Annotated in this window: 62 protein-coding genes and 1 tRNA gene (1 of these 63 running past the window's edge); 39 read left to right on the forward strand and 24 right to left on the reverse strand. The window is 70.3% G+C overall.

Going from position 1 to position 55,020, the window contains the following annotated elements; genetic code table 11:
• The 3 genes in view from AB0K05_RS24530 to AB0K05_RS24540 are tightly spaced (at most 22 nt apart) and all read right to left on the reverse strand, a layout consistent with a single transcriptional unit that may run on beyond the window.
• On the reverse strand, positions 1-51 hold the 5' end (the start) of the coding sequence (locus tag AB0K05_RS24530) for a nuclear transport factor 2 family protein (protein WP_219545459.1). 405 nt of this gene lie to the left of the window's left edge; the window shows 51 of its 456 coding nt (coding positions 1-51); it begins with the start codon at positions 49-51; its stop codon lies beyond the left edge, outside the window.
• Positions 52-67: 16 nt separating this feature from the next.
• Positions 68-985: a pyridoxamine 5'-phosphate oxidase family protein gene (locus AB0K05_RS24535; RefSeq protein WP_364231865.1), complete on the reverse strand. Its 918-nt coding sequence runs from the start codon at positions 983-985 to the stop codon at positions 68-70.
• A gap of 22 nt (positions 986-1,007) precedes the next feature.
• On the reverse strand, positions 1,008-1,460 hold the full coding sequence (locus AB0K05_RS24540; protein WP_271276664.1) for a VOC family protein: 453 nt from the start codon (positions 1,458-1,460) through the stop codon (positions 1,008-1,010).
• 113 nt (positions 1,461-1,573) lie between these two features.
• Between AB0K05_RS24540 and AB0K05_RS24545 the strand changes: the two genes are divergently transcribed.
• Entirely contained in the window at positions 1,574-2,164 is a 591-nt protein-coding gene (locus AB0K05_RS24545; protein WP_271276663.1) for a CGNR zinc finger domain-containing protein, read from the forward strand.
• 8 nt (positions 2,165-2,172) lie between these two features.
• Here AB0K05_RS24545 and AB0K05_RS24550 read toward each other — a convergent pair whose 3' ends face one another.
• A complete protein-coding gene (locus AB0K05_RS24550; RefSeq protein ID WP_364231868.1) occupies positions 2,173-4,305 on the reverse strand; it encodes a DEAD/DEAH box helicase in 2,133 nt (710 codons plus the stop codon).
• Between the two features lie 369 nt (positions 4,306-4,674).
• On the opposite strand from AB0K05_RS24550, the gene AB0K05_RS24555 reads away from it, so the two are divergent.
• The 4 genes from AB0K05_RS24555 to AB0K05_RS24570 all read left to right on the forward strand — a co-directional run bounded on the left by AB0K05_RS24555 (position 4,675) and on the right by AB0K05_RS24570 (position 7,429).
• Positions 4,675-4,860 carry a hypothetical protein gene (locus AB0K05_RS24555; protein ID WP_271276661.1) on the forward strand — a complete coding sequence of 62 codons (186 nt, stop codon included), beginning with the start codon at positions 4,675-4,677 and terminating at the stop codon, positions 4,858-4,860.
• Positions 4,861-4,970: 110 nt separating this feature from the next.
• A complete protein-coding gene (locus tag AB0K05_RS24560) occupies positions 4,971-5,723 on the forward strand; it encodes a DUF899 family protein (RefSeq protein ID WP_271276660.1) in 753 nt (250 codons plus the stop codon).
• Positions 5,724-5,835: 112 nt separating this feature from the next.
• Positions 5,836-6,318, forward strand: a complete 483-nt coding sequence (locus AB0K05_RS24565; RefSeq protein WP_364231872.1) for a hypothetical protein — start codon at positions 5,836-5,838, stop codon at positions 6,316-6,318.
• Positions 6,319-6,535: 217 nt separating this feature from the next.
• Positions 6,536-7,429, forward strand: coding sequence for a hypothetical protein (locus AB0K05_RS24570; RefSeq protein WP_364231874.1), 894 nt, complete (start codon positions 6,536-6,538; stop codon positions 7,427-7,429).
• A 16-nt stretch (positions 7,430-7,445) separates the two neighbouring features.
• Here the strand turns inward: AB0K05_RS24570 and AB0K05_RS24575 are convergent, their stop codons facing one another.
• Genes AB0K05_RS24575 through AB0K05_RS24645 form a run of 15 tightly spaced genes read right to left on the reverse strand, consistent with a single transcriptional unit; the run spans position 7,446 to position 21,301 of the window.
• Positions 7,446-8,075 (reverse strand): histidine phosphatase family protein, encoded by a 630-nt coding sequence (locus tag AB0K05_RS24575; RefSeq protein ID WP_364231877.1) that lies wholly within the window; start codon positions 8,073-8,075, stop codon positions 7,446-7,448.
• Between the two features lie 11 nt (positions 8,076-8,086).
• The gene (locus AB0K05_RS24580) at positions 8,087-8,938 is read right to left on the reverse strand and encodes a sulfite exporter TauE/SafE family protein (protein ID WP_364231879.1); all 852 of its coding nucleotides are present in this window, start codon (positions 8,936-8,938) and stop codon (positions 8,087-8,089) included.
• Positions 8,935-10,326 (reverse strand): MBL fold metallo-hydrolase, encoded by a 1,392-nt coding sequence (locus AB0K05_RS24585; RefSeq protein WP_364231882.1) that lies wholly within the window; start codon positions 10,324-10,326, stop codon positions 8,935-8,937. The genes AB0K05_RS24580 and AB0K05_RS24585 overlap by 4 nt, the downstream gene beginning before the upstream one ends.
• On the reverse strand, positions 10,323-12,623 hold the full coding sequence (locus tag AB0K05_RS24590) for a xanthine dehydrogenase family protein molybdopterin-binding subunit (protein ID WP_271276654.1): 2,301 nt from the start codon (positions 12,621-12,623) through the stop codon (positions 10,323-10,325). The genes AB0K05_RS24585 and AB0K05_RS24590 overlap by 4 nt, the downstream gene beginning before the upstream one ends.
• On the reverse strand, positions 12,620-13,096 hold the full coding sequence (locus AB0K05_RS24595; protein ID WP_271276653.1) for a (2Fe-2S)-binding protein: 477 nt from the start codon (positions 13,094-13,096) through the stop codon (positions 12,620-12,622). Before AB0K05_RS24595 ends, AB0K05_RS24590 begins: the two co-directional genes overlap by 4 nt.
• Positions 13,093-13,965 (reverse strand): xanthine dehydrogenase family protein subunit M, encoded by an 873-nt coding sequence (locus AB0K05_RS24600; protein ID WP_271276652.1) that lies wholly within the window; start codon positions 13,963-13,965, stop codon positions 13,093-13,095. The genes AB0K05_RS24595 and AB0K05_RS24600 overlap by 4 nt, the downstream gene beginning before the upstream one ends.
• Positions 13,965-14,579, reverse strand: coding sequence for an SRPBCC family protein (locus AB0K05_RS24605; RefSeq protein ID WP_271276651.1), 615 nt, complete (start codon positions 14,577-14,579; stop codon positions 13,965-13,967). Before AB0K05_RS24605 ends, AB0K05_RS24600 begins: the two co-directional genes overlap by 1 nt.
• Before the next feature lie 13 nt (positions 14,580-14,592).
• Positions 14,593-14,979: a RidA family protein gene (locus AB0K05_RS24610; RefSeq protein WP_271276650.1), complete on the reverse strand. Its 387-nt coding sequence runs from the start codon at positions 14,977-14,979 to the stop codon at positions 14,593-14,595.
• Entirely contained in the window at positions 14,976-15,797 is an 822-nt protein-coding gene (locus AB0K05_RS24615) for a sulfurtransferase (RefSeq protein ID WP_364231886.1), read from the reverse strand. Before AB0K05_RS24615 ends, AB0K05_RS24610 begins: the two co-directional genes overlap by 4 nt.
• 2 nt (positions 15,798-15,799) lie before the next feature.
• On the reverse strand, positions 15,800-16,573 hold the full coding sequence (locus AB0K05_RS24620; RefSeq protein WP_364231889.1) for an ABC transporter ATP-binding protein: 774 nt from the start codon (positions 16,571-16,573) through the stop codon (positions 15,800-15,802).
• Positions 16,570-17,370: an ABC transporter ATP-binding protein gene (locus tag AB0K05_RS24625; RefSeq protein ID WP_148036166.1), complete on the reverse strand. Its 801-nt coding sequence runs from the start codon at positions 17,368-17,370 to the stop codon at positions 16,570-16,572. Before AB0K05_RS24625 ends, AB0K05_RS24620 begins: the two co-directional genes overlap by 4 nt.
• Complete coding sequence (locus AB0K05_RS24630; protein ID WP_271276647.1) at positions 17,367-18,374, reverse strand: branched-chain amino acid ABC transporter permease; 1,008 nt, start codon at positions 18,372-18,374, stop codon at positions 17,367-17,369. The genes AB0K05_RS24625 and AB0K05_RS24630 overlap by 4 nt, the downstream gene beginning before the upstream one ends.
• Before the next feature lie 17 nt (positions 18,375-18,391).
• Complete coding sequence (locus tag AB0K05_RS24635; RefSeq protein ID WP_148036164.1) at positions 18,392-19,267, reverse strand: branched-chain amino acid ABC transporter permease; 876 nt, start codon at positions 19,265-19,267, stop codon at positions 18,392-18,394.
• Positions 19,268-19,270: 3 nt separating this feature from the next.
• A complete protein-coding gene (locus tag AB0K05_RS24640; RefSeq protein ID WP_271276646.1) occupies positions 19,271-20,452 on the reverse strand; it encodes an ABC transporter substrate-binding protein in 1,182 nt (393 codons plus the stop codon).
• A 57-nt stretch (positions 20,453-20,509) separates the two neighbouring features.
• Positions 20,510-21,301 (reverse strand): MBL fold metallo-hydrolase, encoded by a 792-nt coding sequence (locus AB0K05_RS24645; protein WP_364231893.1) that lies wholly within the window; start codon positions 21,299-21,301, stop codon positions 20,510-20,512.
• Between the two features lie 325 nt (positions 21,302-21,626).
• Between AB0K05_RS24645 and AB0K05_RS24650 the strand changes: the two genes are divergently transcribed.
• From AB0K05_RS24650 to AB0K05_RS24660, 3 genes are all read left to right on the forward strand, one after another.
• On the forward strand, positions 21,627-22,295 hold the full coding sequence (locus AB0K05_RS24650) for a TetR family transcriptional regulator (RefSeq protein ID WP_148036161.1): 669 nt from the start codon (positions 21,627-21,629) through the stop codon (positions 22,293-22,295).
• 114 nt (positions 22,296-22,409) lie between these two features.
• A complete protein-coding gene (locus tag AB0K05_RS24655) occupies positions 22,410-24,071 on the forward strand; it encodes an AMP-binding protein (RefSeq protein ID WP_271276644.1) in 1,662 nt (553 codons plus the stop codon).
• Positions 24,068-24,817, forward strand: a complete 750-nt coding sequence (locus tag AB0K05_RS24660; protein ID WP_271276643.1) for an SDR family oxidoreductase — start codon at positions 24,068-24,070, stop codon at positions 24,815-24,817. The genes AB0K05_RS24655 and AB0K05_RS24660 overlap by 4 nt, the downstream gene beginning before the upstream one ends.
• A 14-nt stretch (positions 24,818-24,831) precedes the next feature.
• Here AB0K05_RS24660 and AB0K05_RS24665 read toward each other — a convergent pair whose 3' ends face one another.
• Positions 24,832-25,677 (reverse strand): TetR family transcriptional regulator, encoded by an 846-nt coding sequence (locus tag AB0K05_RS24665; protein ID WP_364231898.1) that lies wholly within the window; start codon positions 25,675-25,677, stop codon positions 24,832-24,834.
• A 108-nt stretch (positions 25,678-25,785) separates the two neighbouring features.
• Here AB0K05_RS24665 and AB0K05_RS24670 point away from each other — a divergent pair, with 108 nt between their 5' ends.
• The 5 genes from AB0K05_RS24670 (at position 25,786) to AB0K05_RS24690 (ending at position 33,566) form a co-directional block, all read left to right on the forward strand.
• Entirely contained in the window at positions 25,786-26,820 is a 1,035-nt protein-coding gene (locus AB0K05_RS24670; protein ID WP_271276641.1) for a phosphotransferase family protein, read from the forward strand.
• 1 nt (position 26,821) lies between these two features.
• Positions 26,822-28,027 carry an acyl-CoA dehydrogenase family protein gene (locus AB0K05_RS24675; RefSeq protein ID WP_148036157.1) on the forward strand — a complete coding sequence of 402 codons (1,206 nt, stop codon included), beginning with the start codon at positions 26,822-26,824 and terminating at the stop codon, positions 28,025-28,027.
• Positions 28,028-28,205: 178 nt separating this feature from the next.
• The gene (locus tag AB0K05_RS24680; RefSeq protein WP_364231901.1) at positions 28,206-29,531 is read left to right on the forward strand and encodes a BTAD domain-containing putative transcriptional regulator; all 1,326 of its coding nucleotides are present in this window, start codon (positions 28,206-28,208) and stop codon (positions 29,529-29,531) included.
• A gap of 234 nt (positions 29,532-29,765) precedes the next feature.
• The gene (locus AB0K05_RS24685; protein WP_271276638.1) at positions 29,766-30,689 is read left to right on the forward strand and encodes a LamG domain-containing protein; all 924 of its coding nucleotides are present in this window, start codon (positions 29,766-29,768) and stop codon (positions 30,687-30,689) included.
• Positions 30,690-30,755: 66 nt separating this feature from the next.
• Positions 30,756-33,566 carry a BTAD domain-containing putative transcriptional regulator gene (locus AB0K05_RS24690; protein WP_271276637.1) on the forward strand — a complete coding sequence of 937 codons (2,811 nt, stop codon included), beginning with the start codon at positions 30,756-30,758 and terminating at the stop codon, positions 33,564-33,566.
• A 115-nt stretch (positions 33,567-33,681) separates the two neighbouring features.
• Here the strand turns inward: AB0K05_RS24690 and AB0K05_RS24695 are convergent, their stop codons facing one another.
• Positions 33,682-34,554 carry a LysR substrate-binding domain-containing protein gene (locus tag AB0K05_RS24695; RefSeq protein ID WP_364231904.1) on the reverse strand — a complete coding sequence of 291 codons (873 nt, stop codon included), beginning with the start codon at positions 34,552-34,554 and terminating at the stop codon, positions 33,682-33,684.
• A 107-nt stretch (positions 34,555-34,661) separates the two neighbouring features.
• Between AB0K05_RS24695 and AB0K05_RS24700 the strand changes: the two genes are divergently transcribed.
• Both AB0K05_RS24700 and AB0K05_RS24705 read left to right on the forward strand, forming a co-directional pair.
• Complete coding sequence (locus tag AB0K05_RS24700; protein ID WP_271276635.1) at positions 34,662-35,099, forward strand: cupin domain-containing protein; 438 nt, start codon at positions 34,662-34,664, stop codon at positions 35,097-35,099.
• Positions 35,096-35,458, forward strand: a complete 363-nt coding sequence (locus AB0K05_RS24705; protein WP_271276634.1) for a DoxX family protein — start codon at positions 35,096-35,098, stop codon at positions 35,456-35,458. The genes AB0K05_RS24700 and AB0K05_RS24705 overlap by 4 nt, the downstream gene beginning before the upstream one ends.
• 66 nt (positions 35,459-35,524) lie before the next feature.
• Here the strand turns inward: AB0K05_RS24705 and AB0K05_RS24710 are convergent, their stop codons facing one another.
• Positions 35,525-36,085 (reverse strand): hypothetical protein, encoded by a 561-nt coding sequence (locus AB0K05_RS24710; protein WP_364231907.1) that lies wholly within the window; start codon positions 36,083-36,085, stop codon positions 35,525-35,527.
• Between the two features lie 584 nt (positions 36,086-36,669).
• On the opposite strand from AB0K05_RS24710, the gene AB0K05_RS24715 reads away from it, so the two are divergent.
• Entirely contained in the window at positions 36,670-37,317 is a 648-nt protein-coding gene (locus AB0K05_RS24715; protein ID WP_364231909.1) for a DUF6461 domain-containing protein, read from the forward strand.
• A gap of 630 nt (positions 37,318-37,947) precedes the next feature.
• Positions 37,948-38,733, forward strand: coding sequence for a hypothetical protein (locus AB0K05_RS24720; protein WP_271276288.1), 786 nt, complete (start codon positions 37,948-37,950; stop codon positions 38,731-38,733).
• A gap of 124 nt (positions 38,734-38,857) precedes the next feature.
• Here the strand turns inward: AB0K05_RS24720 and AB0K05_RS24725 are convergent.
• Positions 38,858-38,930: transfer RNA gene (locus tag AB0K05_RS24725), tRNA-Arg, on the reverse strand.
• A gap of 179 nt (positions 38,931-39,109) precedes the next feature.
• Between AB0K05_RS24725 and AB0K05_RS24730 the strand changes: the two genes are divergently transcribed.
• Both AB0K05_RS24730 and AB0K05_RS24735 read left to right on the forward strand, forming a co-directional pair.
• Complete coding sequence (locus AB0K05_RS24730) at positions 39,110-40,144, forward strand: tyrosine-type recombinase/integrase (RefSeq protein ID WP_364231912.1); 1,035 nt, start codon at positions 39,110-39,112, stop codon at positions 40,142-40,144.
• An 828-nt stretch (positions 40,145-40,972) separates the two neighbouring features.
• On the forward strand, positions 40,973-41,326 hold the full coding sequence (locus AB0K05_RS24735) for a hypothetical protein (RefSeq protein ID WP_364231914.1): 354 nt from the start codon (positions 40,973-40,975) through the stop codon (positions 41,324-41,326).
• Here AB0K05_RS24735 and AB0K05_RS24740 read toward each other — a convergent pair.
• Positions 41,323-41,826: a helix-turn-helix transcriptional regulator gene (locus AB0K05_RS24740; protein WP_364231916.1), complete on the reverse strand. Its 504-nt coding sequence runs from the start codon at positions 41,824-41,826 to the stop codon at positions 41,323-41,325. The genes AB0K05_RS24735 and AB0K05_RS24740 overlap by 4 nt on opposite strands.
• A gap of 171 nt (positions 41,827-41,997) precedes the next feature.
• On the opposite strand from AB0K05_RS24740, the gene AB0K05_RS24745 reads away from it, so the two are divergent.
• The 20 genes from AB0K05_RS24745 (at position 41,998) to AB0K05_RS24840 (ending at position 54,933) form a co-directional block, all read left to right on the forward strand.
• Positions 41,998-42,282, forward strand: a complete 285-nt coding sequence (locus AB0K05_RS24745) for a hypothetical protein (RefSeq protein ID WP_364231919.1) — start codon at positions 41,998-42,000, stop codon at positions 42,280-42,282.
• A gap of 16 nt (positions 42,283-42,298) precedes the next feature.
• Positions 42,299-42,505, forward strand: a complete 207-nt coding sequence (locus AB0K05_RS24750; RefSeq protein ID WP_364231921.1) for a helix-turn-helix domain-containing protein — start codon at positions 42,299-42,301, stop codon at positions 42,503-42,505.
• Positions 42,505-42,780 carry a hypothetical protein gene (locus tag AB0K05_RS24755; RefSeq protein WP_364231923.1) on the forward strand — a complete coding sequence of 92 codons (276 nt, stop codon included), beginning with the start codon at positions 42,505-42,507 and terminating at the stop codon, positions 42,778-42,780. The genes AB0K05_RS24750 and AB0K05_RS24755 overlap by 1 nt, the downstream gene beginning before the upstream one ends.
• Positions 42,777-43,124, forward strand: a complete 348-nt coding sequence (locus tag AB0K05_RS24760; protein ID WP_364231926.1) for a hypothetical protein — start codon at positions 42,777-42,779, stop codon at positions 43,122-43,124. The genes AB0K05_RS24755 and AB0K05_RS24760 overlap by 4 nt, the downstream gene beginning before the upstream one ends.
• On the forward strand, positions 43,121-43,618 hold the full coding sequence (locus AB0K05_RS24765) for a hypothetical protein (protein WP_364231928.1): 498 nt from the start codon (positions 43,121-43,123) through the stop codon (positions 43,616-43,618). The genes AB0K05_RS24760 and AB0K05_RS24765 overlap by 4 nt, the downstream gene beginning before the upstream one ends.
• Complete coding sequence (locus tag AB0K05_RS24770) at positions 43,615-43,860, forward strand: hypothetical protein (protein ID WP_364231931.1); 246 nt, start codon at positions 43,615-43,617, stop codon at positions 43,858-43,860. The genes AB0K05_RS24765 and AB0K05_RS24770 overlap by 4 nt, the downstream gene beginning before the upstream one ends.
• Complete coding sequence (locus AB0K05_RS24775; RefSeq protein ID WP_364231934.1) at positions 43,857-44,240, forward strand: hypothetical protein; 384 nt, start codon at positions 43,857-43,859, stop codon at positions 44,238-44,240. The genes AB0K05_RS24770 and AB0K05_RS24775 overlap by 4 nt, the downstream gene beginning before the upstream one ends.
• Entirely contained in the window at positions 44,237-44,491 is a 255-nt protein-coding gene (locus AB0K05_RS24780) for a hypothetical protein (protein WP_364231936.1), read from the forward strand. Before AB0K05_RS24775 ends, AB0K05_RS24780 begins: the two co-directional genes overlap by 4 nt.
• On the forward strand, positions 44,488-45,597 hold the full coding sequence (gene dnaN, locus AB0K05_RS24785) for a DNA polymerase III subunit beta (protein WP_364231939.1): 1,110 nt from the start codon (positions 44,488-44,490) through the stop codon (positions 45,595-45,597). Before AB0K05_RS24780 ends, dnaN begins: the two co-directional genes overlap by 4 nt.
• 23 nt (positions 45,598-45,620) lie before the next feature.
• Complete coding sequence (locus AB0K05_RS24790; protein WP_364231942.1) at positions 45,621-45,971, forward strand: hypothetical protein; 351 nt, start codon at positions 45,621-45,623, stop codon at positions 45,969-45,971.
• 115 nt (positions 45,972-46,086) lie between these two features.
• Positions 46,087-46,275, forward strand: a complete 189-nt coding sequence (locus tag AB0K05_RS24795) for a hypothetical protein (protein ID WP_364231944.1) — start codon at positions 46,087-46,089, stop codon at positions 46,273-46,275.
• 71 nt (positions 46,276-46,346) lie between these two features.
• A complete protein-coding gene (locus AB0K05_RS24800; RefSeq protein ID WP_364231947.1) occupies positions 46,347-46,694 on the forward strand; it encodes a hypothetical protein in 348 nt (115 codons plus the stop codon).
• Complete coding sequence (locus AB0K05_RS24805; protein WP_364231950.1) at positions 46,637-48,619, forward strand: UvrD-helicase domain-containing protein; 1,983 nt, start codon at positions 46,637-46,639, stop codon at positions 48,617-48,619. Before AB0K05_RS24800 ends, AB0K05_RS24805 begins: the two co-directional genes overlap by 58 nt.
• On the forward strand, positions 48,616-49,248 hold the full coding sequence (locus AB0K05_RS24810; protein WP_364231952.1) for a hypothetical protein: 633 nt from the start codon (positions 48,616-48,618) through the stop codon (positions 49,246-49,248). Before AB0K05_RS24805 ends, AB0K05_RS24810 begins: the two co-directional genes overlap by 4 nt.
• The gene (locus AB0K05_RS24815; RefSeq protein WP_364231954.1) at positions 49,245-50,021 is read left to right on the forward strand and encodes a hypothetical protein; all 777 of its coding nucleotides are present in this window, start codon (positions 49,245-49,247) and stop codon (positions 50,019-50,021) included. Before AB0K05_RS24810 ends, AB0K05_RS24815 begins: the two co-directional genes overlap by 4 nt.
• Complete coding sequence (locus AB0K05_RS24820) at positions 50,018-50,197, forward strand: hypothetical protein (RefSeq protein ID WP_364231957.1); 180 nt, start codon at positions 50,018-50,020, stop codon at positions 50,195-50,197. Before AB0K05_RS24815 ends, AB0K05_RS24820 begins: the two co-directional genes overlap by 4 nt.
• Positions 50,198-50,307: 110 nt before the next feature.
• Entirely contained in the window at positions 50,308-50,976 is a 669-nt protein-coding gene (locus AB0K05_RS24825) for a hypothetical protein (RefSeq protein ID WP_364231959.1), read from the forward strand.
• Between the two features lie 90 nt (positions 50,977-51,066).
• A complete protein-coding gene (locus tag AB0K05_RS24830) occupies positions 51,067-53,658 on the forward strand; it encodes a phage/plasmid primase, P4 family (RefSeq protein ID WP_364231961.1) in 2,592 nt (863 codons plus the stop codon).
• Between the two features lie 235 nt (positions 53,659-53,893).
• Entirely contained in the window at positions 53,894-54,244 is a 351-nt protein-coding gene (locus tag AB0K05_RS24835; RefSeq protein WP_364231964.1) for a hypothetical protein, read from the forward strand.
• 161 nt (positions 54,245-54,405) lie between these two features.
• The gene (locus AB0K05_RS24840) at positions 54,406-54,933 is read left to right on the forward strand and encodes a hypothetical protein (RefSeq protein WP_364231966.1); all 528 of its coding nucleotides are present in this window, start codon (positions 54,406-54,408) and stop codon (positions 54,931-54,933) included.
• Positions 54,934-55,020: the final 87 nt, after the last annotated feature.

Raw genomic sequence — 55,020 nt, forward strand, 5'->3', positions numbered from 1 at the left:
CTTGGCCCGGGCGGTCTCGGCCGTGAAAGGCGGGACGGGTGGCGGGGTCATGCGTACTCCTTGGTGATCAATGTGCGGTGGCGGAAGAAGCCGGCGCCTCTTCCATTCCTTCCGGGTTGAAGCGGGAGTATTCGCCGAAAGCCCAGCGCTGCCCCATACCGCCGGAAATCTGGACCACCCGCTCGACGGAGAAGTCGACGAGCCGCTTGGCGCCGGGGACCGTCGCGGCCCTGTCAGGGTCCCAGTCGACGCGGGCGCGGCCGGTCAGGTGCAGCGTGTCCCCGTTCTCCCAGTCGAGGAACAGCAGCCCGCAGCGGGGTTCGAGTTCGAGGTTGCCCAACGTCATGTACATGGCGTTGCCCGTGTAGTCGGGCCAGGTCAGCCGCCGGTCTCCGGTCACGGTGACGAAGCCGGGGTTGCCGCCCCGATGCGACGCGTCCGCGCCCTGGCCGGGCGCGTAGGTGCCGATGAAGAACGTGTCGGCGCCGGCGATCCACCGCTGCTGCCCGGCGGTCAGCTCACCGCCGGCGACCGCGTCCCCTCGCACCGTCTCGTTGGCGTACGTACGAGTCTGGATGTATTTGGGGCAGTTGGAATACACCTGTGCTGTACGCACCAGCAGCCGGTCACCATCTCTGCCGGCTCGCCCGTTGACGCGCATCCGTTTGCGGCTGCCGGGCTCGATCATGAGTATGCCGATGTCCCGCTCGGCGTCGAACAGGCCCGCGAGCGGATCCCCCGCAGCGGGGAGCCGCCCGACGACGAGCGTGCGGTCGTCGGGCGCGGCGACGAACCCGGGCGGACCGGTGATCACGCCGGTCCAGGCCGCGCCGGCGTCGTCGGCGGCCGCGATCACCACCAGCCGCTGCCGGCCGGCGAAGTCCGCGGCCACCGGCGGGACGGTCGCGCCGACGCGGGCCGACCCCCATCTGTCGCGGGTCAGACCGGCGCGGCGCTGCACCGTGTGTTCGCCTTGGTGGAGCATGGTCAGTTCCTTCCGCGCGGTATCAGAAGAAACCGCAGGTCGGCGCGCCCTGCGTCGGCGCGGGCGCGGTGTCGGCGCCGGTCGGCGCGTAGATCTCCAGGCGGATGCCGTCCGGGTCGGTGAAGAACACGCCGCCGGAGGAGGCGCCCTCCCCGTGCGGCACCACGCCGTCGTAGACGAGCGGCACGCCGAGGTCGCGCAAAGTGGCCTCGGCAAGGCGCACCGCCTCGATGTCGGGCACCTGGAACGCCAGATGGTGCAGCCCGGGCCGGTCGGCGGCGAAGCCGCCGTCGCTCTGCTGCCACAGCGTCACCATCAGGCCGCCGTCCCGGCCGAGGAACGCGAACCTGCGATCCCCCTCGGCCTGCTCGCCGAGGACGTCGAAGCCGAAGACCTGGCGGTAGAAGGCGATGGAACGGGTTAGATCAGTCACGTTCAGGCCGACGTGCCCGGTCTTCAGGACCGGAGCGTTCATGCTGGACCTCCCATGCAGGCGACCGATCTAACGGCCGCATCAGTCATCATCCATTAGAATAGTTGCGGAGGTTTCTTACGGTGTCAAGCGGAAGAGAGCATTAGAAAGTGGACGTGGCACAGCTCCCCGGCGGCGGTGCTCCCCTACTCGGCGAGCCACCTCCGCTCGAACTCGCCAACACCGCCTACGCGGTCCGCGGCCGCCTCCAGGACGGCCTGCTGACCGTCGAGCACCTGACCGCGTGGCTGCGCGACCTGCGCCCGCGCCTCGCCGTCCCCGTCACGGACGCCGACCTCCAGGACGTGGGCGAAGGCGACCTCCACCTCGCCAGGGAACTCCGGGACGTCATCCGGGCCCTGGCGGCTGCCGCCGTGGCGGACCACGACCCCGATCCGGACACCGTCACGACCCTCAACCGTCATGCCGGCCTGGCCCCGCGATGGCGGGAGCTGCGCACCGCCCCCGAGCCGCACACGACGGTCCGCAGCACCGGCCGCCCGGTCACGGCGGCCCTCGCCGCCCTGGCCGAGGAGGCCGTCGTCCTCTTCGCCGGGCCGGCCCGCCACGAGGTGCACGCCTGCCACGGCCCCGGCTGCGTGCTCTACTTCCTCCGCGACACCCCCCGGCGCGAATGGTGCTCAGCCGGCTGCGGCAACCGGGCCCGAGCCGCGCGCCACTACGCCAAGAAGAAGACCGCCGAATAGGACCCGTGTCACCCTGCGGCCAGGCGTTGCCGTTCCTCCCTGACGATCTGCTCGGCCAGGGTCTCCTCCGAGATGTCGATGGCGTCCGGCGTCGACTCGGCGAGATGGCTGCGCCTGGCGTAGGCGTCGAACAGCGTGGCCTTGGCGTTCATGATCTCCAGCAGCCGCTCGTCCATGCTGTCGGGCGTGAGAAGGCGGTGCACCTGCACGCGCCGCACCTGGCCCATGCGGTACGCGCGGGCCACGGCCTGGCTCTCCATGGTCGGTTTGACCTGGGGCTCGCAAATGATCACGACGGATGCCGCCTGGAGGTTGAGTCCCACCCCGCCCGTCTGGATCTGCGCGAGCAGCACCGCGTGACCCCGGGCCGCGGTGAAGGCGTCGATCACCCCCTGACGGCGTTCCGGCGCCAGCTCGCCGCTGAGCGGCCCGTGGACCGGAGAGCCGAGGGCCTGGCCGACGGCGGCGAGCACGTCGCGGAAGTAGGAGAACACCACGACCTTGAGCTCCGCCTCGGCCGCCTCGTCGACCAGTTCGCGCAGCCGTTCCAGCTTGGCGGACTTCTCCGGCACCGCGTAGGCCGCGCGGCGCATCGTCATGAACCTGCCCGACGCCACCGCGTCCCGGTAAGCCTCGGCGTCGGCCGCGCTGAACTCCTCCCACTCGTCCATGTGCACCAGATCGGGCAGCTCCGTGACCACGTCCTGCTGGTTGCGGCGCAGGTAGACGGGCGCGACGGCGCGCCGGAACGCCTGCGCGCTGTCATTCACCTCGACCGTGCCGGACAACCCCGGCTGGAGGTAGTCCACGAGCGAGCGGAACTCCTCGATCCGGTTCTCCATCGGCGTGCCGGTCATGAACAGGACCCTGCCGACCCTGTCGCACCACCCGGCCACGGCCTTGGAGCGGCGGGCCTGCCGATTCTTCACGTAGTGCGCCTCGTCGACGACGAGCACCCCCACCCGCGGCTCGATCTCCAACGTGTGCAGCCCGGCGTACGTCGTGACCGCGACCCCGCCGCGTTCGAGCCACGCGGCATGAGCCAGGCGGCGATCGTCGCCATGGAGCCGATAGACCTTGAGCGAACTGCGGGTCTCGATCTCGCGCAGCCAGTTGACCAGCACGCTCGCCGGGCAGACCACCAGGGAATGCGTCGTGCCCCGCGCGTGCAGGTGCGCCATGACGGCGATCGCCTGGATCGTCTTGCCCAGCCCCATGTCGTCACCGAGGATCACCCGGCGCTGGGCGAGCGCGAACCGGGCGCCGAACGCCTGATAGCCGCGGAGCGAGACCCGCCGCAGGGTGTCGTCGAGCTCCTGCTCCCTGACCCGCTCGGCCAGATCGCCGGGCAGGAAGCCCTCGGCGGCGGTCCGGTCCGACGGCGCCAGGGCGGAGAGCTCCGCCAGCAGGTTGTAGTAGTCGGCCGCGTGGATCTCGAAGTCGATCCACGCCAGGGCCCCGTCCGGCGGCGGGCGCAGCAGGTCCGTGGTCGCCTGGGCGATGAGCAGCCTGGTCTCGGTCTCGTCGGCCAGCAGGGCGGCGATCCGCTCCACGGCCCGCTCGGCGCGGGCGCGGCGACGGCTTCCCGACAGCAGCCTGCGCAGCCAGCTGCCGATGGGGCGAGCCTGGGGAATCAGCTCTCTCAGCCTTCCCCCGACCGCCTCGGCCGTACGACGGGCGCGGGGCAGCTCGGGACCGACGGCGACCAGCCGGTGCAGCGCCAGGAGCAGCCGGGTGGTCTCGGCGTCCCGGTCGTCGACGTCGATGTGGACGGTCCGGGACCGCCTCGTGGCGAGCGCGATGCCCTCGGCCGCCTTCTGCGCCTGCTTGCGGGTCTGCGGCCCGACTCCCGGCAGCTTCTGCAGCTCGTACGGCATCGCTCGCAGAACGCTCCGTACGGTGGTGTAGCCGGCTTCCTCCAGCGCCCCGATCCGCAGCCGGCCGCTGGTGACGTCCTTCAGCCGGGACACCGGCATGGCGTCGAGCTCCGCCTCGGCCTGCCGGTCGCGGAGCGGTCCGAGAGCATCGCGGACCTCGGCGACCGCTCGTTCGTGCTCGACCACCAGGTCTCGCGCGTCGCCCAGCAGTCGCCGCGCGCGCCGTAACAGGTCTCGAACATCCCCGGCAGAGGGTGGTTCCATAGGTCAGAACGTATCTTCCCCAGTCCGAGATCGTGTCCCGCTGCTTGGGCGGGTGCCGACCGGGTAGTTTGACCAGGTTTCGACGCATCTGACCGAAGGGATGCCATCATCGGCAGCGACGCTTTCTCTCCGTGGGAGGACCGGCCGAGGCCGGCGCGCCGCCGCGTCACAGAAGCGGCGATCCTGAGCACTCGTGACCACACCCGGGCCGACGTCGCCCAGTGGACCTGCCCGCACGACCGGCACGCCGGGCACGGCTGCGTCACCTGCTACCACGCCTCGGCCGACGCCGACCCGGCCCTTCCCCTGTGGGAGGTCGCCGCCTGGTTCACCACCGAGCGGCCGATCCCGATCAGGGCACTGCAGGACGTGCACCGCCACGACCGCGCCCTCGCCCTCACCCAGCCGTCGACCCCCCTCGTCTACCTCCTGACCGCGCAGGTGAGAGCCACCTTGGCCGCGGAGGCGGTGGCGGGCGTCGTGGGCTTCCTGGTGCAGAACCGGCACATCGTCGACGCGTTCACGGTGACGGAGATCCGCGCCACCCACTCCTAAAACCTTTCCAAGCCCCGGCCGCGACGAGTTCCGGCCGGGTCGCGGGTCTGTTCTCATGACCGCCATGGCGTCGTACGACGCCGCCCGTCACCAGGACCACGGAGGACACCATGACACTGCCCGGCCGCCCGCCCGTCGTCGACCTCGCCACCTGGCAGGCCGCCCGTGACAAGCTCCTGGTCCGCGAGAAGGCCCACACCCACGAGGGCGACGCCATCGCCGCCGCCCGCCGCCGGCTGCCGATGGTGGAGTTCGACGGTACGGTCGAGGTCGTCGGAGCCGACGGCCCGGTCCCGTTCCTGGACCTGTTCCAGGGCCGCGACGAGCTCGTGGTCTACAAGCACATGTGGCACGACGGCGCGCCGCACCAGGGGCAGTGCGAAGGCTGCACCGTCACGGCCTGGCACCTGAAGGACGCCGTCTACCTCAACTCCCGTGGTGTCTCGTTCGCCATCCTGACCACGGGCGTCTGGGACGAGGTGGCCCCCTTCGTCGACTTCATGGGCTACACCCAGCCCTGGTACTCGGTGCGCGACGTGGACGAGCCGGTGGGTGGAGAAATGGGGCACATCACCTGCTACCTGCGCGACGGCGACCGCGTGTTCCTCACCTACACCACAACAGGTCGTGGCATCGAGTCCGCCGACGGGTCCTTCGGCCTGCTCGACATGACGCCTTACGGCCGCGGCGAGGCATGGGAGGACAAGCCGGAGGGCTGGCCCGAGGGGCGCCACGCCTGCTGGTACTGGCGCTCGGACGCGGACGGCAACGCCACCTGGGGCCCCACCAGCCGCCCCGCACCGCAGTGGACCCGCCCCGGCGCCACCCCCGTGGACACCCTCGGCCGCCAAGGCGACCACTGACCGGCTGGATGGCCTTTTCCTGCCCGTACAGTGATCGAACGGCGGCCACCCCGACCTGCATTCCTTGCAGGCCGGTCAGCGTGGAGACCGCCGGCGAGGAGCGGCACCGGACATGAGCGACACGCCTGCCACCGACGGCCGCGGGACGGTCGGCGTGTTCCTCGTCCTCGCCGCCGCGTTGACGATCGTCTGGGCGACGGGTTCATGGCTCGGCAAGATGTTCGACTGGACGCACCAGGGCTTCGCGTCGGCGTCCCTCGTCCAGCTCGCGGGCTACCTCATCGGCGGTGCGCTGCAATACTTGGCGATCTTCTCCTGGCCCGTGCTGCTCGCCCGGACGGGGCGGACGCTGTCCCGGCATCGGTACACGGCCATGAGCGGCGTCCTGCTGGGCGCCGGGCTCACCACCTTCGCCCTGACGTTATGGTCGCGTGGCGACGCCCCGGTCACGACCTGGCCGCACTGGCTCCTGCTCGGCGTGATGGTGCAGGGGACGCTCGCCGGACTCGCCGGGCTCGGCCACTGCGCCTATCTCGCCCGAAAATCACGGAAGGCGGATCGACAGCCACCTGCGCGAGGAGATCGATCTGCTTGAGGCCGGCCGCAAGCAGATCGCGCAACTCGCCGCCGCAGGTCGTCTCCTACACCGATCTTGCTGCGGGTCAGGCGCGAAGCTGGGCAGGGTCCCGCTGGAGACCAGCCGCGGGACGATCCGGATGCCCGCCTGGATGTTAACCGTCGAAGGGGGTCGAGCACCGGCACGGGGGTACCGGTGCTGCCCGGACTGAACAGGCGCTGAAGGTCCACCGACCGTGCTGTACAGCAGCTCAGCTCAAGGTCAAAAATCCGATGCCGGAAAGGCCGCTGTACGCGAATCTGTGGACATGAACGACGATGTCCACTCGGGTCATCACTGGCGTTCCCTGTACGAGAGCGTCCTTGGCCACGAGGGCGACGGGTCGGGTGACATGCTGCTGCGGTGGTTGGATGAGCATCCGGCGCACGTGGCGGAGGTGCGGGAGGCGGGACGGCCCGGAAGCCACCTGGTCCCCCTGGGGAAGTCCACCGGGAGGGGCTACAGCCCGCTGGAGCGGTTGTATGCCGTGAACCGCATCCTTGACCTGCTCATCCTGAACTACCAGGACATCGCGAACGATGCCTATCCCCCGGTCGGCGTCTATCCCGCCTTCTGTGAGGCGCTGGGCGCGGACCGGATCGGCAGGCGGGCGTTTCACCCGTTCTTCCACGAGGTCGTCGAGGTGCGGCAGGCCGACGATCCTGACGAGCCGCCCTCGATCGTCGAGGAGCGCTGGCCCGGCTACATGATGGGGTCGATGCTGCTGACGCGAGCCGGGGTGATCGTCACCGCCGGGGCGCGGCATCTGGTCGCGGGGGTCGCCGATCGGTCAACCTTGTACTGGACCTTCTGGCGCCGGTCACGGCCCTACCAGGACCTCTCGCACGGTTGGGGGAGCAACTCGCAGTGGGGAACCAGTTTCCGCCGCGACTACCTGGTCGACGGCCGATTGCACTACAACGTGGACGAGTTCCTGGATCCGGCTGACTCTCGGGGAGGCGACGAGGGTGACCTCGACCCGGCCTCGACGATCGAGATCGTCCGCTACCGGTGCAGCACCGTCGTCGATCACGGTGGCGAACTCTTCCCCTACAACGACCATCATGTCGAGCCGGCCCCTGCGGACTGACTCGACGCAGGCCGGCTCAGCGGTAGGTCCGGGACGCCCCCAGGTGCGCGTGCTCGTTGTACGACAGCAGGCTCAGCCCTGAGGAGCCCGCCAGCACGGCGGTGATGGACGCGTTCACCATGACGCGGTTGAGTGCGACGACGCCGGTGGCCGGGACCCCCAGGAGCGAGCCTGCCGTGGCGGCGATGACGCCGGCGGAGGTCACCACGACAGCGTCCTGACCAGGCGCGAGACGGCCGGGGATGGCGTGCAGCGCCTCGACCGCGGAGCCGGCGAAGGTGTCCCATCCTCCCGGGCGGCCTTGCTCGATCCACTGCTTGAGTGCCTGGTCGAGGTGGGTCTGGAACTGGCGGCTGTCGCCGGTGGTCTGCGAAGTGCCATCGTCCAGGTACCGGCGGACGAGCCCGAGGTGGTCGTACTCGTTCCAGCGCGGATCCTCGACGGGGACGGCGGCCGGCAGGCCGAGCAGCGCGGCGGTGTCCTTCTGCCGGCGCAGCGACCCGGAAACGAGCAGCGGCTCGCGCGCCCGGCCCAAGAGCTCCTGCCCGACGAGCCGGGCCTGGTGACGGCCGAGCTCGCTCAGGGCGTCGTAGTCCGCCGCGCCGAACGACGCCTGCCCGTGCCTGACGAGATAGATCACAGCCATCGCAACTCCACCTATGACACCGACGTGCTGCGGGCACGCACCGTCCACACGTGCCACGCACCGGCCACGAGTCCGACCGCGGCCAGTATCACCATGCCAGGGAGCAGCCCTCCGGGCGGCGCCGCCTGCTCCAGCAGCACGAACGCCCCCATCACCAGCACGAACCAGCCGAAGACGCTCCGCAGCCGGGCTTCGGGGATCCGTCCGGCGAGCCAGCCGCCGAGCACGCTGCCGAGGATGGCGGCCGCGGTGACGCCGATGGCGAGGTCCCAGGCGATGGAGACGCTGGTCAGGTAGCCGGCGAGGCCGGCGAAGGACTTCATCGCGATCACGATCAGCGAGGTGCCGACCGCGGCGGCCATCGGCAGCCCGCCGAGCAGCGCGAGGGCGGGGACGACGAGGAACCCTCCCCCGGCGCCGACCAGCCCGGTCACCAGGCCGACCACCACGCCGTCGATCAGGGCGCGGACCACGGCCACGTCGCCGCGGGCGTGCGCCGGTTCGGTACGCCGGGCGCGGAGCATCGCGATGGAGGTGGCGACCATCATCAGGGCGAAGCCGATCAGCAGGAGCCGCCCGGGTACGTAGCCGCCGAGTATGCCTCCGCCGAAGGCGCCGACCATCCCCCCGGCGCCGAAGAGCACGCCCGTCCGCCACCGGATCCGGCCCGCGCGGGCGTGGGTGACCGCCCCGGCGACCGAGGTGGCGGCCACGACCAGCAGGGAGGTGGCGATCGCCTGCTTCGGCTCCAGCCCCGCGACGTAGACCAGGATCGGCACCGTCAGGATCGAGCCACCACCCCCCAGAGCACCGAGCGCGACGCCGACCAGTAACGAGAGCGCCAGCACGACGGCGAGGGTCATGCCCCTCCGCTCGTCACCGTGAGGCCGGCGCCCGCGGCCTCGCCGAAGTGGTCGTCGACCGCCACCACGTCCCGGCCCGCCGCGGCGAGCAGCGACGCCGCCACCGAGGCGCGGTAGCCGCTCTGGCAGTGGATCCACAGCTCCCCGCCGGGCAGGTCCGATGACCGCAGCTCGTGCAGCGGCGCGTTCACCGCGCCCTCGATGTGCCCGGCCTCGAACTCGTCGGTCCGCCGTACGTCCAGGACCACGACCGGCCGCTCCCGCAGCACCTCGGCGAGGCGGCGGAAGTCGGCCTGGCCGAAGGCGGCCGGCTCCCGGTCGCTCCACTGCCCGGGGCCTCCGGTGGCCGCGGCCACCGGACGGTCGATCCCGATCCGTACCAGCTCGCGCTGCGCCTGTGAGACGTGCTCGGGCAGCTCGCCCAGCAGGATGATCGGGGTTCCCCAGTCGAACAACCAGCCCAGGTTGGTCGCGAACGAGCCGTCCAGCCCGAAGTTGAAGCTGCCCGGCACGTGGCCGGCCGCGAAGGCCGTCCTGTTCCGCAGGTCGACCACCCACTCGCCCGCGTCGACGCGGCGCCGGATCTCCTCCGGCGTCGCCTCGCGCGGGAACGTCAGATCGGGCCGTTCAGGGCCGGCGCTGTTCAGCGACGCCATGTGGACGTAGTACGCCGGCCAGTCGCCCAGCCCTTCCAGCAGCTGCCGGACGTAGGTGTCCTCGTCGTGCAGCAGCACGGGGTTGGTGGAACGCTCCATGCCGATGGTGGACTCCGCGGCGTCGGACTGCGTGGCCGAGCAGAACGAGCCGAACCCGTGGGTCGGGTAGAGCAGCGCGTCGTCCGGCAGCAGCTCGCGCAGCCGCCGCGCCGAGCCGTGCTGCAACCGGGCCAGCCGGTCGGTGTGCTCCTCGCCCAGCAGGTCCGGCCGGCCGGTCGAGCCGTAGAGCAGCGACCCTCCGGAGAAGACCGCCAGCCCCTGCCCCGAGTGCCGGTCGTGCAGCACGTAGGAGAGGTGGTTGAAGGTGTGCCCCGGCGTGGCCACGACCTCCACCCGGATCCGGTCCCCGATCCCGAGCGACTGCCCGTCGTGGAGCGGCTCCCGGTCGAAGGCGACCTCGTCCCTGCCGTTGAGCAGGTACGCCGCGCCGGTCTCCCTGGCCAGCGCGAGCCCGCCGGTGACGTAGTCGTTGTGGACGTGGGTCTCGAACACGTGCGTCAGTGACAGGCCCTCGCGGTCCAGCACCTCCAGCACCCGGTCGATGTCGCGCTGCGGGTCCACCACGAACGCCACCGATCCGTCGTGCACCAGGTAGCTGCGGTCACCCAGGCTCGGGGTGTCGATCGGCACGATCGACAGCGTCCGTTGCGGGGTGACGCCGGTGGGGGTCATGCCCGGCCCCCTTCGTCGACGCACTTAAGCACGCGTTCGGCGAGCATCGGCAGGGTGGTGGGCCTGGCGCCCACGGCGTCCTCGACCGCGCTGGCGATCGTGGCCGCGCACGGCCCGATCGGCGGCTCCCCGATGCCCCGCGCGTTGAACGGCCCCACGCCCTCACCGGACTCCAGGACCTTCACCTCGATCTCCGGGCAGTCGGCGGCCGTCGGGATGGCGTACTGGTAGAAGGCGCCGGTGAGGTTGACCGCCTCGTCGTACACGATCCGCTCGGACAGGGCGTATCCCAGGCCCTGCACGACCGCGCCCTCGATCTGGCCGCGCACGCTGAGCGGGTTGATCGCCCGGCCCACGTCGTGGGCGGCGACGTAGCGCAGTGGCCGCACCTCACCGGTCCGGGTGTCGACCTCGATGTACGCCGCGTGGGCCCCGAAGGTGAAGTCCGGGACGATCCGCTCGGAGTCGATCAGCTGGGTAACCGGCTTCGCGGTGGGCGCGAAGTACGTCTTCATCGCGTTGATCGCCACGCCGTTCGCCAGGCACATCGCCACGACCTCGGCCAGCGGCACCACCCCTTCAGGCGTGAGCACGCCGCCCTCGGCGAGCGTCAGGTCGTGCTCGGCACAGCCGGTCGCCTTCGCCACGCCCGCCACCAGCTGGGCGCGGAGCTCGCGGGCCGCCGACAGCACGGCGTTGCCGGACATGTAGAGCTGCCGGGTCGCCGTGGTCCGTCCCGCCAGCGGAGTGCGCGCGCTGTCGCCGAAGTGGACCGTGACGTTCTCGATCGGCACGCCCAGCACCTCGGCGGCGATCTGCGCCAGCGACGACACCTGGCCGCCGCCCACGTCGGGCACGCCGCAGCGCACCACGACACCGCCGTCGCGCTCGCAGCCCACCCATGCGGACGCGGAGTCGTTCATCCACGCCACCCGCCCGTACGGCTGCACGTTGCACGCCAGTCCCAGACCCACCCGGTGCTCGGGTGAGGACGGCTCGGGCCGGGGGCCGATCGCCTCCATCACCGCGTCGATGCACTGCGGCAGCCACACGGCGGTCTCGATGGGCTGTCCGGCGGGGATCCGGTCGCCCGTCTTGAAGGCGTTGCGCTTGCGGACCTCCACGCGGTCCCGGCCGGCCGCGTCGGCGACCTTGTCGATCTGCGCCTCGTAGCCCAGCACCGGCTGCATCCCGCCGAACCCGCGGAACGCCGAACCCGGCGTGTTGTTCGTGTAGGCCGCACGCGCGCGCACCCGTACGTTGTCGCAGCGGTACGGCCCGGCCGCGTTCAGGGTGATGTACAGCAGGACGAAACCGCTCAGCAGCGGGTAGGCGCCCGCGTCCGAGACGATGTCGATGTCGTGGGCCAGCAGCTGCCCGTCCTCGGTCGCCGCGGTCCGGTAGCTCATCCGCACCGGGTGCCGCTTGGCCCGCGCGGTCAGCGACTCCTGCCGGCTCCAGGTCATCTTCACCGGCCGGCCGGTCCGCTGCACCGCCAGCGCGATGTACGGCTCGACGGTCATGTCCTCCTTGCCGCCGAAGCCGCCGCCGAGGTACGGCGCCTGGACGCGCACCTTGGAGTCCGGCAGCCCCACGACGTGCGCGATGCGCCGGTAGTGCTCGATCTCCTGCGTGGAGACCTTGATGTTGATGACGCCTTCGTCGTCCAGCCACCCGATGCCGGTCTCCGGCTCCAGGTAGGCATGGTCGACGACCTGCGCCTCGTAGCGGCCCTCCACCACGATCGGCGCCTCGGCGAACACCTTGTCGACGTCGCCGCGGTCGATGTTCCACTCGCTGAGCAGGTTGCCGCCCTCGTGCACCCGCGCCGAGCCGGACTCCAGGGCGGACTCCGGGTCCGAGACCACGGGGAGCGCGTCGTACTCGATCTCCACCAGCGCCTCGGCGGCGGCCAGCGCCCGCGTGTTCTCGGCCACCACCAGCGCGACCGGTTCGCCGTGGTAGCGCACCCGCTCGGTGGCCAGCACCCAGGACGGCGGCAGCGGCCGCCCCTTGATCCCGGCGGTGTTGGTCGGGATCTCGTTGTTGGGCACGTCCTCGCCGAAGAGCACGGCGACGACCCCGGGCACCGCCAGCGCGGCGGTCGCGTCCTTGGCCACGATCCGCGCCGAGGGCAGCGGCGAACGGACCAGGCGGGCGTAGAGCTGCCCGGCGACGTCGAAGTCACCGGCGTAGCGGGTCTTGCCGAGCAGCTTCTCGCGCGAGTCCTGCCGCTTCACTTCGGTGTTGACCACGCGGGTCGTCTCCCGGGCGCGGCTCGGGACGGTCTCCGTCATCGGGTCGCCCCCTCCTCCGCCGCCTTGACCACGGCGTCCACGATCGCCTGGTAGCCGGTGCACCGGCAGAGGTTGCCGTGCAGGTGCTCGCGCACCTTGGCGGGCGTGACCTCGTCGCCGGAGCTGAGCAGCTCGACGGCCGACATCAGCATCCCCTGCGTGCAGAAGCCGCACTGGGAAGCGCCGGTCTCCCAGAACTTCGCCTGCAGCGGGCTCAGCTCCTCGCCTTCGGCCAGGGACGCGCTGGTCTCCACCCGCGCGCCGTCGACCTGGACCGCCAGAGTGGTGCAGCCGGTCGCCGACCGGCCGTCGACGAGCACCGTACAGGTCCCGCAGGTGCCCTCGTTGCAGCCCTCCTTGACCTCGTAGGCGTGGGCCTGCTCGCGCAGCCAGCGCACCAGCGTGGTGTCGGCGGGCGCGTGACCGGTGACCTCCTTGCCGTTGAGCGTCATCCGGGTCTCGACGTGGCTCATGCCTGTTCCCTCCTCGCGTCGGCGCAGGCGTCCCTGACCGCCCGCACCGCCATCGCCTCGATCAGCCGGGCCCGGTCCGCACCCTTGGTGTACGGGTCGTCGGCGACGTCGAGAGCCGCGGCCAGGCCCGACATCACCCGCTCCGCCTCCGCGACGGTGACACCGGTGAGCCGTCGCTCGACCGCTTCCAGCCGGAGCGGCCGGTCGGCGGCGCCGGTCACGGCGACGGCCGCGCTCCTGATCCGGTCGCCGTCCAGCGCGACGCCCGCGGCGGCGGAGGCCAGGGCGAAGTCGCCGGCGCGGCGTGAGTACTCGTGGAAGCCCCACCCGTGGCGCGGGCGCAGCGGTATCCGGACCGCCGTCACCAGCTCCCCCGAGCGGAGGTCGGTCTGGTAGTAGCCCAGCGAGAACTCCCGCGCCGGGCGCCACTCCTGGCGGCCCAGGCTCTCGACCCGGTAGTCGGCCTCCAGTACGTGGCAGCTCACCGGCAGCTCGGCCGCCGCGTCCCCGTGGGAGACCGAGCCGCCGATGGTGCCGCGGTTGCGGATCCGCTGGCTGCCGATGTGGGCGGCGGCCATCGCGAGCAGCGGCGCGTGCTCGGCGATCAGCGGGTCGGTGGTCAGTTCGGCGTGGGTGACCGCCGCGCCGACGACGAGGTGGCCGCCGTCGACGCCGATCGTGCGCAGCGCGGGGATGCCCGACACGTCGACCAGGAACGCGGGCGCGGCCAGGCCGAGGTTCATCATCGGCACCAGGCTCTGGCCTCCCGAGATCGGGCGGGTGTCCTCGCCGCCCTCGGCGAGCAGGGTGAGCGCCTCGGGGACGCTGCGGGCCCGCTCGTAGGCCATCGTGGTGAGTACGTCCGACATCAGCGGGTCTCCCTCCTCCCGACGCTCCGGCCGAGGAGGAAGGCGAGGACCAGCGCCACCAGGCCCGCGGCCGCGCCGGCGAGCTGCTTCTTGGGCACCAGCGAGCCGTCGAGCAGGTTGATCGGCTCGGCCTCCACAGCCGGGGCGACCGGGCTGCCGGCGGCCGGGGCGGGCTCGTCGATCCTGGTGGCGAGGCTGTCGGCGAACTGGCGCATCAGCTTCGAGCTCACGTCCTTGATCGGCCCCTGCCCGAGTTGGGCGACCCGGCCGGTGAGGCCCAGGTCGGTCGCCAGGGTCACCTGCGTACCGCCGGGGACCTCGGTCAGGCCGGCCTTGATCTTGGCCTTCACCGTGCCGCCGCCGCGGCCGTCGCGGCCGCCGACCTCGATGGTGGCCACCTTGTTCACCTCGTCCTTGACGAGGAACCTGGCCTCACCCGTGTAGGTCATGTTCATCGGGCCGATACGCAGCGCCACCCGGCCGGTGAGCGCCTCGCCCTCGACGGACTCCACGGTGGCGCCGGGCACGCAGGGGGCGACCCGGCCCAGGTCGGTGAGGAACTCCCACGCCCGCTCCGGGGTCGCGGGCACGACGAACTGGTTGTCGATGCGCACGGTGACTCCTCCCTTACTTACTGCCGGGTTCGCGGGCCACGGCGATCGCCTGGACCTCCAGGCGCCACGCGGGGTTGAGGAACCCGGAGACCTCCACGACGGTGCTGGTGGGCCGGTGGTCGCCGAAGAACCGGGCGCGGACCGCCGAGACCTCGGGGCCGTCGGCGACGTCGCGCAGGTAGGTCGTGATCGACACCACGTCGGACATCGCCAGGCCCTCGTCGGCCAGGCAGCCTTCCAGGTTGGCGAAGACCTGCTCGGCCTGGGCGACCAGGTCGTCGGCGGGCAGGGTGTCGCCGTTGCGGTCGACCGGCACCTGCCCGGAGACGAAGCACAGGCCGGCCGCTGTCATGGTCTGGACGTAGGCGCCGAGCGGCGCCGGGCCCTTTCGCTGGTTCATCCGTGCCTCTGGATCGGGTTGTCGGCGTGCTGGGACCACTCGGACCACGAGCCGTCATAGAGGGCGAGGTCGCTGAAGCCGGCGTCGCGCAGGGCGATGAGCACGGCGGCCGCGGAGACGCCGCCGCCGCAGTAGAGGACCGCGGGGCGGTCCTTGTCCACGCCGGCGTCGGCGGCCAGCCGGGCGACGTCCTCGCCGCGCCTGAAGCGGCCGTCCTCCCCGATCAGGCTCGGGGAGGGGAGCCGGTTGGCGCCGGGGATCCGCCCCTCGGAGGCCGCGAAGGTCTCCTCCATCCGGCAGTCGACCAGCGTCACGTCGTCGCGGCCGAGCAGCGCGCGGACCTCGTCCATCTCCCGGCGCATCCCCTGCGGGGCGCCGGGGCGGTAGTCGCGCGGCTCCGGGCGGCCGTCGGCCTGGTCCGTGGAGACCTCGAGGCCGGCCGCCTGCCAGGCGGGGAAGCCGCCGTCGAGGATCGCGACCCGCTGGTGGCCGTGGTGCAGCAGCGCCCAGGCCAGCCGGGAGGCGGTGAACAGGGAGTTGTCGTCGTAGGCGACCACGAGGGTGTCGTTGCCGACGCCCAGGCGTGACATGGCCTTGGCGAACTCCTCGGGCTCAGGAAGCATCCCCTCGACGCCGTCGACGGTGGTGCCCCAGTCCTCGATCCAGTCGGCGTGCACCGCGCCGGGGACGTGGCCGGCGGCCCACATGTCCCGGCCGCCGGGTCCGTCCGCGAGCGAGGCGCGGGTGTCGACGACCCGGACGTCCGGCCGGCCGAGCATCTCGGCCAGGGCCGCGGGCTCAAGGTAGATCTGGTTCATCCTCATGCTCCTAGGTAGATCGCTTGCACCCTCGACGAGCGGGCGAGGTCGGCGGCGGCGCCTTCCTCGACGATCCGCCCGGTTTCGAGGACGTAGGCGTGGTCTGCCAGTTCGAGCGCCAGGTTGGCGTTCTGCTCGGAGAGCAGGATCGTGTAGCCCTGCGCGCGCAGCGCGACCAGCGCCTCGTAGATGCGGTTGACCAGCACCGGGCTGAGCCCCATCGACGGCTCGTCGAGGACGAGCATCTCGGGCCGGGCCATCATCGCCCGCCCCATCGCGAGCATCTGCTGCTGGCCGCCGGAGAGCAGACCGGCCTTGCTGTCGGTGCGCTCCCTCAGCTCGGGGAAGAGGTCGAAGACCTCGCCGAGCTTTTCCTCGTCCCGCCAGCCGCCGGGACGCTGCACCGCGCCCATCCGGAGGTTCTCGAGCACCGTCAGGTCGGCGAAGACCCGGCGGCCCTCCGGCACGAGCGCGATGCCGTGCCGTGCGATGGCGTGGGTGGGCAGCCCGGCCAGGGACTCGCCCCGGAAGGTGACCTTCCTCGACCCGCTGGGCTGGAGCCCGAGGATGCCGCGGATGGTGGTCGTCTTGCCGGCGCCGTTGTTCCCGACCAGGCAGGTGACCTGGCCCGGCAGCGCACGGAAGCTGACGCCGTGGACGACCTCGACGCGGCCGTAGCGGACCGTGAGGCCCTCCACGACGAGGCCCTGGGTCTGGTCGTGCTCCCCGGCCCGCTCGTGGACGCCCGCCCGGGTGTTGGTGTCCATGCTGCTCATAGCGTGAGTTCCTCGCTCTTCGCGTGGCCGGGGCCCAGGTATGCCTCGATCACCCTCGGGTCCTTCTGGACCTCGGCCGGCGACCCCTCGGTCAGCACCCGTCCCTGGTCGAGGACGACGACGTGCTCGGAGATGCTCATCACCAGCTTCATGTTGTGCTCGATGAGCAGCACCCCGATGCCCTCCTGGGCCATCCCGGCGATGGTCTCGGCCAGCGGCATGGCGCTGGCCGGGGGCAGCCCGGCGGCCGGCTCGTCGAGGACGACCACCTCCGGCTCCATCGCCAGCACGCGGACCATCTCGACGAGCTTCGCCTCGCCGAAGGGCAGGGACTCCACCAGGGAGTCGGCCCGGTGCTCCAGCCCGAACTTGCGCAGCAGAGCCCGTGCCGACTCCTCGGCCTCACGCTCGTTGCGCCGGGTCCGGGGTCCCCGGATCAGGTCGCCCAGGTGGCTGCCCTTCTGCCGGGAGTACGCTCCCATCGCGACGTTGTGCAGCACCGTCATGCCGGTGAAGACCTCCAGGTTCTGGAAGGTCCGCCCCAGGCGGTGGCCCGCGCGGGCGACCGCCTTGCCGGCCGGCAGTTCGGCGCCGTTGACGAAGACCTGGCCGGCGTCCTGCGTGACGAAGCCGGAGATGACGTTGGCCAGCGTGCTCTTGCCGGCGCCGTTCGGCCCGATCACCGCGGTGATCGATCCCGCCGGGGCCCGCAGCGTCACGTCCTTCAGCACCTGCAGGCCGCCGTATGCCTTGGACACGCCGGTGACCCGCAGGCCCTGGCGCTCGCTCGTACTCATGCCCGCACCACCTCCTGGTCCGGCTTGGCCTGTTCGGCCGCCTCGCGCTTGGCCCGCTCGCGGCGGTCCTCGCGGCGCGCGGCCAGCTCGCCCGCGAGGCCGCGCGGGAAGAGCTGGATGGCGATCAGGAAGATCACGCCCATGATCAGCGGCTCGTAGTCGGCGTAGTCGGCGGCGAACACCTCGATGCCCGTGAGCAGCAGCGCTCCGAGGATCGGGCCGATCATCCGTCCCGCCCCCGAGAGCACGAGGGCGACGACCAGGAGGACGGCCATCATGAAGTCGAACGTGGAGGGGCTGATGAAGCGGGAGTCGAAGGCCTCCAGCGCCCCCGCGACGCCGGCGTAGAAGCCGCTCATGCCGAACGCGAGCAGGCGCAGCTTGAACGGGCTGGCGCCGGCGGCCAGGGCCGCGGGCTCCGAGGCGCCGTAGGCCCGCAACGCCCGGCCGGTACGCGACACCAGCAGGTTGTGGGCCACGATCGCGCCGATGATGGCGAGCAGCGCGACGAAGCCGTACTTCACGATCGGCTCGGTGAACTCGAAGCCGAACAGCGAGAACGGCGGGATGCCGACCAGGCCGTTGGGCCCGCCGGTGAGCTCGACCATCCGCCCGAAGAGGAGGAAGAGCACGAACCCGGCGCCCAGGGTCGCCATCTTGAAGTAGATCTCCTTCAGGCGCATCGACATCATGCCCACCAGCAGCGCCGCCAGGGTCACCACCACCGGCGCGATGACCAGCGCGAGGACGGGCGGCACGTCGAAGCGCACCGCCGCGATGCCGGCGGCGTAGGCGCCGAGGCCGAAGAATCCGGCCTGGGCCAGGGAGATCATCCCGGCCATGCCGTTGATGAAGTTCAGGCCGGTCAGCAGGATCACGTAGATCGCCATCCGGGTCCAGATGTGCAGCGCGTAGTCGGTCGCCATCAGCATCGGGAGCAGGAGCAGGAGGCCGATCGTGATCCACAGCTCCCAGGAGTTTGTCCTGCCCAGGGAGCGTGGCAAGGCTCTGAGACGACTGCTCATGTGCGCACCGCCCGGGCCGTGCCGAACATGCCGGTCGGCTTGAAGGTCAGGATCGCGAGCAGCACTACGAAGGCGACCACGTCCGCGTACGCCGACGTTCCGTACCCCGCCACGACCGCCTCGGCGACGCCGAGCAGCAGGCCGCCCGCCAGCGCGCCCTGCGGGTTGCCGAGGCCGCCGAGCATCGCCGCGGCGAAGCCCTTGAGACCCAGCAGGGTGCCGGAGTCGAACGACATCACGGTCAGCGGGGCCAGGCCCGCGCCGGCCACGGCGCCGAGGGCCGCCGCGATGACGAACGCCCAGCGGGCGGTGGTGCGGTAGGAGACGCCGAACGTCTGCAGCGTCTCGGAGTCTCCGGCGGCGGCGCGCAGGGTGGTGCCGAGCTTGGTCCGCCGGAAGAACAGCGTCAGCGCGACCACGACCAGTACGGCAAGGACGAGGTTGAGAATCGTCTGCCGGCTGGTCGAGGCGCCCAGGATCCGCAGCGACTCCGAACCGAGCACCGAGGGCAGCGCATAGGTGTCGCGGACCGAGATCAGCATCGCGGCGCCCTTGACGATCACCGCGATGGCGATCGTGGCGATCGTGATGGCGGCCGGCGTCCGGAGGCGGCCGAAGCCGAGCAGCCCCATCTCCGTCAGCAGCCCGAGCACGGTGGTCACCGCGATCGCGACCAGGATCGCGACGAAGATCGGGACGTCCCACGCCTCGTAGAGCATGGCGGCGCTGAGTCCGCCGACCATGACGTACTCACCCTGGACGAAGTTGATGGCTCCGGTGGCGTTGAAGATGACGCCGAAGCCCAGGGCGACGATCGCGTAGATCGCGCCCACGCTGAGCCCCGAGAGCAGGACCTGGATGAAAAGATCCATGGCTCACTCCGCCGGGACGAATCGCGAACCGTCCCACTGGACGACGGCGACGTCGTCGGCGGTCAGCCCGCTGTGGTCGTCCGGGGTGAACTTGAAGACGCCGGTCACGCCCACGTGGGACCCGAGGCCCTCGATCGCCTTGGCGACCTTCTCGCCGTCGGGGTCGCCGCCGGTCGCGCGCAGCGCCTCGACCGCCACCATCATCGCGTCGTAGGCCTGGCCCGCGTAGACGTTCGGCTGCTCCCCGGCGTACTTCTCGGCGTAGCTGGTGGCGAAGTCCTCCATCGCCGCCTTCTGCTGGTCGCTGTCGTCGGTCTTGTCCCAGATCGGCAGCTTCGGCGAGACCAGGATCGTGCCCTCGGCCGCCGCGCCGGCCTGCTGCATGTAGCGGTCGTCGACGAAGCCGAAGCCGTGCATCACCATGACGTCACGGTCGGCGAGCACGCTGCGCACGTTCTTGAGGAACGTCACGCCGGAGGGCTGGATGGTCCAGGCCAGGTAGGCCTGCGGGTCGTTCCCGGCGAGCCGCTTGACCTGGGGGGTGAGGTCGTTGGCGGCCGGGTCGAAGGCCGCGGTGAACACCTTGATGCCGGCCTCGGGGGCGAGCCGCTCGAGCTCCTCCTGGGCCGACTGCCCGAAGCTGGAGGTGTCCGGCATGAACGCGACCCTGGTCACGTCCTTCGCCTTCCAGTACTCGATCAGCTTCTCGATCATCACCGTGTCGTTGAACGTGGTCTTGAAAGTCAGCCGGTGCTCCGCCGCCGGCTCCACGATCTGACGGGCTCCCTCGGTGGCGATGAAGGTGATGCCCTTGCCGCTGGTGATGGGGTCCATCGCCAGCGCGATGCCCGACGAGCCGCCGCCGCCGACGACGAGTTCCACGCCGTCGCTGTCGAGCATGCGGTTGGTCTGCTGCACGGCGGTGGAGGTGTCGCCGGCGGGGTCGTAGAAGACCCACTTGATCTTCTTGCCGTCGATGCCGCCCTGGCTGTTGACCTGCTCCACGGCCAGCTCGGCACCCTTGCGCATCTTGTCGCCCAGCTTCGCGCCAGCCCCCGAGACGGAGAACAGGGTCCCGATCGTGATAGTGTCGTCACCGCCGCCGGCCCCGGAGCTGCCCAGACCGCAGGCAGACGAGGCGAGGAGGGCCGAACCGGCCAGCAACGCGAGGATCTTCTTCCTCATCGGATCTCCTTGATCCGGGAGCCGCTCCACGGCTCCCGATGGGTGGCTAAAGACGGATCACTCGGGGAGGGTCCCGATGCGACCCATGTCGAACGCCTCGCTCATGTGGAGCGGCAGCACGTTGTCGCCGCCGATCTCCTTGATGCGGACCATCTGGTCGTAGGCCTCGAACAGGTCGGTGTGTCCGCCGGGGGGGATCACCTTGAAGTGCTCCGACTCCTCTTCCGAGGGGTAGAAGTTCTCCTTGAGCACGCACATCCCGGCGATGACGTAGGTGCCTTCGGAGGTCTTGACGATCGCCGACTGGCCGCCTTGGGTGTGGCCAGGGGTGAGGATGAGGTCGAAGCCCTCGGTGATCTGGTGGTCGCCGTCGAGCTTGGTCAGGCCCATGTCCTCGATGCGCTGGTAGTGCTCGGCCGGGGCGAACGACGTCGCGAACATCTCGTGAGAAGGGGTGTTGTCCCACTCGGCGCGCTGGACGAAGATCTCGCTGTCGCGGAACGGCTCCATGGTCATGCAGTGGTCCCAGTCCAGGTGCGTCAGGACCGTGACGTCGATGTCGGAGGCCTTCATCCCGCGCTCGCGCAGGTGGGACTCGATCGGCTTGACGTCGACGACGTCGGCGAAGACCTGGCCGACGTGCACGAGTTCCCTGTCGACCGGGCGGATGTGCTGGTTGTAGTCGTCCGCGCTGCAGCCGACGTCGATGAGGGCGGCGAAACCGGGCTTGCGGATCAGCCAGGCGACGTAGGGGACGTCGATCGCGACACCCGCGTTGTGCATGTAGGTGAAGCGACTCTTCTCTCGGTGCGGACCGTAAGCCACGACCAGCGGCTCAATGGTGAACAACTCGATCCTCCTCAGGGGGCCGTGCAGGCATCTGCTCGGGTGAGACGACCGTCGTCCTGGAACTGAACACTCAACCAGCCCGTAGTGGAACTGAACGATCAAATAGCAGCGAAAAACGTTTGGGGGGCTCGCCTCCGCGTCTGTGCGCTGGACACTAGCCGAGAAATTCCGATTGCGGTAGTACTAACTGTATGTGCAAATAGTTTTCGCCCGAAACAAGCCCGGCGACACTCGTGAGCCTTAGGCTGGGCGGCACAAGGTCCCCCGTAACCGCCGAGGGCGCGACGGGCACCTCACGGGGAAGCACACGACCACGAGGACAGGGATGAAGACGACACGGCAGACGCCGGTGGCAGGGCCACCTGCGAAGCGTGCCCGGAAGGTCCGCGACGCCGAGCGGTCACGGATCGCGATCCTCGACGCCGCGGAGCAACTCTTCGCCGACTTAGGCTTCCAGGGCGCCTCGCTGGCGGCGATCGCCGAACGGGCCTATGTCTCGGTCGGGCTGCCGGGCTACTTCTTCGGCTCCAAGGAGGACCTCTACCACGAGGTGCTGCAGCGGGTCTTCGAGCGGCGCGACGCGGCGCTCGAGTTGGTGGCGACCGAAGCCGAGCAGCTCCTGGAGGCGTCGCCCGGCGACGGGGAGGCGGCGCTGCGCCGGCTGATCGGCGGCTATGTCGACTTCCTGCTCGACAACCCGACCTTCGTCTCTCTGCTCACGCGCGACGCGCTCGAACGCGTCGGCCGGCGCGAGGGGCAGCCGCGGCACTCCCAGCGATTCGCCGACCGGATGATCAGGATCATGGCACAGGCCGGCGTGGTGGAGGCGGACGAAGCCCCCGAGCAGCTCTTCCTGAGCCTGATCGGGATGTGCTACTTCCCTCTTGAGCACGACGCGACCATCGTGGCCGGCATGGGACAGCGGGCCTGGGCGCAGGCGTTCCAGGAGAAGCGGGTGGCCCACATCGTGCGGCTGCTCCGCCCGTCCGCCTAGCTCTCCCGGGGGGCGCACCCGCCCCCCGGTCCCGGTACGCACCGGGCCAACCTGTATACCTAACACCGACCGAACGATCACTCAGTCTCCATCGCAGACCGGGGAGGTAGCGGGATGAACGAGAGACGCTGGACGGCGCTCTACCCACAGGCGGTGACGGACGCCCGGCCCGTCAGCCACACCTCGCTCGCCGAGGCGTGGCGCGAGCGGGTGCGACGGGAGCCGGACGCCCGCGCGCTCGCGTACTTCGACGGCGCCATGACCGTCCGGGAGGCCGACGAGGCCAGTGACGCCCTCGCGGCCGCGTACCGCTCCCTCGGCACCCGGCACGGCGACCGGGTGGGGATCTACTTGCAGAACATCCCGCAGTTCGCCCTCTCGTTCCTCGCCCTGTGGAAGCTCGGGGCGACGGCGCTGGTGCTCAACCCGATGTACCGCGGCCAGGAGCTGCGGCGCCTGATCGACGACTCCGGCGCGGTCGGGATCGTCTGCGCCGACGCCGACGTGCCGCAGGTCTCCGAGACCCTGTCCGGCAGCTCGGTGCGCTGGACGGTGAGCACCTCTCCGCTCGCCTTCCAGACCCGCGACGACCCCCGGGTGTTCGGTGAAACCGAACGGAAGGCGCCCGCCTCGCACGGTGACCTGGAGGAGCTGATCGAGCGGTTCCGGGGCGACGTCGTGGAGTCGCCGGAGCTGACACCGGACGACGTCGCGCTTCTGACGTACACCTCCGGCACGACCGGGCCGCCCAAGGGCGCGATGAACACGCACGGCAACGTGCTCTCCGTCGCCGCCGGCTTCGCCACGTGGGTCGGCCTCCGGCCCGGCGACGCGGTGTACGCGATGGCGCCGCTGTTCCACATCACCGGCTCGGTCATCAACGCGGTCATCGCGATGATGCACGACGCCGTACTCGTCCTGACCGGCCGGTTCCGTCCCGAGGTGGCGATCGACGCCTTCGTCGAGCACCAGGTGACCTTCACCATCGGGTCGATCACCGCGTTCAACGCGATCTACCAACTGCCGCACGCCTCGCGGGAGCATTTCGCGTCGATGAAGTCGGTCTACAGCGGCGGCGCCCCGATCCCGCCGTCGACCATCGAGCGGTTCCGGGAGCGGTTCGGCGTCTACATCCACAACGTCTACGGGATGACCGAGACGTCCTCGGGGGTGATCGCCGTGCCGCTGGGCGCGGAGGCGCCGGTCGACGAGGCGAGCGGGACGCTCTCCATCGGCGTGCCGCTGCCCGGCCTGGACGCGCGGGTCGTGAACGCCGCCGACGAGCCGGTCGGACCGGGCGAGCAGGGCGAGCTGGCGCTGCGCGGGCCGCAGGTGGTGCCCGGCTACTGGCGCAAGCCCGAGGCGACCGCCTCGACGATGCCCGGCGGATGGCTGCACACCGGCGACGGGGCGATCATGGACGCGGCGGGCTGGGTCTACCTGGTCGACCGGCTCAAGGACCAGATCAACACCTCCGGCTACAAGGTCTGGCCGCGCGAGGTCGAGGACGCGCTCTACGCCCACCCGGCGGTGCACGAGGTGGCGGTCGTCGGACGGCCGGATGACTATCGAGGGGAGACCGTCGTGGCATACGTGTCACTCAAGGCCGGCGAGTCGGCCGAGGAGAAGGAACTGATCGCTTTCACCCGGGGGCGGCTGGCGGCCTACAAGTGCCCGCGCGAGATCCACCTCGTACCCGACCTGCCCAAGACGCAGACGGGGAAGATCCGGCGCAACGTCCTGCGGGACGGCGACGGGCCGGGGGCCGGCCAGTGACCGGGTCGCCGCGCCTGGCGGGGCGCGTCGCGATCGTGACCGGGGCCAGCCGGGGGATCGGCCTGGCCATCGCCGAACGGCTCGTCGCCGAGGGCGCCCGGGTGTGCGTCACGGCCCGGAAGCCGGAGCCGCTGGAGGAGGCGGCGGCGTCCTTCCCGGAAGGCTCGGTGCTGACCGTGGCCGGCCGGGCCGACGACCCGGAGCACCGGTCCGAGGTGTTCTCGCGCGTGCTGGCCGAGTGGGGCCGGCTCGACGTCCTGGTCAACAACGCGGGCATCAACCCGGCGTACGGTCCGCTCACGGACCTCGACCTGGACGTCGCCCGCAAGATCATGGAGGTCAACGTCCTGGGCACCCTCGCCTGGACCCAGGAGGCCGTCCCCCACGGCGTGGGCTGTGTGGTCAACGTGACCTCGGTGACCGGGGACGTGCCGTCGGAGGGGATCGGGATGTACGGCATCTCCAAGGCCGCCGTCTCCCACCTCACCCGGACCCTCGCCGCCGAGCTCGGGCCGGACGTACGCGTCAACGCCGTCTCGCCGGCGGTGATCAAGACACGGTTCTCCCGTGCCCTGTACGAGGGCAAGGAGGCGGAGACCGTCGCGCGGTACCCGATGAAGCGGCTCGGCGCCCCCGAGGACGTCGCCGGCGCCGTCGCGTACCTGGTGTCGGACGACGCCGCTTGGGTGACCGGCCAGATCCTCACCCTCGACGGCGGTCTGCTGGTCGCCGGAGGGACCGCCTGAGCGGCGCGGCGGGGTCAGCCGGCCCGCAGCAGCGCGACCGCGTAGTCGGCGTACCGCCGGGCCACCTGCTCCGCCGACAGCGGGCCGTCGGGGCGGAACCACGACGGCAGCGAGGTACACATGGTCGCGACGGCGCGGGTCGCGGTCCGCACGTCCGCCGGTGCCCCGCCGTCCACGGCCACCGCCCTCCGCGCCTGCTCGTCGAGGAGGTGCTGCACCTCGTCGCGGAGCGCGGTGATCCGGGCGCGCTCCGCCGGGGCGAGGCTGCGCATCTCGCTCGCGCCGAGAAAGGCCAGGTCGGCGCGGAGCGCGTGGAACAGCGCCAGCGCCTCGACCATCCGCGCGAACCGTCCGAGCTCGCCCCCTTCCCCGTCGGCCGTCTCGTCGCGCGCGGCGATCAGCCGCCACCGGATGTCGGCCATGGTCAGGTCGAGCAGCCGCACCAGCATGTCCTGCTTGCTCGTGTAGTGGTGGTAGACGCCGGCCACGCTCAGCCCGGCCTCGGCGGCCACCTCGCGCATCGTGGCCGCGTGGTATCCACGGGCGACGAAGACCCGCAGCGCCGCGGCCAGCGCCGGGTCGAGCCCCAACGCCCCGAAGGCCCGCCAGTCGTCTCCCCCGGGGCCGGCCGCGGCGGGCTCCGGCACCCGCACCGGGTCACCGCCCAGCAGCCTCGCCGCCGGAACGTCCAGGACCTGGGCCACCTCGCCCAGCCGGTCGACCGTCAGCGGGGTGCGCCCGGTCTCTAGAGCGCTCATCGTCGCCGGGCTGACGCCGACGCGCGCCGCCAGCGCACGCAGGCTCAGCCCACGCGCGAGGCGCGCGGCCCGGATGGCGGCGCCTGGTGTGTGTTCAGCCATACCGAACACACTACTCCACCACGCCCGCCGATTGCGCTGGTTAAGGGTGTTCGCTCACTGAGGGACCCCGCCTTTGGCGACTGAACGCACGTTCGGTACCATGCGCTCATGAGCAGCATCGACCCCGCCGCCCTGACCGGTCTCGACCGGCTCGCGCCGGCCCTGGCCGAGGCCACCGAGGACGACCGCTGGCGCTCCTGCACCGCAGAGCTGATCATCGGCGGGAAGAGCAATCTGACCTTCACCCTGCGCAGCGACGCCGGCGAGCTCGTCCTGCGCCGGCCGCCGACAGGACACCTACTGCCGAGCGCCCACGACATGGCCCGGGAGGCCAGGGTCCAGCGCGGGCTCGCCGAGACGGACGTGCCGGTGCCCCGCATCGTGCTGGTCGACGAGGGCGACCTGATCGGCGTCCAGTTCTACGTGATGGAGAAGGTCCCCGGACACGTCGTCCGCGACCGGACGCCCGACGGCTGGGCGGAGACGCCCGAGGAGCGGCGGGCGATGTCGTTCGCGCTCGCCGACACGCTGGCCGCCCTGCACGCCGTCGACTACGACGCGGTCGGCCTCGGCGACTACGGCCGCCCCGAGGGTTTCATGGCGCGTCAGGTCCGCCGCTGGTCCGGCCAGTGGGACAAGAGCCACACCCACGAGGTCCCCGAGATGGAAGAGCTGGCCCGGCGCCTGGCCGCCGACGTGCCGCAGCAGCAGCGCGCCACGATCGTCCACGGCGACTTCCGCACCGACAACGTCGTGTACGACGCCGGCGACCCGGCACGGATCAACGCCGTCCTCGACTGGGAGCTCTCGACGCTCGGCGACCCCATGAGCGACGTCGCCCTGCTGATGCTCTACTGGCGTGAAGCCGGCGACGACGGCCTCAGCCTGGTCCCGGGCGTCTCGCACCTGCCGGGCTTCCCCACCCGCGCCGAGATGCTCGACCGCTACGCCACCGCGGCGGGCGTCGACCTCGCCGACCTGACGTGGTACCAGGCGTTCGCCCACTTCAAGTTCGCCGTCATCGTCCAGGGCGTCGCCGCGCGCTCCAAGGCCGGCGCGATGGGCGGCCAGGACTTCGGCGACCTCGACGACCTCGTCCTCCGGCTGGGCGCCGAAGGGCTCGACCACCTGAAGGAGCACTGACATGGACTTCGCTCTCTCTTCCAAGGCTCAGCGGACCTGCGACGAGATGTGGGACTTCATGCGGTCCCACGTGTTCCCGGCCGAGCCCGTGTGGGCGGCGTACCTCGCCGAGCACGGGCCGCACGAGCACCCGCCGGTGATGGAGGACCTCAAGGCGGAGGCGCGGCGCCGCGGCCTGTGGAACCTCTTCCTGCCCAAGCTCTCGGGGCTCTCCAACGTGGAGTACGCCGCCGTCGCCGAGATCTCCGGCTGGTCTCCGGTGCTCGCCCCCGAGGCGATCAACTGCCAGGCGCCCGACACCGGCAACATGGAGACCCTCGAACTGTTCGCCACCCCCGAACAGCGTGAGCGGTGGCTCGAACCACTCCTGGAAGGGCGGATCCGCTCGGCGTTCGCGATGACCGAGCCCGACGTCGCCAGCTCCGACGCCACCAACATCCAGACCCGGATCGTCCGCGACGGCGACGAATACGTCATCAACGGCCGAAAGTGGTTCATCACCGGCGTGGCCGACGCTCGCTGCGAGATCTTCATCGTGATGGGCAAGACCGACCCCGACGCGGAGACGTACCGCCAGCAGTCGATGGTGCTGGTCCCCCGCGACACCCCGGGCCTCACGATCGAGCGGCACCTGCCGCTCTTCGGCTACCAGGACCAGCACGGCCACTCCGAGATCGTCTTCCGCGACGTCCGCGTCCCGGCGGCCAACCTGCTCTCGGGCGAGGGCGACGGCTTCATGATCTCCCAGGCCCGCCTGGGGCCGGGCCGCATCCACCACGCCATGCGCGCCATCGGCATGGCCGAGCGGGCCCTCGCCCTCATGGCCGACCGGGCCAAGAGCCGGGTCGCGTTCGGCAAGCACCTCGCCGACCACGCCAACGTGCAGGACGCCATCGCCCAGTCCCGCATCGACATCGACCAGGCCCGGCTGCTCGTCTACGACGCCGCCTGGAAGATCGACCAGCACGGCGCCAAGGGCGCCCGCAAGGAGATCGCCGCCATCAAGGTCGCCGCCCCCGCCATGGCCTGCGCCGTCATCGACCGCGCCATCGAGCTGTTCGGCGGCGCGGGCATCTCCGACGACACCCCACTGGCGTACTTCTACGCCTGGGCCAGGGCTCTGCGCATCGTCGACGGCCCCGACGCCGTCCACCGCCGCACCATCGCCCGCATGGAGCTCAAGCGCACCCCGCCGTACGTGGGGTGAGCGGCTGACTTCCCGGTGACCATCCAGCCCCGGCTGCCGCTCGTGACAGCCGGGGCATACCCGCTGCATACCGCGTGCGAGGTACGGAAGATCGCCCCGCTGATTGCCGAAACCCGCCAGCGAGAAAATCCGCCGGATCGTTAGAATTCCGGATCTCCGCTGACGACGGGAGCTTCGCTTGAGGCTGGAGATCAGGTTGCTCGGCCCGCTGGAGGTCGAGGCCGACGGCGACACGGTCAAGATCGTCGGAGAGCGACGGATCGGCGTGCTGGTCCGGCTCGCCCTGAACGCGGGACAGGCCGTACCCGCCGAGCTGCTTCTCTCCGACGTGTGGGCGAGCAGCTCCGCCGCCACCGCCGCCAAGCAGTTGCACATCGTGGTCTCGAAGCTGCGCGAGGCGTTCGCCGCCCACGGCGGCGCGGAGGCCATCGAGACCGTTCCCGGTGGCTACCGGCTCGCGGTCGAGCGGGATCAGGTGGACGTCCACGCCTTCGCCCGCCTGTCCAGGCAGGCCCGCGCCGCCCGTGCGGAGACCGCGGACGCGTTGTTCCGCGGCGCGTTGGAACTGTGGCGAGGGCCGGCGCTGGCCGAGGTGGACGCTCCCTGGGCGGGGATCGAGGCGGAGCGGCTGGAGGCGGAGCGGCTGACCGTGCTGGAGGACCATGCCGAGCTGCGCCTGGCCGCGGGTGACCACCGAGCCCTGGCCGGCGACCTCGCCGGGCACGTCCGAGGGCACCCACTTCGGGAGCGTCCCGCCGCCCAGCTCATGCTCGCTTTGTACCGCGACGGGCGGGCACCCGAGGCGCTCGACGTCTACCAGCGCCTGCGTCGTGTCATGGTCGGTGAGCTGGGCGTCGAGCCCGGCGCCGAAGCACGCCGGCTGCACCAGGCCATCCTCGTCAAGGATCCCGTGCTTGACCTGCCTGAGGTGCGGCAGATCATGCCGACCGCTCCGGCGGGGCTCCCTGCCGACATCCAGGAGTTCACGGCGCGGACGGCCGAAGTGGAGCGACTGCGCGCCGACCTGGCGAGCGACGCCGCGGTCATCGTGATCGACGGGCCCGGCGGCATCGGCAAGTCGGCGCTCGCCGTACATGTCGCTCATATCGTCGCCGAGCGCTTCACCGATGGCGTCATCTACGTCGACCTGCGTGGTTCCACCGCCGGGCTCGCCCCCCTGGCCCCGATCGAAGCGCTCCGCCACCTGCTGCGTTCCCTGGGGCTGGACGGCGCCGCCGTACCCGCCGGCACCGAGGAGGCCGCCGCCCGCTACCGCTCGCTCACCGCCACGGGCGACCTGCTGGTCATCCTCGACAACGCGCACGACGTACGCCAGGTCCGCCCGCTCATCCCGGCCGGGCGGGGCTGTCGCGTCCTGATCACCAGCCGGGATCCGCTGGCCACCCTGAACAACGCCCGGCACCTGCACCTCGGCAGACTCGACGAGCGTAGGAGGTCGCTGTGCCAAGGGTCCGGCGGGAACTCGCCTTCACGGCGACCGTGAACCGGAGCTCATACCCGCCTTCCGCAGGATGTCTGCCCGTCGCATGATGCCCACTCACGTGGGGTGATTCGTAACGGCACGAGGGACGGGTATGCCGGGAGTATGTACCGCCGTGATCGTTTTTCACCACCTGCCAGGCCTGATAGAGGCCATGCCGCCGTTTCCTACTCCGCCGCCGCGCAAAGACCTACGACCCGGACCATTCTCGCCGCGGCGGCCCTGGGCGTCTCGACGGTGTGCCTTCCGCATCCGGCCACGGCGGGCTCCCCCGGCCTGAGCGCCTACGACGCGCTGGTGCTCTCGCACCGCCCGGTCGCCTACTGGCGACTGTCGCACCCCTCAGACGGTACGGAGAGCGACCGCACCGGCAACGGCCACAAGGGGACCTTCCACGGCGTCACCAGCACGGTCCGCCTGCCCAACCAGGACGGCGCCGCCGTCTTCGACGGCTCGTCAGGATATTTCGAGGTTCCCACCGCCAAGCCGTTCCACATCTCCACCACGGGCGCGTTCACCATGGAGGCGTGGATCAGGCCGCACACTCTCCAGTTCGCCGACGAAAACCACACCGGCTACGTCCACTTCATGGGCAAGGGCACGAAGTCGGGCAGCGGCGGCAATCGCGAGTGGGCGGGTCGCATGTACTCGAAGGTGAACAAGGAGAACCGGCCCAACCGCATCTCCGGCTACGCGTGGAACCTCGACGGCGGCTTCGGCGCCGGGGCGTTCGTCCAGCAGCCGGTCAAGGTCAACGAGTGGATCCACTACGCCGTCACGTTCGACACCTCGGAGGGCGCGTACGGCAAGGTCCGGATCTACCGCGACGGCGTGCCGGCGGGCACGGACAACCTGGTCTACCGCCCCGGCACGGACGACGAGGTCGTCATCAGGCCCAAACCCGGTCCGGCGCCCGTCCGGGTCGGCACCCGCGACGGAGGGTCCTCCTTCAAGGGGGCGATCGGAAAGGTCGCGCTCTACGACCGCGAACTCTCGGCAGCGGAACTGCGCTCGCACTACGCCGCGATGACCGGACCGGCCACGCCGGACCTCGACTCTGACGGCGTGGGCGACGTCTTCTCCGCCGCCACCCGGACGCCGACCGTCTGGACCGGCAGGGGCGGCAACAGGGTCGGCGCCGGCCGGGCACCCTATCTCTGAGGAAAGCCGCCGGACCGTCGCGAGACATACCGGCGATATACCGCGCTCTCGTACGCTCCTTCCCTGATGACACTGGAGATCGGGTTCCTCGGGCCCTGGCAGATCAAGGTGGACGGGCAGCCCGTACGGCTGGCGGGCCGCCGCCGCGTCGCCGTGCTGACGCGCCTGGCGCTCGACGCCGGCAGGCCCGTCACCACGCGTCAGCTCGTCGCCGACGTCTGGGGGCAGACCCCGCCCACCACGGCCGGCAAGCAGCTCCACATCGTGGTGTCGAAGCTGCGTGACGTGCTCACCCCCGGCGCCATCGTGACCGTGCCCGGCGGCTACCTGCTGGACCTGCCCCGCGCGCGGATCGACGCACACCACTTCACGCTGCTGGCCGGCCAGGCACGGACGGCCCGCGATCGGGGCGAGACGGGCACAGCCGACGGGCGGTTCCGGCAGGCGCTGGCCCTGTGGCGGGGGCGCGCCCTGGCCGAGCTGGACGACCCGTGGGCGCGGGCCGAGTCGAGGCGGCTGGAGGAGGAACGCCTGGCCGTCTTCGAGGACCACATCGATCTGCGGCTGGCCGCGGGCGACCATCACGCGGTGGTGGCCGACCTCGCTCCGCACGTGCGGGCCCACCCGCTGCGGGAGGGACCGCGCGCCCAGCTCATGCTGGCGCTCTACCGGGCGGCCCGGCCGGCCGAAGCGCTCGCGGTCTACCAGGAGGGGCACACCGCCCTGGTCGAGGAGCTCGGCCTCGAACCGGGCGCGCGGCTGCGCCGGCTGCAGGGCGCCATCCTCACCAGGGACCCCGCACTCGACCTCGCCGCACCGGCGCGGTCCGGCACGATCATCCCCGCCGAGCTGCCCGCCGACACCCGGTCGTTCACCGCCAGGCAGGAGGAGGTGAAGTGGCTGCGTGAGGCGCTGCTGCACGCGGACGTGGCCGTCATCGACGGGCCCGGCGGCGTGGGCAAGTCGGCCCTCGCCGTTCACGTCGCGCACACGATGTCCGGACGGTTCCGCGACGGCGTCATCTACGTCGACCTGAACGGCGCCACCCCCGGACTGCACCCCCTGCCCGTGCTCGACGGCCTGGGCCACCTGTTGCGGTCGCTGGGGCTGGACGGCTCCGCCGTACCGGCCGACGTGGAGGGCGCGGTCGCCCGCTACCGGTCGCTCACGGCGGCGGGCGAGCTGCTCGTCATCCTCGACAACGCGCTCGACGCCCACCAGGTACGGCCGCTCGTCCCGGCGGGCGCGCGCTGCCGGACCGTCATCACCAGCCGCGCCGCCCTGACCACGCTCGACGACGTCCATCACCCGCACCCGACCGGGCTCGGCGACGTGCGTCATCTGCACCTGGCCGGGCTCGCCGACCGGGATGCCGTCACGCTGCTCTCCCGGATCGCCGGTCCCGACCGCGTCCAGCGCGAGCCGGAGGCCGCCGCGGAGATCGCCGGGCTGTGCGGCGGCTTCCCCCTGGCCGTCCAGGTCGCCGCCGCCCGCTTGGCGGCACGGCCCGACTGGCGGCTGGCCGACCTCGCCGACCGCCTGGCCGACGCCACCCGGCGCCTGGACACCCTGCAGTACGACGACCTGGCCGTACGCGCCAGCATCGCGGTCAGCCACCGGCACCTGCGCGAGGAGCCCAGCGGCCACGACGCCGCGTACGTTCTCCCGCTCCTGGGCCTGCTCGACACGCCGACCCACACCCCGGCCGCCACCGCCGCCCTGGCCGGCTGGCCCGAGCCACGGGCGGAGGCGGCACTCCGACAACTCCACGGCACCCGTCTCCTGGAAGCCGTGAGCCGCGACCGGTACCGTTTCCACGACCTCATCCGCCTGTACGCCCGAGAACAGGCCGCCGGCGAGCTGTCCGAGACGGACCGCGCGGTCGCGCTCCACCGCGGGTTCCACCACTACCTGGCCACGGTCAACACCGCCACACAGCTCGTGCACCCCCAGGTGCAGAATCCTTATTACGGGGCGGAGCAGCCCGGCGTCGCGCTCGCCGACGCGCGGGAGGCCGGCGAATGGACCGAGGCGGAGCGGGACAACCTCCTCGCCGTGACCCATCAGGCGATCGAGTCCGCCGACCCGCCCGTCGCCCTCGGACTGGCCCTGGGACTGCACATGCCGTTCAACTACCGCGGCTGGGTCACGCACCTGGCCGACGTCCACCTGCACGCGATCGAGGTGGCCGCCCGGTGCGGCGACTGGGCCGGTCAGGGGCAGGCGGGCAACTACCTGGGCTGGGTCTACCGCGACCAGGGACGCCACGAGCAGGCGATCGAGCAGCTGGAACGGGCCGCGGTGTGCTGGGAAAAGGCCGCCCTGCCGCACCGGAGAGCCGGATCCTTCAACAACCTGGGCATCATCAACACCATGCTGGGACGGCTCGACCTCGCCCACACCCACCTGTCACGGGCCCTGGCCATCGCCGAGGAGATCGGCGACGGCTACGCGCGCGGGGCCATCCTCAACAACCGCGCGCACGTGTTCTACCGGCAGGGCCGGTTCGATGACGCCATAGCCCAGGCGAAGGAGGCGACCGCGGTGTGGACCGGCACCCTGTACGGGGAAGGCCTGTCCCGCGCGACCCTGGCCCGCGCCTACATGCATGCCGGGCGCCTGGAGGAGGCTGCCGACACCTACCGGGTGGCGCTCACGCTCCTGCGCGAAGGCGGATACCGCATCGGCTACGCCGTGGCCTCCTGGTGGTCCGGCCAGACCCTGCACACCCTGGGCCGGGCCGCCATGGCGCGGAGGGACTGGCACGGCTGCTTCACCGCGCTGCTGGAGTCACGCCTGCTGACCCGCTCGGAGGTGGACGAGCTGCTCGATCAGCCTGTTCCGGACATGCCGCGGCCGATCAGGAACATGCTGTAGGACCGGCCCTCTCCGCCCGGCTACGGGAGATCGAGGACCCTCTCTACGCGGCGTACGTGCTCATCCTCGTCCGGGCCTCCGCAGGGAAGAGGTCCTGGGTCTCACCGGGGAACGGTCAGGACGGGTCGGTGGGTGCTCCGTCGCGATAGGCGGCGATCGCGATCCGGACGAACGAGCGAACCAGCGGATTCGTGTCGCCCTCGTGCCATGCCACCACCACACGGCTCGGGGGCATGTCGACCAGCGGCACCACGGCGAGCCCGTTCGCCTGCTGGTGGTTCAGGAGAGTCATGCCGACCGTACCGTTCCAGAGAACGGCTTGCCTGCACTCCTGGACGGCACGCACCACTGGGCCCTCCCGAGTTGCCCCGCCGTTCCAGTACGACTGCCAGACGGGGTCGGTGCCCTCCGGGAACAGGAACCAGCGGCGGTCGGCCAGATCGGCCAGCTTCACGCTGCCCCGCCCGGCCAGTGGATCGTCCGCGCGCACCAGCGCGCCCACCGGGTCGGCGCGCAACTCTCGTACGGTCAGACCGGTCTCGTCGAACGGCCCGCGAGTCAGGGCCACGTCGACCAGTCCAGCATGCAGGCCGCAGGTGGGATCGGTCAGGTCGGTCTCGCGGATGCGGACCTCGACCCGCGGGTGCCGACGGCGGTAGGCGTCGGCAAGCCGGGCCGCACCCGGGTCGGCGCTGTCGCCCAGGAAACCCACCGTGATAGCCGCGGTACCGGCCGCCGCGGCCACGCGTACGCGCAACCGGTCGGCCTGGTCGAGCAGGGTCCGCGCCTCGTCCAGCAGCACGGCCCCCACCGGAGTGAGCGAGACACCGGAGGGCGAGCGGTCGAACAGCGCGGCACCGACCTCGTTCTCCAACTGCTTGATCGCCCGGCTCAGCGGCGGTTGACTCATGTGCAGCCTGGCGGCGGCCCGGCCGAAGTGGAGTTCGTCGGCGACCGCCACGAAATAGCGCAGCGTGCGTAGCTCCATGGTGCGACGATACCCGTACGGTATCGGCGGCACAGAACAGATCTTGGACGGGCGCGGTGCGCTGACGGTGAGATCGAGACATGACTGATCAATCAACGACCGCATCGGTGGTCGGCCCGGGCGACGGCGAGACGATCGTGCTGGGCACCACGCGACTGCGCGTCCTCGAAGACGGCAGCAACACCGGGCACCGCCTCGGAATCGCCGAATCCGTCCTCGCACCGCACACGCCCGGACCGCCGCAGCACCGTCACGCCCAGCATGACGAGGGCTTTTACATCATCTCCGGCGCGGTACGGTTCACGGTCGGCGACCAGGACTACGACGCGACGGCGGGCACGCTCGTGATGGTCCCACCCGGCGCCCCGCACACTTTCGCCAACATGACCGACGAACCGGCCGTCATGCTCAGCACATTCACGCCCGATCTCTATGTGCAGTATTTCCGCGACCTGAAGGACATGATCGCCGGTGGCCGAGCGATGACCCCGCAGGCCAACATCCAGGTGATGCGCCGCTACGCCACCGAGCCGGCCACCCCGTGAACGTCGCGTACTGGATCGTCGCCGGCCTGCTCGCTCTCTTCTACCTCTACGCGGGCGGGGTGAAGATGGTCCGGAGCCGCGAACGGCTCCGGCCGATGATGGCCTGGGTGGACGACATGCCGATGCCGGCCGTCAGAGCCATCGGCGTGATCGAGGTACTCGGCGCGATCGGGCTGCTCCTCCCGCCGCTGACTCGCATCGCCTCCTGGCCGGCCCTGGCCGCGGCCATCGGCTTCGTGGTCCTCCAGATCGGCGCGACCACCCTGCACCTAAGCCGCGGCGACCGCCAGATCGCCCTCAACATCACCCTCCTCCTCGCTGCGGCCCTCACTGCCTGGCTGGCGACGACATGGCTGTGAACGGGGTGTTCACATCAGGATCACGGCTGCGCACCACCCGGCCTCCTCCAGCGATACGGACACCGGCTAGCACTGCCACAAGAAGCGGCCCTCCTGCTCGTCGGCACTGAGAAAGCCGTAACCCATCCCACCGTCGCCGAATATCGCCTGGTACGTGTCCCGGAGCTGGAAGAAGAAGCTCCACGGCCCGCCGGGCGGAAACTCCTCGCCCTGCAGCCAACCGGGAGCGCCCAGCAGACGGGACCCCCAGCAGGGCGGCTCCGACTGCTCGACCTCTTCCAGGTCGACGAACAACTCTTCAAGGAGGCCTTCGCCGTCGACGACACCGGCCGTCTCGATGAACGGCGGGACCCGGCCCGGCTGCACGATGAGCGCGTTCTCGCCGCCCTCTGGCTGCCAGGACTCCTCAGCTTCGTCGTCCATGAAGAGATAGGCCATCCGGGTCGACCTGCCGGGGAGCCTGAACTGTCCGATGAACCCCATCGGGCGTTCGTGCCGTACACACAGCGGCCATTGCGGCTCCTCCAGCCAGACCGGCCGACCGCCGAGCTTGGTGCAGAACTCGTCGATCGCGCCGTCCACGCGAGAGAAGGCCATCTCGTAGGTGAAGTCATCACCGTCGACCACCGAAGCATCGTACGGGGACGTACCGGCCTGGCTCACGAAGACCGGTACAGGCGTCCGACGAACTCGAGGTCGGCCCCGAATGGCGGGGGCGACGACGACTACGTGGTCAGACTGGGGCGAGCAGGAGCCCGGTGTTAGCAGCGCTGTTAGCCAAAGTTGTCCTGACAAACACTAAGGCCCGCGCCAGGATCTCCCTGGTAGCGGGCCTTTCGCATATGCGCGGCCGAGAGGACTCGAACCCCTAGCCTTCTGATCCGCAGGGAAGGGCAGATGCCCTCGGCGACCGCGTCTGGCCCTGCTCAGGTGGCAGATACGGTCCGGTGGTGGGTGATGGCGTGAGATGGGGTTGCTATATGAGTTGCTGTACAAAGGTGCCCTGGCCATGGACGCTACAGATCAGGCCGCGCTCGCCTAGCTCCTTCATCGCGCGGCGGATAGTCATCTACGCCGTACTATTCCGAGAGATCAAGATCCGGGGGAAGCGCATCAAGTGGGTTCAGACATCCGCGTAGAGCTGGTGCGCGGATGCCGCTGGAACCGCCGGGTCCTCCAGTGTGCACGCTCGCGCGAGGACGCGCCCATGTGTGACCCCTTTTGTCATTCCCGGCTGGCAGCATGTCGGCATGATTGCGACTGCCGCTGACTACGCCTGGTTCACCTTTGGCCGGTTCATCTACGACGAGTACACCGATCTTCGGGAGGCATACTGTTTCACCCTCGTTCGCGGGCTGACACCTGAGCAGGTGCTGGCCCGGACCGGGGCCGAAGGCTTTCCGCCCATGGGACTCAAGGAGCTGATCAAAGCCGGGGTTTCCGACCTCGGTAGGTCCCGCTCCGGGTATGGCCACTTCTTCGGGGTCGCACCCATCGGTGACTGGGCGTTCATCGTCGAACCCAACGGCTTCATGGGCGTTCTCCCTGGCATCGCTGGACGGTTGTCGGCGGGCACCCGGCTGGTCTCGCATTTCCGCAATGTCAACGGGCAGGAAGACTTCCTCTGGATGGAAGACGGCCAGGAGCGTCTGGCCTTGGAGCCAAGCTTTTCCGACATCGACTCCTTCACCAAATGGGATGAGGAATTCACCGAGATCGCGCGGCAGGTCGAATTCGACGCCGCACACAGCAGTGAGTCGTTCCTCGCGATGGCCGAGCGCCTGACTGGGGTCAAGGTGACGCCGGAACTGCTGGAACAGTCGGTCTACCAGTGTGGAGTCGCGCCCAACTCGCAGTAACCACAGCTCCGTCACGGCTGGGATCCGCGGCAAGCAGGTAACGCCTTCGAGCTTGCCACTCACTGAGGAGAACCTGAGCGAGCTGATGAACGGCCGACCGCCTACGACGTCCCTTCAGGCGGAGATAGCTTTCTGGGCGGTCAGCATGACCGTCCGCTTTTCAGGTGTAGCAATCACCGTGCTCTCCAGCCCTCTACCAGAAGCTGGTCAGTCGTCGGGGTGCTCTTCGTGCGAGCCTGATGGCCGACGTTGCCGTCAGAAATACCGTCATGCCCAGTGCCGAGTCCGACGTAGGAGGGCATTGGCGGCGATCGTCCCGCGCATCCGGGTCCACTCGATGACCATGAACGTCTACATCCAGATCCCCAGCCCCGAAACCCGTAAGCGCTTGACCGGCTCAATCAGAGCCTCGCTCGCCCAAGTGAGAAATTACTGATCTCTCGGTACCACACATAGGTCCTCTGCGGGTATCCCAGAAAACCTATGTGTGTGCACAGGATCTCGTCATTACCGAAGGGATATGCCGGACTGGCCACGGTGGTCATATCGCTTCTCGCTGCTTGTGGTTCAAAAGAATGGAGCTTCCAGTGAGGCGCCAATTCACTGTCTGCCAGACGTAACGGAGGGCGAATGAAGCACCCTGTGATCTGCGAGCGGGCCAAGGGGCATTACTGCGGTTGTTCCGCGTGCGGTGGGGCTCAGCACGGCTGGACCAACGCTCTCCTGTTGGCCCGAGACCCTTCTCCCGTTGCTCGTCAAGAGGCGAGAGATCGCAGCGACACCGCATGGGCCGCGACTCGGCCTCCCGTAGGGCGACGCAAGCCATCCAAAGACAGGAAAGCAGCAGCCACCGATAGCGCCACGGTCGACATCGTTGATTGGCTATCCGAAAACCCGGACACCATCGACCGCATCCAGGAAATCGGAGACATCCTTGCTGGTCCTGTAATCCAGGAGCTCGACAATAGATTCGGCGGGAGCAACCCGCGAGAAGCAAGAAGGCAACTCACTAATCATTTCTGGTGCGATCTCCTCGTCGCCGTGGCCGAGGCCATCGAGAAATTCTCGAAAGCCATGGACCGAATCCCCGAGTACATGACGACGGTCATCCTGCAGTCCCGAAAGGCTGAAGGGCGCGGCGTCCTCCTCGATGCGCTGGTGGGCCTTGCCGTACGGACGGCATGGGAGCCCATCAAGAGGATGATCCACACGGTAGGGATCGAGGAGCTTCAACGAGGATGCCGGATCCTCGCCGTGCTGATCTGCCCCGCACCCGAGAATCACCAAGCCGTCCAGGACGGCGCCCTTCTCCCCTTGGCGAAGGAAGGGCTGTTGGAGACCAGCAGGGAGCGGCTTGAGCAGGTCTTCCCTGCCGATTGGGTTCAGCGCCTTCGAGAGGGCCTCGGCGAGGCATGAGCAGAGTGGCCGGCGTCCCGTAGGCATGAGCTGCACGCGTGGGGACCGGCGGTGTCGGACTGCGTTGCTGTACAAGATCGAAAAAGGCCCTCCGGGATCATCCCGAAGGGCCTTCTGCCAGGTGCGCGGCCGAGAGGACTCGAACCCCTAACCTTCTGATCCGTAGTCAGATGCTCTATCCATTGAGCTACGGCCGCTCGCTTTACCGCCCCTCACCTGCCGGTTTGGGCGACGGAGACAAGACTACCAGGTTCGCACGCTGCTTTTAGCCCGTCTGACCGCCGCCCCCACCTTGCCCAATCACAGACGGTGATACAAAATGAGGCGGGACGATACGAAACGAGTCGCCGGAGCTCGCCGAGCCGGAGGGCCTGACGTGCCAGACAATGTCATCGACTTCACCACCCGCCAGCCGCGAAAGCGACGACCCACCCGCGCCAGCCAGGCGATACCGATCCCGCACGGCGCGCACCTCACCCAGTGCCTGGAATCGTGGACGTTGGCGCTCGAATCCGCGAACAAGTCGCCGAAGACGATCCGCTCCTACACGGATGTCGCCCGGAAATTCGTCGCCTATCTCGCCGACAATTCGCTGCCGTGCGATGCGGAAAGGGTGGCGGCCGAGCATGTGCGCGCGTTCCTCGTCGCCGAGCGGGAACGCACCTCGGCCGCCTCCGCGGACGTCGCCTGGCGGAACCTGCACGTCTGGTTCGGCTGGCTGTGCTCGGACGAGATCGGCGAACGCACCACCGCCAGCCCGGTGCTCAAGAAGGACCGGCCGAACGTCCCGGCCAAGGTGCGCCAGTACATCAGCCCGGACGAGCAACGCCAGCTGCTCGCCACGGCGGCCGGGAAGTCGTTCGAGGACCGCCGCGACCGCGCGCTGATGACGATCCTGTACGACTCGGGTCCGCGCGCCTCCGGCATCATGGGCGTCCGCTGGACACCCCGGGATCCCGGCACGCACGACGTCGACCTGCGCGGCCGGCGACTCCGCATCGTGCTCAAGGGTGGCGACGAGCTGTGGTTGCCGTTGGGCGCCACCGCCGCCCAGGCCCTCGACCGCTACCTGCGGGCCAGGAGCGGCCACAGCAAGGCTCAGACGTCCCCGTGGCTGTGGCTCGGCATCCAAGGCCGCAACACCAGCCACATGTCTCCTGAGGGCCTCAGAGACATGCTGGCGCGACGGGCCGGCCAGGCCGGGATCCGCAAGGTGACGCCGCACGACTACCGCGGCACCGCCACCCACGAGCTCCTGAAGAGCGGGGCCGGCAAGGAAGCCGTGCAACGAATCCTCGGCTGGAAGACGGCCGACATGGTGGATCACTACAGCGACGGCCTGGCGGACGAGCGGGCGAGGGAGATCCATGCCCGGCACTCCCCCGCGGACCGGCTCGGATCAGCCGGATGACGGATCCATGACGGATCCGTCATCGCCCAAATCTGTGCCCTGACCAGGCTTTTTGCCGGGTCCGGCAAGAAGCCTGTGACGGATGACAGATTTTCCCGCATTGAGCGCCTTACGCGTGTGCGCGCGTGCGTCACGCGGGCGCGCACATACGCACGTAAGGGCGGGAATGTAGAGAAATCTGTCATCCGTCATGATCTTGCGTGGGTGGGACGCATCCTTGCAGGTCAGAGCCGAAAAAGAGCCGATGACGGATCCGTCATGGATCCGTCATCCCGGCTTACGCGTGCCGCCCGTTTCCCCGCCCGAGGTGAGGGTTTATCCCTCCGGGTAGAACATTATTCGCCCCTGCCCGATTTGCTGGTGACGGACGGGAATATATCGACTACTATCCGGTGCCAGATGGCGTGATGTCTGAGGCCAGGACCCCCAGCCCCCGCACGGCGGGCGGGCCCGAGCCTCCCAGGCAAGCGGTGCCCTCCCCGCCGTGCGGGCCTTGCGGAAGTCGACCCCGGTGACGCGTGGTCGACTCCGCACAATCCCCGCACCTGCCCCAAGATCCGGCAACCTATCCCGGCCGCCACAATCCGCTCACTCTGGCGGTATGCGCATGTATCCCGATCTGCGGTATTCGACCAGGTTTCCGGGTCTGCGTAACGTTTGCATCGGGAGCTACACGAATGGCGTTCACCTGTCAAGACGGCCGTTTCCCAGAAGGTGAAACCTTCAACATCTCGCCGGGGCGTCGTACTGTGGCTGGGCCGCTTGCCTGGGAACACGGCACAGCCTCATCAGCGCCGATGAGGCCGTCTGGGGGAAGGACCCGGAAAATTGGCTCGACTGCGCACCCTCACCCGGACCGCGATCGCCGGGACGGCCACCCTGTGGGCGGCCACGATCGCAACATCCATCACCGGCCACGGCTCCGACCGGTTGCACCTCACGATGTTGACCGCGTCCATGGTGGCCGCCGTCATCATCATCGTGCTCGCCCGCGAGAACGCCGTAGACGCCCGCGTCGCCGAGATCAGGGCCGACGTGTGCGACACCGTCCGCCAGGCCGCCGACGAGCTACACACCGCCGTGGACGCGGTGCGGCAGGATCGGGCGACGCTCACCGCGGTACGCACCCTCACCGCCGAGCTGGTGCATCACCGGCACGAGCACCGCGACAGGGTCGCCTAACCGGCCGCCCTGCGGTCGTGGCCGTCCGGGAGGTCGACCGCCGCCTCCCGGCCGGCCCGGCCGCTCAACCGCAACTCCTCAGGCCGCACAAGTTCGAGGTCGACCAGGAGGTCGCCGAGCGTTCTACCGGACGCTGCGGCGGCCTCCCGCAATTGCTGGAGCTGCTGGCGCAGGATGCGCGCGGTCGCGGCCATGATGTCGGGGCTGGCCTGGTCGAACGTGATCACCGGGAGCAGGTCGATGTCGCCGGCGGGCGCGGGCTGGCTAGTGAGCCCGGATAGGCGGATCGCTTCGGCGAGCGGCATGCCGATCGCGGACGCGATCTTTCGCACGGTGCGGGCCTGTGGCGGCACACGGTTGGTGGCGAGCCTGTTGTAGGTTGCCCGTCCGATCCCGGCCCGTTCGGCGAGTTGGTCGATCGTCCAGTCTTTTTCGGTGCGTACGTGTTCGGCGGCCTCCCAGAGGGGCCGGCCAGGTGTGGGCGATCCCTCAGCCGTCATGTCTCGTATTGCATCACATCGTCTCGTAACCCATCCAGTCAGAGGTTGTAAAACCTGACCTCTACGCCACCGCGTCCGCCTCGTCTCGTCTCGTTACGTATCGTCTTGCCTCGCAGCCGTCGTTTCTGTATCGTCTCGTCTCGTATCGCATCGCGTTTCGAGGAGGAGACGTTGGCCACATCGGAGAGACGATCGGCGGCCGCCCGGCTGGCCGCGCACGCCTCCTGGGCGCAGACGACGGACCGCAAGGCGCGCACCCGCAACGCCACTCAGGCCTCGCCGGTCTCGCTCGCCTACTGGGTCGACCGGCTGCGCGGCGAGCGCGAGTACGCGTCCGAGGACGACCTGCACGCGGCCGCCCGCAACGCCCTGTCGGCGGAGATGTCGCGGCGGGCCCTGGCCGGCGCCGACGCACGCAAGTCGCGGCAGGCCGGGCGTCCCGGCCGGGCCGCCTGAAGAGGAGAGACATCCCATGAACACCGAAACCGCAGCCACGGCCACGGCCGAGCGCCTGTACAAGCGGGGGGAGGCGGCCGAATACTGCCGCGTCTCCACCAGGACGATCACGCGGTGGGCGGACGAGGGCAAGCTGCCGCACGTCCGCAACCCGGGCGGCCACCGGCGTTACCGCGAAAGCGACCTGAAGGCGGTCATGGCCGTCAAGACGGGCGGGTCGTGATGGCCGCCTTCGAGAGCCTGCAGCCCGGCCAGCTCGCCCGGATCCGGCGGATGCACGCCCGCGACGGCGAACAGCCGCCGCCGATCGTCGTCGTCGAAAGCTTCCCGGAGCCGTGCGGTGACGGCGGCTGCCAGGACCTGAGGGTGACGGCGCGCGACCCGGTCACCGGCCGGGAGCTCATCTACCACCGGCCGCCCGGCTTCGACGCCGAGTTCTGGGGCGTCGCCTCCCCCACCCCCTCCCTCGTCACCGAGTTGAAGGAGCAGAGCGCGTGATCAGTCACACGCACGTCGAAACCCTGCGCGAGCAGGTCGCCCAGGCCCAGCGTGTCCTGGCCGGCTGGGAGCAGCTGCTCTCCACCGCCGAGCAGCAGGCGCGGGCCGGGCAGCTGCTGCCGGACCCGTTGATGCCGACCGGCACGCCGTGGCCGGTGCCTGACCTGGCGCCGGTGGAGCGGCGGCAGCCGTACCCGGCGTCGACGTCGGTGATGCCCGCCATCGACGGGTCTACCCTGCCGCCGTCGCAGGAGGCCGCGATCGGCACCATCTGGTCCGAGCATGACCAGCACGCCACCTCCCCCAAGGGTGTCCGCGAGGACGAGAAGTGGAGGCAAGCGTGAGCGACTTCGTCGACAGCGACGGCGACAAGCTGAAGATCGAGCGGCCTCTGACTTACGAAGGCCGCGCCTTCGTTACCATCGAGGGCTCCGGGGGTGGCGTCTACGTATCCGCCGCCGACCTGCCGATGGTTGTTGCCGCGCTGTACCAGGCCGCCGGGCAGCAGCCGCCTCTCATCGCACGTCGCGTCTACTTCGGCGACAACCCGAAACTGCATGAGAAGCTGCGGGTCGCGGTCAACGGCGTGCTGGTCGAGCGCAAGGGCCACCGTCTCCACCTGTTCGGGCGAGAGTTCGACGTGACGACGGCCGAGATGATCGCCGGCGCCCTCTTGGAACTGGTGGAGGCCGCCACCGCCGAGCCGGACCCGGAACTGCTCGCCGCGCTCTCCGAAACGCTGGACGGGGCGCTCGGCGGAGAAGGGCTGTTCGACACCGAGCTGCTCGCCCGCGACGTCCTGGCCGCCTACAAGGTCGAGAAGCGGAGGCAGCCGTGATCTCGGTCGTCCTGTTCGCGGGGGTCGTCGCCCTGCTCGCCCTCGCGCTCGGCCTGCGCTGCCTGGCCCGCCGCCGCTGGCTGGAGGCCGGTGTCAGCCTCGCCGGGTCGATCGTGTGCGCGGTCCTGGCCGCCGCCGGGAGCGGGGGTGACCCGCCGCTGTGGCTGCTCCTGTGGATGGTGTGGGTCGTCATCGCGCTCGTGATGCTCGGCTTCTACTCGTTCCTGCGGGCGGTCGTGTGAACGGGCCGCGCTCGTGGACGGTCGAGCTGCCGGCCGGGATGAAGCTGCTCAACGCCAACCAGCGTGCACACTGGCGGATCCGGTCGGAGCGGACGAGAGCGCTCCGGGAGCAGGCGTACGCGCGCGCCATGCTGCTGGAGATCCCGGCCCTGCGCAGGGCGCACATCGTCGGCGAGTACCGGCCGCCCGACCGGCGGCGGCGGGACGTCGCCAACCTGTACCCGTCGTTCAAGGCCTGCATCGACGGCCTGGTGGACGCCCGGGTGCTGCCGGACGACGATGACACGCATCTGGTCGGGCCGGACATGCGGCTCGGTGAGCACGTCGTCAGCGGCCAGCTCGTCCTCCACATCACCGAACTCCCGGAGGTGGCGCGGTGAGCGCGATCGCCGAGTGGATCAGGCCGTGGTATCCGGGCGGCGAGGACGTGAAGGCCGGCCGGTTCGACCAGCCGCCCGTCTTCATCGGCCACCTCTACCCCGACTGCCCGCAGCTGCTGAGCGTCGACCCGGCGCCGCGCGAAGGCTCCGGCTGGCTCGACCCCCGCGCCCCCGGCACCTGCCCCGCCTGCCTGCCCAGTCGGGAGCCGACGGCGCCGCCCGTTCACGAAGGTCAGGAGACCCTCCTATGACGATGATGTTCACGATGATGGCCGGGGAGCTGGCCGAGGCTGCCGCGTGGACGGCGCATGCGCTGCCTCGCCGTGCCACCCTGCCGGTCCTGGCCGGGATGCTGGTCGAGGCCGGAGACGGCGAGGTCGCCTTCTCGGCGTTCGACTACGAGACGAGCAGGCGCCGCACCGCCGAGGTGGCGGCGAAGCCGGGCCGCGTCCTGCTGCCCGGGCGGCTGCTGGCCGAGGTGGCCAAAACCCTGCCGAAGAACGAGTTCGTCGACGTCGAAGCCGACGAGCGGCAGGCCTGGATCCGGTGCGGTAAGGCCGCGTTCGAGATCCCGGCCATGCCGGTCGAGGACTACCCGAAGATGCCGAAGATGCCCGCCGCGGTCGCATCCATACCGGCCAAGCAGCTGACCGACGCGGTCGGCAGGGTGGCGCCTGCCGCCGGCACGGACGATACGGTGCCGATGCTGACCGGGGTGCGGGTCGAAGCCTCGGATGGGCTCCTGAGCTTGGCGGCGACGGACCGGTACCGGATCGCCTGGCACACGATCGGCTGGCAGCCGGTGGTGGACGCCGGCGACGTGGCCGCCGTCATCCCCGCCAAGACGCTCGCGGACATCGTGAAGGGGTTCCCGGACGGGGACGTGCAGGTCGGCGTCGACGGCAGCATGGCGTCGTTCTCGTGCGACGGCTACAGCACGACGGTGCGGCTGCTCGACCCCGAATACCCGAACCTGCGCGCCCACTACGGGAAGGTGGCCGAGGCGCCGCACAAGGCCACCGTGGACAGCGGCGAGCTCGCCCAGGTGGTGCGCCGCGTGAGCCTGCTCGCCGCTCGACACACCGCGGTTCGGCTCGCCTTCACGTCCGGCCAGGTGACGGTGGAGGCTGGCAGCGCCGACGGCGGGCTCGGCCGCGAAGCCATGGACGCCCAGCTCGACGGTGGCGACGTCGAGATCGCGTTCAACCCGCGATATCTGGCCGACGCGCTCGCCGCGGTGGGCGGCCAGGTGGAGTTGCGCATGCTCGGCAACGGCAAGCCCGCGCTGTTCCAGGCGGCCGGCGTCGACGGGGAGCCGGGCTACTGGCATGTGGTCATGTCGGTGAGGCTGTCGTGATTGCGGCCAAGCTCCGGGATTGGTTGCGGTCGCGTGCCGGCCTGGTGGCGGAGGTGCGGGAGGCGCGGGAGCGGTGCGTCCAGTACGCGGCCTGGCTGGAGCAGGCCCGGCAGCAGACGGAGCGGGCCCGGCGGCAGCGGGATGAGGTGGCCCGGGAGCGGGGTGAGGCGGTGCGCAAGCTGGCGGTGGCCGAACGCCGGGTCGCCGGCCTGACCGACACGATCGAGGTGCTGGGCGAGCCGGACAGGTCGGTGCGGGGCCCGTCGCCGCGCACGCCCGCCCAGGAGTTGCTGCAGTGCCGGGCGCACGTGGAGGCCCTCGAACGGCGCCTGCACGAGCTCACCTCGAAGTCGATGGCGGCCGACCAGCGCTGACGTCTCCGTCGCGGGGTTCAGCACAACCATCCGTGTATCGTCTTGCCTCGTTTCGTCTCGTCTTGTATCGTCTTGTATGTCAGGGCGAGACGAAACGAGACATTAGGGAGTTCCGATGGTGTGGTTCATCAGCGCGGAGGCCGAGCTCGCGGCCGACATCGCCCGGCTCGACCGCATGACCCCCGCCGAACTCGCCCGCGAGACGGCCGCCTGTGAGGCGTTCATCGCCTACGGCCAGGAGCTGCCGGGCGACTTGAAGTACCGGGCGGAGCTGGAGAAGCGCGCCCACCTCGCCCACGCCTGACCACCCCGCGGGCGGCCCCCCGATCGGGGGCGGGGCCGCCCACCCATCCGCCCCGCCGGAGAGAGAAGATCATGACTTTCGTTTACGCCGACCCGGACGTGATCCGGCAGCGGCAGACCGCGGCCGCCACCGTGCTCGTCAAGCTGCTCGCCGAGCAGCTGCCGCAGGCGGCCTGGGGCATCACCGACGTCCTGGACCCCAGCAACCCGGGCGAGATCGACGGGCAGATCAGCGAGGACAGCGACGACGCGGCCGTGACCGCCGTCAAGGCGTGGGCCCGCCGCCTCGGTGCCGCCCCGGAGTGGAAGACCGACACCATCCTGGAGGTGGCCGCCCCCGTCGACGGCATCACCGTCATCGTATGGACGCTGATCTCCCAGAAGCCGAGCAGCCCCGCCCCTGTGGCGGTGTCCAGCTGATGTTCTCCCAGCCCGCCCCCTACACCGAGGCCCCGGCCACGCTGGGGTTCACGGTCCCCCAGCCGCCCGTCCACGCCGTCCCGGCCGTCGCGACCCCGGCCGCGCCCGTCTTCGAGCACAAGCCGACCGGCGAGCAGCAGGCGATCCTGGACGCGGCCGCCACCGGGCAGCCGCTCGTCGTCCAGGCCGGCGCCGGAACCGGCAAGACGTCGACGTTGAAGATGCTGGCCGCCGCCCAGAACCGGCAGCGGATGCTGTATCTCGCCTACAACAAGGCGATCGCTGATGAGGCCGCCGCCGCGTTCCCGGCCAACACGGACTGCCGCACCGCCCACAGCTTGGCGTTCCGCGCCGTCGGCCACCAGTTCAAGCACAGGTTGAACGGGCCGCGGCTCCCGGCGCGGGAGGTGGCGCGCTACCTCGCGATCCCGGCCGTGCTCGACCTCGGCCAGCACGCGCTCACGAGCGTGAAGGTGGCCAGGATCGTCATGGACACGATCCGGCTGTTCTGCCACTCCGACGACGACGAGGTGTACACCACGCACGTCCCGGACGTGCCCGGCCTGTCTCCTGAGGCGGCCAGCGCGCTGCGCTTCGATGTGGTGCCGCTCGCCCGCCGCGCATGGGAGGACCTCACCTCGATGGACGGGAAGCTGAAGTTCGAGCACGACCACTACCTGAAGATGTGGGCGCTCACCCGGCCGACCCTCCCGTACGGCGTCGTGCTGCTGGATGAGGCGCAGGACGCGAATCCGGTCATCGCGGCCGTGGTCGAGCAGCAGGCCGCCCAGCGGATCCTGGTCGGCGACCAGTCGCAGGCCATCTACGGCTGGCGCGGGGCGGTCGACGCCATGCAGGAGTTCGAGGGCACCCGCCTGTCGTTGACGCAGAGCTTCAGGTTCGGGCAGCGCATCGCCGATGAAGCCAACCGGTGGCTCGAACTCCTGGACGCGCCGCTCAGGCTCACCGGCAACCCGGGCAAGGACTCCCGGCTCGACATGGTGCCGCACCCGGGCGCCGTCCTGTGCCGGACCAACGCGGGCGCGGTCGGGCAGGCGATGGCGGCGATCGGCGCCGGCCTGCGTCCCGCGATGGTGGGCGGCGGCGACGACATCCGGCGGCTGGCGAAGGCCTGCCAGGACCTGCGCTGCGGGAAGGGCACCGAGCACCCCGAGCTGATGGCGTTCGCCTCGTGGGCGGAGGTGCGCGAGTACGCCGAGCACGACGCCGGCGGCCAGGACTTGAAGACCCTCGTCAAGCTGGTCGACAGTCACGGGCCGGAAGCCATCCTCAAGGTGGTCGACCAGCTGGTGGACGAGCACAACGCCGACATCACCATCAGTACCGCCCACCGGGCGAAAGGCCGCGAGTGGGACACCGTGCGCCTCGCGGCGGACTTCCAGGAGCCGTACGACCCGGAAGGGCGACTCGTCCCGGCCGAGGCGATGCTCACCTACGTCGCCGTCACCCGCGCGAAGGACGTGCTCGACTGCCGGAACCTGTACGGGCCTGTGGACGACGCTCCGGCCGTCCACAGAACCGCGCTCGACACCGCGCCGCCGGTCCCGGCCGCGGAAGAGTCCGCCGTCGTGGACACACTCACCCCCGACCCGCCCCGCGCCGACACGGATCTGCCGGCCGACCTTGTGGGCTGGCTCGACCTCGCCGCGAAGGCGGCCGAGCACGAGAAGGGCTGGAAGGAGGCGAAGGACGCCGCCATCCAGAAGCTGAAGGACTTCATGGCCGAGCGCAGCCTCGACGAAGCCACCGTTGCCGGGCGCCCCGCGGTCACGTGGCGGGAGTCGAAGGCGGCCCCGCACTTCGACTCCAAGGCCTTCGCCAAGGACCACCCCGACATCTACGAGCAGTACCTGGTCGCCAAGAAGGCGGCCAGGCCCTTCAAGCTGACAGGAGACTGGACATGATCACCCCCCTTCCGAGCAAGGGCGACGTGGTCGACGTCACCCTCAAGGGTGTGCGCGTCGACCACGTCGAACTGCCCTCTGGAGGCTTCCCCGCCGTCGTTTTCGTGGCGGTGCCGGGACCGGACGGCGGCGACAACGGGACGCTCCGGCTGCCCGCCCTCTCCCCCGCCATCACCACCGCCACCGTGGAGCGCGTGACGCCCGCCAACTGGCCGCCGCGGGTGGGTGATCTGTGGCGCGACGGCGACCTCGACCTGTGGTTCGCCACCACCGCGCACGTCTACCAGCACGGGCCCGGCGGGGATTTCCCGGCCGTGCCGGTGGTGGAGCTGGTGCCCGCCGGCGGCGGGCACGCCCGCGAGCCGCGCGACGTGAACCGGGAGTACGGGCCGATGCAGCTCGTCCACCGCGAGCAGGACGCCCCCGAGCCGGAGCCTGAGGGGTCGTGGCCGCCGAAGGTCGGCGAGGTGTGGACCGACCGGGACGGCGACGAGTGGACGGTCTCCGCCGAGCCGGGCGGGGTGTCGATGTACGACGACGGGGGCAACGGCATGTCTCCCGAATACGTGCGCACCCAGTGGGGGCCGCTCACCTTCACCCGCCGCGAGCAGCCCAAGGACGTCTCGTGACGGTCTCGTTCTCGCAGCCGGACGCGGGCTGGGCTTCCCCGGCCCTGTCCGGCCTGGCCGCCGCCATCGCCACCAACGTCGTCAGCGTCGTCAAGACCGCCGGCCAGAACGCGCCCCGCAGCCTGCAGCGGGTGATCGGCCCGTCCGAGATCGGCACCCCGTGCGTGCGCCGGTTGGCCTACAAGCTGTGCGACTGGCCCGAAACCAACACGGACTCGGACCCGTGGGCGTCCATCATCGGCACCGCCGTCCACTCGTGGATGGAGCAGACGTTCGCGGCCGAGAACCGCCGGCTCGGCCACGAGCGGTACGTGATCGAACGCCGCCTCCACATCCGCGGCAACATCCACGGGAACGCGGACCTTTTCGACCGGGCCACCGGGACGAACATGGACTGGAAGTGCGTCGGCCTTGACCGGCTCGACAAGTACCGCAAGAACGGGCCGGGCGACCAGTACCGGGTGCAGGCCCACCTGTACGGGCTCGGCCAGGAGAACGCCGGCGAAACCGTGAACGATGTCGCCGTCGTCTTCCTGCCCAGGGGCGGCCGCATCGACGGCCTGCACGTGTGGTGTGAGCCGTACGACCGGCAGGTCGCTCTGGCCGCGCTGGATCGGCTCGACGCGGTCATGACCATGCTCACCGTGCTGGACCCGCCCAACAACCCGCCCGCGTGGGCGTCGTTCCCGGCCGCCGACGCGTTTTGTACGTACTGTCCCTGGTTCCAGCCCGGCTCGACGGACGCGAGCAGGGGCTGTCCGGGGGCGTCATGAGCGACGCCCGGGACCGCCAGTGCGGGAACAAGCGCCGGCACGCCTCCCGCCGGGACGCCCTCGGCCACCTGTTCGGCCTGGTGCGCCGGGGCGCGTCCAAGACGATGCTGGGCGTCTACCGGTGCGGCGTGTGCGGGTCATGGCACGTCGGCCACCGCAAGATCCGCAAACGGTAACCGTCCGTACCGCAACCATCTCGCGTCTCGTATTGTATCGTCTCGTCTCGTTCTGTATCGTCTATCTCGCACACCTCAGCGCAACATCACGTCACATCGAAAGGCACATCATGTCCTTCTCCCAGCCCGCCCCGTCCTCCGACGTCAAGATCGCCGACTACGTCGGTCACCTGATCCTCTTCTACCCGCGCTCCATCCGCGCCGGCGTCCTCACCAGCAACGGCGTCGCCGACCCCATCGTCGCCGACGTCGTCATCCTCACCCACCCCGAAGGGCCGAAGGCCGAGGCCAACGTGCTCATCTTCCAGAAGGTGCTCATCGGCTCCCTCAAGAACAGCATCGGCCAGGACCCGGTCCTCGGCCGCCTCGCCAGGGGCGTCGCCAAGCCCGGCCAGTCCGCGCCGTACGTGCTGAACGAGTACGACCAGAACGACGCCGCCTACGCCACCCAGTACCTCAACTCCGTCGGCGGCAACCCGTTCCCGTCCTTCCAGCCCGCCGCCGCCCCCGTCGCGGCGCCTGCCCCGCAGGCCGCCCCGGCTCCCGTCCCGGTCGCGGTGCCCACCGCCGCCCCCGCGGCCGCGCCGGTGGCTCCGCTCCCGCAGGCCGTCCCCGCGGCTCCTGCGGTCGCGCCGGCGCCGATGCCGCAGGCTCCCGGCGTCCCCGCCGCCCAGGCGCCCGTCCCCGTGGCGGCTCCGGTCGGTGCCGGGAGCGCTGAGGCTCAGGCCGCGGCGGCGGCGCTCGGCATGCAGGTGCCGCCCCCCGCACCCGGCCAGTAACCCCATGACCGGCCCCGACAGGATGCGCGAGTCCTGTCGGGGCCGCACCCATCTCCACCCAGAACCACAATCGAGAGCGGGGCCCCCACGTTGAACCACCTCCTGCAGACGGCCAGGGAGCTCCACCAGGCGGGCCTGTGCGTCATCCCTGCCCGGCACGGTAAGGCCCCCGCAGTGAAGTGGCGGCACTACACGGCCGCCGAAGGCTCCCAGCCCCGCCCCACTGTGGATGAGCTCGACGGGTGGTTCGGCGACGGCCGATACGACGGCCTTGGCATCGTCTGCGGAGCCGCATCCGGCGGGCTGGAGCTGTTCGAGTTCGAGGGCCGCGCCGTCCGCGAGAACATCGCCGCCGACTACACCGACCTGGCCGCCGCGTCCGGGCTGAAAGACCTATGGCAGCGCGTCACCACCGGATACATGGAGGTCACCCCCAGCGGCGGCATCCACCTCCTGTACCGGGTCGCCGGCGGGGATGCCCGCAACGTCAAGCTGGCCGCCCGGCCCGCCCGCCTCGACGAGCTGAACGAGCGCGAACACGAGGTCCTGGCCGAGAAGCCGCACACGACGTTTCCGCGCGTCCTCATCGAAACCCGCGCCGAAGGCGGGTTCGTCGTCGTCGCCCCCTCCGGCGGGAGCGTTCACGACACGATCCCGGGCGGCGTGTGGCAGCTGGTCGCCGGCGGCCCCGGCTCGATCCCCACCATCACCGTGGAGGAGCGCGACCAGCTGCACCACCTGGCGGCCGTCTTCGACCAGATGCCGGCCCCGGGAGATGCCTCCGCGCCGCCCACATCCCCGCTGTTCTCGCAGCCTGGACGCGTCTGGGACGACGAGGACGGGGTGTCGCCGGGCGACGACTACAACGAGCGCACCACCTGGGACGAGCTCCTGCTCCCGCGCGGCTGGACCCGCGTCTACACCGACAGTGCGGGGATCACGTACTGGTGCCGCCCCGGCAAACGCATGGGCGTCAGCGCGACCACCGGCCGCAACCAGGCCGACAACCTCTACGTGTGGTCCACCTCGACCGAGTTCGAGGCTGAACGCCCGTACGACCGGTTCGGCGCCTACGCCCATCTTGAACACCGCGGCGACCACTCCGCGGCGGCGAGCGCCCTGTCTGCGGCCGGGTACGGGCAGCGCGTCGAGCGCACAGTCCCGGCACCAGCCCCGTCCCCGCCCCCGCTGCAAGGGAATCTCGCCCCTGTCGTCGAACTTCACCCGGCCGGCCCGCCGCCGGTGCTGCAGGTCGTGGAAGAGCGCACCTACGCGCAGAGCGATGACGGCAACGCCCTCCAGCTGGTCGACCGGTTCGGCGACGTCGTCCGGTACGTGCCCGAACGCGGCCGGTGGATCGCCTGGACCGGCGTCCTGTGGGAGTGGCAGCCGCAGGGCGGCGGCCTCGTCCGCGAGTACGGGAAGCGCATCGCCCGCGGCCTGCCCGACGGCGAGAAGCAGGCGGTGCGGCACAAGAAGCACGCCCTCTCCTCCGCTGGCACCACCAGCATGCTGGCCCAGGCCCAGACCGACACCCGCATCGTGGTCGGCGTCGACGAGCTCGACGCCCACCCGTGGGAGCTGAACACGCCGGGCGGCATCGTCGACCTCAGGAGCGGCCGGCTCATGCCGTCCGACGCGTCCAGGCTGCACACGAAGGTGACCGCGTGCTCGCCCGACCCGCAGGCGGACCCGGCGCGCTGGCAGGCATTCCTGGCCGACACGTTCGGCGCCGACCAGCAGCTCGTCGCCTACCTGCAACGCCTGATCGGCTACAGCGCGACCGGCAGCGTGTCCAAGCACGTCCTGCCGTTCTGTGTCGGCTCCGGAGGCAACGGGAAAGGCGTCTTTCTCGAATCCATTGTTGGGGTTCTCGGCGACTATGCGACCACCGCGCCCAGCGGTTTCTTGATGGCGAAAGCGAATATCCAGCATGAGACCGAGATCGCCCGCCTGTCCGGCATGAGAATGGTCGTCTGCTCCGAAGTCGCGGACGATGACCGTTTCGACGAAGTGAAAGTGAAGCAGCTCACGGGCGGCGACACTCTCACCGCCCGGTTTATGCGCCAGGATCATTTCACGTTTACGCCGACCCACCATTTGTGGCTGATGGGCAACAACCAGCCCAGCGTGCGGGCGGGCGGGCGCGCGTTCTGGCGAAGGTTGCGCCTGATCCCGTTCGAGCACGAGGTGCCGGTCGAGCAGATGGTGGACGACCTGCAAGGCATCCTGGCCGGCGAGCACGGCCCCGCCCTCCTGGCCTGGATCGTGCAGGGTGCGGCCCTGTTCCACCAGGGCGGCCTGGCCGAGCCGGACAGTGTGAAGGCCGCGACTGAGCATTACGCCGCCGACCAGGACACCGTCAGCAGGTTCGTGGCCGAGTGCTGCCGGGTCGGCGGCGGCGAGCACGTGCAGATCAAGAAGTCGAAGCTGCGCGAGGCGTACGAGCGGTTCTGCTTCGACGAGGGCGCCACCCCGGTCAGCGCGAAGGCGCTCACCATGCAGCTGCGCAAGCACGGGGTGGCGGACGCCCGCGATTCGACCGCCCGCTCGTACGCGAACGTGTGCCTCTTCACCCCCGACCAAGATCATGACAGATCTTCGGATCCGTCACCGGATCCGTCATCGCCGGGCTTCGCCGGGCCGGGCGACTCCGACAAGTACGGCGGGCCGGGATGGTGAAGTCACTTCACACGCCCAAGATCATGACGGATCCGCGGATCCGTCATCGAATCTGTCATCGCGCCCTGACCTGCAAGGATGCCCGGTACACGTGCAAGATCATGACGGATGACAGATTTTCCCGCATTCCCGCCCTTACGTGCGCGTGTATGCGCGCGCGCGTCACGCGGGCGCGCCAAAGCCGGGGAACGCGAAGAAACCTGTCATCCGTCATGATCTTGGCGGGGGGCCGGAAATGATCTCCAGCCCGGCCGTGCTCGACACCTGCCGCCGATGCGGCAACCTGATCTTGAAAGCGCACAGTGAAGGGCTCGCGGTGCGCGCCAACCCCCAGCCGCTCGACCCGCGCGCCGAGCTCGGCGCCATCCTGGCCGGACAAGCCACCTACGACCTGCAGCCGCTCGGCCTGCCCAGGAAGCCGTACCTGTGGCACCGCCACCACTTCCGCATCGCCGGGAAACGGGAGTGGAAAGTCGTGGCCGACCATCGGTGCCCGCCCGGCCCGCATTTCCCGCCACCGCCCGGCCCGCCCACGCCGGTGTTCATCCCGTTCGCGTACTCGTGCCCCGACCAGCCGCCATTCTGAGGAGACTGCCCATGCGCGAAATCGTGGCCGCCAACCTGGAATGGGCTATCGAGTATTGGCCGGACTTGGTGGAGGCGAGAATGCCGCTCACCACGAAACCGTTGCGGCAGACGCGAACCATTTCCTCGGAGGAAAAGGTTCTTCAGGACGCGGCGGCACACATGGAGCGGTATTTCCGCAACAACCTGTCCTGGGGCGAGTCGCCGGCCCCGTGCGACGTCGACGTCCTCCAGACCGTGCTCGACGTGGTCGTGCTGGCTGACGACCTGGCCGCCGAGCTCGGCCCGCCCGCGCACTGCCCGATCCTGGCCCCGCCCGGCCTCGGCCAGCTCGACGCCCGCCCCTGGCTGAGCTACAGCCTCGCCCGCCTCTGGGAGCTGCCGGAGGAGTGGTCGGATTGGGCGTGGCCGATCGTGCAACGCATCTACGAGCGGACCGCGCGCGCGCTCGGGATGATGTACCACGGCCAGACCGTCCGGGTCGTCTGCCCGTGGTGCCAGGGCCGCACCGACGAGCAGCCCGTCGGCGGCGGCTTCACGTGGCGGGTCGAGGTGCTTCCCGGCAACCAGATCGCCATCGTGTGCCACGGGACGAACTGCTCGCCGCCGGCCAACCTGGTGGGCACGTGGTTGTGGGGGAGACCGTGCTGGCCGATCACGGTGTGGGAGAAGCTTGCCCACCACGTGTGACCTGGCTTGACGAGTTATCCACAGCGGTGCGATCATTCGAGCGGAGAAGTGTGCCCCGCCACGTGCGGGGCATCGTCATGTTCGGGC

Source organism: Nonomuraea sp. NPDC049486, assembly GCF_040676925.1.
GTDB classification, from domain to species: Bacteria; Actinomycetota; Actinomycetes; order Streptosporangiales; family Streptosporangiaceae; genus Nonomuraea; species Nonomuraea ferruginea.

Bases quoted from the DNA above. Each gene is read 5' to 3' on its own strand.
- AB0K05_RS24535 (WP_364231865.1), bottom strand. From the start codon at position 985: ATGCTCCACCAAGGCGAACACACGGTGCAGCGCCGCGCCGGTCTGACC.
- AB0K05_RS24540 (WP_271276664.1), bottom strand. From the start codon at position 1,460: ATGAACGCTCCGGTCCTGAAGACCGGGCACGTCGGCCTGAACGTGACT.
- AB0K05_RS24550 (WP_364231868.1), bottom strand. From the start codon at position 4,305: ATGGAACCACCCTCTGCCGGGGATGTTCGAGACCTGTTACGGCGCGCG.
- AB0K05_RS24560 (WP_271276660.1), top strand. From the start codon at position 4,971: ATGACACTGCCCGGCCGCCCGCCCGTCGTCGACCTCGCCACCTGGCAG.
- AB0K05_RS24565 (WP_364231872.1), top strand. From the start codon at position 5,836: ATGAGCGACACGCCTGCCACCGACGGCCGCGGGACGGTCGGCGTGTTC.
- AB0K05_RS24575 (WP_364231877.1), bottom strand. From the start codon at position 8,075: ATGGCTGTGATCTATCTCGTCAGGCACGGGCAGGCGTCGTTCGGCGCG.
- AB0K05_RS24580 (WP_364231879.1), bottom strand. From the start codon at position 8,938: ATGACCCTCGCCGTCGTGCTGGCGCTCTCGTTACTGGTCGGCGTCGCG.
- AB0K05_RS24585 (WP_364231882.1), bottom strand. From the start codon at position 10,326: ATGACCCCCACCGGCGTCACCCCGCAACGGACGCTGTCGATCGTGCCG.
- AB0K05_RS24590 (WP_271276654.1), bottom strand. From the start codon at position 12,623: ATGACGGAGACCGTCCCGAGCCGCGCCCGGGAGACGACCCGCGTGGTC.
- AB0K05_RS24595 (WP_271276653.1), bottom strand. From the start codon at position 13,096: ATGAGCCACGTCGAGACCCGGATGACGCTCAACGGCAAGGAGGTCACC.
- AB0K05_RS24600 (WP_271276652.1), bottom strand. From the start codon at position 13,965: ATGTCGGACGTACTCACCACGATGGCCTACGAGCGGGCCCGCAGCGTC.
- AB0K05_RS24610 (WP_271276650.1), bottom strand. From the start codon at position 14,979: ATGAACCAGCGAAAGGGCCCGGCGCCGCTCGGCGCCTACGTCCAGACC.
- AB0K05_RS24615 (WP_364231886.1), bottom strand. From the start codon at position 15,797: ATGAACCAGATCTACCTTGAGCCCGCGGCCCTGGCCGAGATGCTCGGC.
- AB0K05_RS24620 (WP_364231889.1), bottom strand. From the start codon at position 16,573: ATGAGCAGCATGGACACCAACACCCGGGCGGGCGTCCACGAGCGGGCC.
- AB0K05_RS24625 (WP_148036166.1), bottom strand. From the start codon at position 17,370: ATGAGTACGAGCGAGCGCCAGGGCCTGCGGGTCACCGGCGTGTCCAAG.
- AB0K05_RS24635 (WP_148036164.1), bottom strand. From the start codon at position 19,267: ATGGATCTTTTCATCCAGGTCCTGCTCTCGGGGCTCAGCGTGGGCGCG.
- AB0K05_RS24640 (WP_271276646.1), bottom strand. From the start codon at position 20,452: ATGAGGAAGAAGATCCTCGCGTTGCTGGCCGGTTCGGCCCTCCTCGCC.
- AB0K05_RS24650 (WP_148036161.1), top strand. From the start codon at position 21,627: ATGAAGACGACACGGCAGACGCCGGTGGCAGGGCCACCTGCGAAGCGT.
- AB0K05_RS24655 (WP_271276644.1), top strand. From the start codon at position 22,410: ATGAACGAGAGACGCTGGACGGCGCTCTACCCACAGGCGGTGACGGAC.
- AB0K05_RS24665 (WP_364231898.1), bottom strand. From the start codon at position 25,677: ATGGCTGAACACACACCAGGCGCCGCCATCCGGGCCGCGCGCCTCGCG.
- AB0K05_RS24670 (WP_271276641.1), top strand. From the start codon at position 25,786: ATGAGCAGCATCGACCCCGCCGCCCTGACCGGTCTCGACCGGCTCGCG.
- AB0K05_RS24675 (WP_148036157.1), top strand. From the start codon at position 26,822: ATGGACTTCGCTCTCTCTTCCAAGGCTCAGCGGACCTGCGACGAGATG.
- AB0K05_RS24690 (WP_271276637.1), top strand. From the start codon at position 30,756: ATGACACTGGAGATCGGGTTCCTCGGGCCCTGGCAGATCAAGGTGGAC.
- AB0K05_RS24695 (WP_364231904.1), bottom strand. From the start codon at position 34,554: ATGGAGCTACGCACGCTGCGCTATTTCGTGGCGGTCGCCGACGAACTC.
- AB0K05_RS24720 (WP_271276288.1), top strand. From the start codon at position 37,948: ATGAAGCACCCTGTGATCTGCGAGCGGGCCAAGGGGCATTACTGCGGT.
- AB0K05_RS24740 (WP_364231916.1), bottom strand. From the start codon at position 41,826: ATGACGGCTGAGGGATCGCCCACACCTGGCCGGCCCCTCTGGGAGGCC.
- AB0K05_RS24750 (WP_364231921.1), top strand. From the start codon at position 42,299: ATGAACACCGAAACCGCAGCCACGGCCACGGCCGAGCGCCTGTACAAG.
- AB0K05_RS24755 (WP_364231923.1), top strand. From the start codon at position 42,505: ATGGCCGCCTTCGAGAGCCTGCAGCCCGGCCAGCTCGCCCGGATCCGG.
- dnaN (WP_364231939.1), top strand. From the start codon at position 44,488: ATGACGATGATGTTCACGATGATGGCCGGGGAGCTGGCCGAGGCTGCC.
- AB0K05_RS24795 (WP_364231944.1), top strand. From the start codon at position 46,087: ATGGTGTGGTTCATCAGCGCGGAGGCCGAGCTCGCGGCCGACATCGCC.
- AB0K05_RS24800 (WP_364231947.1), top strand. From the start codon at position 46,347: ATGACTTTCGTTTACGCCGACCCGGACGTGATCCGGCAGCGGCAGACC.
- AB0K05_RS24805 (WP_364231950.1), top strand. From the start codon at position 46,637: ATGGACGCTGATCTCCCAGAAGCCGAGCAGCCCCGCCCCTGTGGCGGT.
- AB0K05_RS24810 (WP_364231952.1), top strand. From the start codon at position 48,616: ATGATCACCCCCCTTCCGAGCAAGGGCGACGTGGTCGACGTCACCCTC.
- AB0K05_RS24820 (WP_364231957.1), top strand. From the start codon at position 50,018: ATGAGCGACGCCCGGGACCGCCAGTGCGGGAACAAGCGCCGGCACGCC.
- AB0K05_RS24825 (WP_364231959.1), top strand. From the start codon at position 50,308: ATGTCCTTCTCCCAGCCCGCCCCGTCCTCCGACGTCAAGATCGCCGAC.
- AB0K05_RS24835 (WP_364231964.1), top strand. From the start codon at position 53,894: ATGATCTCCAGCCCGGCCGTGCTCGACACCTGCCGCCGATGCGGCAAC.
- AB0K05_RS24840 (WP_364231966.1), top strand. From the start codon at position 54,406: ATGGAGCGGTATTTCCGCAACAACCTGTCCTGGGGCGAGTCGCCGGCC.